This is a genomic window from Streptomyces sp. R818, from assembly GCF_056172735.1.
In genome coordinates, this window is the sequence record NZ_JAOCNE010000003.1 from 1,356,134 (window position 1) to 1,413,804 (window position 57,671).

At 72.1% G+C, this 57,671-nt stretch carries 44 protein-coding genes, 2 tRNA genes and 3 pseudogenes (2 of these 49 running past the window's edge); 11 read left to right on the forward strand and 38 right to left on the reverse strand.

All coding sequences use genetic code 11. The features are described 5' to 3' along the window. Both N5I75_RS11320 and N5I75_RS11325 read right to left on the reverse strand, forming a co-directional pair. Positions 1–595, reverse strand: the 5' portion of a protein-coding gene (locus tag N5I75_RS11320; protein ID WP_476676577.1) for a PhoH family protein. The gene continues 452 nt to the left of window position 1, outside the view; only the first 595 of its 1,047 coding nucleotides appear in the window; it begins with the start codon at positions 593–595; its stop codon lies off the left edge, out of view. 371 nt (positions 596–966) lie between these two features. Beyond that, positions 967–2,082: a carbohydrate kinase family protein gene (locus tag N5I75_RS11325; protein ID WP_476676578.1), complete on the reverse strand. Its 1,116-nt coding sequence runs from the start codon at positions 2,080–2,082 to the stop codon at positions 967–969. A gap of 359 nt (positions 2,083–2,441) precedes the next feature. Here N5I75_RS11325 and N5I75_RS11330 point away from each other — a divergent pair, with 359 nt between their 5' ends. Then, positions 2,442–3,830, forward strand: a complete 1,389-nt coding sequence (locus tag N5I75_RS11330; protein ID WP_476676579.1) for an MFS transporter — start codon at positions 2,442–2,444, stop codon at positions 3,828–3,830. Here N5I75_RS11330 and N5I75_RS11335 read toward each other — a convergent pair. The 9 genes and pseudogenes from N5I75_RS11335 to hrcA all read right to left on the reverse strand — a co-directional run bounded on the left by N5I75_RS11335 (position 3,782) and on the right by hrcA (position 14,804). After that, entirely contained in the window at positions 3,782–4,813 is a 1,032-nt protein-coding gene (locus N5I75_RS11335; protein WP_476676580.1) for an adenosine deaminase, read from the reverse strand. The genes N5I75_RS11330 and N5I75_RS11335 overlap by 49 nt on opposite strands. Before the next feature lie 36 nt (positions 4,814–4,849). Next, positions 4,850–5,758: a ribonuclease Z gene (locus N5I75_RS11340; RefSeq protein WP_476676581.1), complete on the reverse strand. Its 909-nt coding sequence runs from the start codon at positions 5,756–5,758 to the stop codon at positions 4,850–4,852. 21 nt (positions 5,759–5,779) lie between these two features. After that, positions 5,780–6,133 (reverse strand): histidine triad nucleotide-binding protein, encoded by a 354-nt coding sequence (locus N5I75_RS11345; RefSeq protein ID WP_476676582.1) that lies wholly within the window; start codon positions 6,131–6,133, stop codon positions 5,780–5,782. A 587-nt stretch (positions 6,134–6,720) separates the two neighbouring features. After that, positions 6,721–9,962 (reverse strand): annotated as a pseudogene (locus N5I75_RS11350) (S41 family peptidase). Between the two features lie 38 nt (positions 9,963–10,000). Continuing rightward, positions 10,001–10,570, reverse strand: a complete 570-nt coding sequence (locus tag N5I75_RS11355; RefSeq protein WP_476676583.1) for a hypothetical protein — start codon at positions 10,568–10,570, stop codon at positions 10,001–10,003. Positions 10,571–10,718: 148 nt separating this feature from the next. Further along, on the reverse strand, positions 10,719–11,465 hold the full coding sequence (locus N5I75_RS11360) for a 16S rRNA (uracil(1498)-N(3))-methyltransferase (protein WP_476676584.1): 747 nt from the start codon (positions 11,463–11,465) through the stop codon (positions 10,719–10,721). Then, positions 11,462–12,550 (reverse strand): nitronate monooxygenase, encoded by a 1,089-nt coding sequence (locus tag N5I75_RS11365; protein ID WP_476676585.1) that lies wholly within the window; start codon positions 12,548–12,550, stop codon positions 11,462–11,464. Before N5I75_RS11365 ends, N5I75_RS11360 begins: the two co-directional genes overlap by 4 nt. Positions 12,551–12,650: 100 nt before the next feature. After that, on the reverse strand, positions 12,651–13,787 hold the full coding sequence (dnaJ, locus tag N5I75_RS11370) for a molecular chaperone DnaJ (RefSeq protein ID WP_476676586.1): 1,137 nt from the start codon (positions 13,785–13,787) through the stop codon (positions 12,651–12,653). Beyond that, positions 13,788–14,804 (reverse strand): heat-inducible transcriptional repressor HrcA, encoded by a 1,017-nt coding sequence (gene hrcA, locus N5I75_RS11375; RefSeq protein WP_476676587.1) that lies wholly within the window; start codon positions 14,802–14,804, stop codon positions 13,788–13,790. 164 nt (positions 14,805–14,968) lie between these two features. Between hrcA and N5I75_RS11380 the strand changes: the two genes are divergently transcribed. Beyond that, complete coding sequence (locus tag N5I75_RS11380; RefSeq protein ID WP_476676588.1) at positions 14,969–15,739, forward strand: MBL fold metallo-hydrolase; 771 nt, start codon at positions 14,969–14,971, stop codon at positions 15,737–15,739. Between the two features lie 34 nt (positions 15,740–15,773). Next, complete coding sequence (locus N5I75_RS11385; protein WP_476676589.1) at positions 15,774–16,592, forward strand: DUF3097 domain-containing protein; 819 nt, start codon at positions 15,774–15,776, stop codon at positions 16,590–16,592. Between the two features lie 148 nt (positions 16,593–16,740). Here the strand turns inward: N5I75_RS11385 and hemW are convergent, their stop codons facing one another. Together hemW and N5I75_RS11395 are read right to left on the reverse strand one after the other, a co-directional pair. Further along, the gene (gene hemW / locus N5I75_RS11390; protein ID WP_476676590.1) at positions 16,741–17,973 is read right to left on the reverse strand and encodes a radical SAM family heme chaperone HemW; all 1,233 of its coding nucleotides are present in this window, start codon (positions 17,971–17,973) and stop codon (positions 16,741–16,743) included. A 42-nt stretch (positions 17,974–18,015) separates the two neighbouring features. Continuing rightward, positions 18,016–19,992: a SpoIIE family protein phosphatase gene (locus N5I75_RS11395; protein WP_476676591.1), complete on the reverse strand. Its 1,977-nt coding sequence runs from the start codon at positions 19,990–19,992 to the stop codon at positions 18,016–18,018. A gap of 119 nt (positions 19,993–20,111) precedes the next feature. On the opposite strand from N5I75_RS11395, the gene N5I75_RS11400 reads away from it, so the two are divergent. After that, entirely contained in the window at positions 20,112–24,290 is a 4,179-nt protein-coding gene (locus N5I75_RS11400; protein ID WP_476676592.1) for a HAMP domain-containing protein, read from the forward strand. A 12-nt stretch (positions 24,291–24,302) separates the two neighbouring features. Further along, positions 24,303–24,896 (forward strand): response regulator, encoded by a 594-nt coding sequence (locus tag N5I75_RS11405; RefSeq protein WP_476676593.1) that lies wholly within the window; start codon positions 24,303–24,305, stop codon positions 24,894–24,896. A gap of 32 nt (positions 24,897–24,928) precedes the next feature. Here N5I75_RS11405 and N5I75_RS11410 read toward each other — a convergent pair whose 3' ends face one another. After that, entirely contained in the window at positions 24,929–26,818 is a 1,890-nt protein-coding gene (locus N5I75_RS11410; protein ID WP_476676594.1) for an AMP-dependent synthetase/ligase, read from the reverse strand. Positions 26,819–27,056: 238 nt separating this feature from the next. After that, the gene (lepA, locus tag N5I75_RS11415) at positions 27,057–28,925 is read right to left on the reverse strand and encodes a translation elongation factor 4 (protein ID WP_476676595.1); all 1,869 of its coding nucleotides are present in this window, start codon (positions 28,923–28,925) and stop codon (positions 27,057–27,059) included. A gap of 292 nt (positions 28,926–29,217) precedes the next feature. Here lepA and rpsT point away from each other — a divergent pair, with 292 nt between their 5' ends. Next, on the forward strand, positions 29,218–29,484 hold the full coding sequence (rpsT, locus tag N5I75_RS11420; RefSeq protein ID WP_394434214.1) for a 30S ribosomal protein S20: 267 nt from the start codon (positions 29,218–29,220) through the stop codon (positions 29,482–29,484). Between the two features lie 318 nt (positions 29,485–29,802). On the opposite strand, the gene holA is transcribed toward rpsT, so the two are convergent. The 8 genes and pseudogenes from holA to leuS form a co-directional block, all read right to left on the reverse strand. Beyond that, complete coding sequence (holA, locus tag N5I75_RS11425) at positions 29,803–30,792, reverse strand: DNA polymerase III subunit delta (RefSeq protein WP_476676596.1); 990 nt, start codon at positions 30,790–30,792, stop codon at positions 29,803–29,805. Between the two features lie 125 nt (positions 30,793–30,917). After that, on the reverse strand, positions 30,918–31,163 hold the full coding sequence (locus N5I75_RS11430; RefSeq protein WP_476676597.1) for a hypothetical protein: 246 nt from the start codon (positions 31,161–31,163) through the stop codon (positions 30,918–30,920). Positions 31,164–31,251: 88 nt separating this feature from the next. Beyond that, positions 31,252–32,133 (reverse strand): YceI family protein, encoded by an 882-nt coding sequence (locus N5I75_RS11435; RefSeq protein ID WP_476676598.1) that lies wholly within the window; start codon positions 32,131–32,133, stop codon positions 31,252–31,254. 191 nt (positions 32,134–32,324) lie between these two features. Then, positions 32,325–34,838: a ComEC/Rec2 family competence protein gene (locus tag N5I75_RS11440; RefSeq protein WP_476676599.1), complete on the reverse strand. Its 2,514-nt coding sequence runs from the start codon at positions 34,836–34,838 to the stop codon at positions 32,325–32,327. Further along, positions 34,835–35,838 (reverse strand): annotated as a pseudogene (locus N5I75_RS11445) (ComEA family DNA-binding protein). The gene N5I75_RS11440 and the pseudogene N5I75_RS11445 overlap by 4 nt, the downstream one beginning before the upstream one ends. A 132-nt stretch (positions 35,839–35,970) precedes the next feature. Further along, positions 35,971–36,819 carry a DegV family protein gene (locus N5I75_RS11450; protein ID WP_476676600.1) on the reverse strand — a complete coding sequence of 283 codons (849 nt, stop codon included), beginning with the start codon at positions 36,817–36,819 and terminating at the stop codon, positions 35,971–35,973. A gap of 71 nt (positions 36,820–36,890) precedes the next feature. Continuing rightward, on the reverse strand, positions 36,891–37,625 hold the full coding sequence (locus N5I75_RS11455) for a hypothetical protein (protein ID WP_476676601.1): 735 nt from the start codon (positions 37,623–37,625) through the stop codon (positions 36,891–36,893). 144 nt (positions 37,626–37,769) lie between these two features. Further along, positions 37,770–40,682, reverse strand: coding sequence for a leucine--tRNA ligase (leuS, locus tag N5I75_RS11460; protein ID WP_476676602.1), 2,913 nt, complete (start codon positions 40,680–40,682; stop codon positions 37,770–37,772). Positions 40,683–41,159: 477 nt separating this feature from the next. On the opposite strand from leuS, the gene N5I75_RS11465 reads away from it, so the two are divergent. Further along, the gene (locus tag N5I75_RS11465) at positions 41,160–42,428 is read left to right on the forward strand and encodes a ferric reductase-like transmembrane domain-containing protein (protein WP_476676603.1); all 1,269 of its coding nucleotides are present in this window, start codon (positions 41,160–41,162) and stop codon (positions 42,426–42,428) included. After that, positions 42,425–43,996 carry an NADH-ubiquinone oxidoreductase-F iron-sulfur binding region domain-containing protein gene (locus N5I75_RS11470; RefSeq protein ID WP_476676604.1) on the forward strand — a complete coding sequence of 524 codons (1,572 nt, stop codon included), beginning with the start codon at positions 42,425–42,427 and terminating at the stop codon, positions 43,994–43,996. The genes N5I75_RS11465 and N5I75_RS11470 overlap by 4 nt, the downstream gene beginning before the upstream one ends. Positions 43,997–44,089: 93 nt before the next feature. Here N5I75_RS11470 and N5I75_RS11475 read toward each other — a convergent pair. Continuing rightward, a tRNA-Ala gene (locus tag N5I75_RS11475) sits at positions 44,090–44,162 on the reverse strand. A 146-nt stretch (positions 44,163–44,308) separates the two neighbouring features. Here N5I75_RS11475 and N5I75_RS11480 point away from each other — a divergent pair. Next, positions 44,309–45,526 (forward strand): glycosyltransferase 87 family protein, encoded by a 1,218-nt coding sequence (locus N5I75_RS11480; RefSeq protein WP_476676605.1) that lies wholly within the window; start codon positions 44,309–44,311, stop codon positions 45,524–45,526. On the opposite strand, the gene N5I75_RS11485 is transcribed toward N5I75_RS11480, so the two are convergent. The 3 genes from N5I75_RS11485 to N5I75_RS11495 all read right to left on the reverse strand — a co-directional run bounded on the left by N5I75_RS11485 (position 45,495) and on the right by N5I75_RS11495 (position 47,530). Beyond that, the gene (locus tag N5I75_RS11485) at positions 45,495–45,728 is read right to left on the reverse strand and encodes a hypothetical protein (protein ID WP_394434192.1); all 234 of its coding nucleotides are present in this window, start codon (positions 45,726–45,728) and stop codon (positions 45,495–45,497) included. The genes N5I75_RS11480 and N5I75_RS11485 overlap by 32 nt on opposite strands. A 10-nt stretch (positions 45,729–45,738) precedes the next feature. Further along, a complete protein-coding gene (locus tag N5I75_RS11490) occupies positions 45,739–45,969 on the reverse strand; it encodes a hypothetical protein (protein ID WP_476676606.1) in 231 nt (76 codons plus the stop codon). An 88-nt stretch (positions 45,970–46,057) separates the two neighbouring features. Then, complete coding sequence (locus tag N5I75_RS11495; RefSeq protein WP_476676607.1) at positions 46,058–47,530, reverse strand: MFS transporter; 1,473 nt, start codon at positions 47,528–47,530, stop codon at positions 46,058–46,060. A gap of 104 nt (positions 47,531–47,634) precedes the next feature. On the opposite strand from N5I75_RS11495, the gene N5I75_RS11500 reads away from it, so the two are divergent. After that, entirely contained in the window at positions 47,635–48,663 is a 1,029-nt protein-coding gene (locus tag N5I75_RS11500) for a helix-turn-helix transcriptional regulator (RefSeq protein ID WP_476676608.1), read from the forward strand. A gap of 37 nt (positions 48,664–48,700) precedes the next feature. Here N5I75_RS11500 and N5I75_RS11505 read toward each other — a convergent pair. From N5I75_RS11505 to N5I75_RS11535, 7 genes are all read right to left on the reverse strand, one after another. Next, positions 48,701–48,773, reverse strand: a tRNA-Ala gene (locus N5I75_RS11505). A 110-nt stretch (positions 48,774–48,883) separates the two neighbouring features. Beyond that, positions 48,884–49,534: a histidine phosphatase family protein gene (locus tag N5I75_RS11510; RefSeq protein WP_476676609.1), complete on the reverse strand. Its 651-nt coding sequence runs from the start codon at positions 49,532–49,534 to the stop codon at positions 48,884–48,886. After that, positions 49,531–49,989 (reverse strand): ribosome silencing factor, encoded by a 459-nt coding sequence (gene rsfS / locus N5I75_RS11515; protein ID WP_476676610.1) that lies wholly within the window; start codon positions 49,987–49,989, stop codon positions 49,531–49,533. Before rsfS ends, N5I75_RS11510 begins: the two co-directional genes overlap by 4 nt. A gap of 191 nt (positions 49,990–50,180) precedes the next feature. Further along, on the reverse strand, positions 50,181–51,872 hold the full coding sequence (locus N5I75_RS11520; protein WP_476676611.1) for an LCP family protein: 1,692 nt from the start codon (positions 51,870–51,872) through the stop codon (positions 50,181–50,183). A 25-nt stretch (positions 51,873–51,897) separates the two neighbouring features. Then, positions 51,898–52,560: a nicotinate-nucleotide adenylyltransferase gene (nadD, locus tag N5I75_RS11525; RefSeq protein ID WP_476676612.1), complete on the reverse strand. Its 663-nt coding sequence runs from the start codon at positions 52,558–52,560 to the stop codon at positions 51,898–51,900. Between the two features lie 59 nt (positions 52,561–52,619). Continuing rightward, positions 52,620–52,784, reverse strand: coding sequence for a hypothetical protein (locus tag N5I75_RS11530; protein ID WP_476676613.1), 165 nt, complete (start codon positions 52,782–52,784; stop codon positions 52,620–52,622). A 147-nt stretch (positions 52,785–52,931) separates the two neighbouring features. Continuing rightward, positions 52,932–53,090, reverse strand: a complete 159-nt coding sequence (locus N5I75_RS11535; protein WP_394434177.1) for a hypothetical protein — start codon at positions 53,088–53,090, stop codon at positions 52,932–52,934. A gap of 156 nt (positions 53,091–53,246) precedes the next feature. Here N5I75_RS11535 and N5I75_RS11540 point away from each other — a divergent pair, with 156 nt between their 5' ends. Next, positions 53,247–54,551 carry a M48 family metallopeptidase gene (locus tag N5I75_RS11540; protein WP_476676614.1) on the forward strand — a complete coding sequence of 435 codons (1,305 nt, stop codon included), beginning with the start codon at positions 53,247–53,249 and terminating at the stop codon, positions 54,549–54,551. Here the strand turns inward: N5I75_RS11540 and N5I75_RS11545 are convergent. The 4 genes and pseudogenes from N5I75_RS11545 to N5I75_RS11560 all read right to left on the reverse strand — a co-directional run. Continuing rightward, a pseudogene (locus N5I75_RS11545) lies at positions 54,449–55,465 on the reverse strand (SCO2583 family membrane protein); the annotation flags it as partial. The gene N5I75_RS11540 and the pseudogene N5I75_RS11545 sit on opposite strands and share 103 nt — an antisense overlap. 78 nt (positions 55,466–55,543) lie before the next feature. After that, entirely contained in the window at positions 55,544–56,134 is a 591-nt protein-coding gene (locus N5I75_RS11550; RefSeq protein WP_476676615.1) for an SCO2584 family spore wall biosynthesis protein, read from the reverse strand. Between the two features lie 68 nt (positions 56,135–56,202). Beyond that, a complete protein-coding gene (locus N5I75_RS11555; protein ID WP_476676616.1) occupies positions 56,203–57,492 on the reverse strand; it encodes a glutamate-5-semialdehyde dehydrogenase in 1,290 nt (429 codons plus the stop codon). Between the two features lie 175 nt (positions 57,493–57,667). Further along, a protein-coding gene (locus N5I75_RS11560) for a hypothetical protein (protein ID WP_476677019.1) crosses the window boundary here: on the reverse strand, positions 57,668–57,671 show its 3' end. Its footprint extends 515 nt past the window's final position; the window shows 4 of its 519 coding nt (coding positions 516–519); its start codon lies beyond the right edge, outside the window; the stop codon is at positions 57,668–57,670.

The following is a 57,671-nucleotide window of genomic DNA, read 5'->3' on the forward strand; positions in this document are numbered from 1 at the left end:
GATAGGGATCGATCTTCTCGTACAAGGTCCCCGGCAGAAACCCGAGCCGCTCCCCCGCCTCGACGGCGGGCCGGGTCAGAATGATCCGATTGACCTGCTTGGACTGCAAGGCCTGCACAGCCTTCGCCATGGCCAAATAGGTCTTACCGGTACCGGCGGGCCCGATCCCGAAGACGATGGTGTGCTTGTCGATGGCGTCGACGTACCGCTTCTGATTGAGCGTCTTCGGCCGGATGGTGCGCCCGCGCGAGGACAGAATATTCTGCGTGAGCACCTGAGCCGGGGTCTCACTCCCATCCCCCTGACCACTCTCCGTGGCCTTCAGCATGGCGATGGACCGCTCCACGGCGTCCTCTGTCATCGGTGCCCCTGTCCTCAGGACCAGCATCATCTCGTCGAACAGGCGCTGAACGAGAGCGACTTCCCTGGGCTCGCCCGTAGCGCTGATCTCATTGCCCCGGACATGGATATCGGCCTCCGGGAAGGCCTCCTCGATCACACGCAACAAAGCATCACCGGAGCCCAGGACCTCGACCATCGGGTGCTTGGCCGGGACGGTGAACTGCGCGCGTGCGCTGGATGGTGTCTGCGTCATGGGCGGGCTCTGAGGGCCGCATTCTCCTTGTGACAGCCGATGTCTGATGTGCTTCCCAGCGTACGACGCTCCGCTCGGTGACCCGAAGTGTTTTAGCGCCGCTGCTCATCGGAGCCCCGGGTTCTATTGGGCCGGTCTATCTCGCACCCCGCGCTGTGCCCCAGCCCCGGGGCTCCGCCCCGGACCCCGCTCCTCAATCGCCGGAGGGGCTTGATTGATGCGGGAGCGGCTTGAACGGACGGGAGGGGACGGGCGGGGTATGTCCGCCCGCAGCACCTCAGCACGCGGTGACGAGGCCCGAAGCAACGGGCGATGCCCTCAAGATGGCGAGGACGGACATACCCCGCCCGTCCCCGCACCACCATCCCCGCTCACGCGGACCGCCCGAACCCGATAGTCGGCACCGCACGACGAAGGGGCCACGGCCGCGCGGCCTCAGGCAGCAACGGCTCAAGAAAGGCGTACCGCTCCAGCGCCGCAGGATCCTGCTCCCCCCGCTCCTCGATCGCATGGATCTGCCGCCACCAGGCCGCCACCTCCGACCACCCGGGCGCCGACAACGACCCCCCGAACTCCTGCACGGACAACGCCGCGGTCAGCCCGGCGAACGCGAGCCGGTCCGCCAGCGGCCACCCGGCCAGCGTCCCGGTCACGAACCCGGCGACGAACACATCCCCCGCCCCGGTCGGATCGAGCGCGGCGACCTCGATGGCCGGCACGGACGCGGTCTCCCCGGTCCGCCCGTCCACGGCATAGGCCCCCTCGGCCCCGAGGGTGACGACGGCCAACGGCACATACTCCGTCAACGCATGCGCGGCATCCCGAGGACACGACGTACGGGTGTACCGCATCGCCTCCTCCGCGTTGGGCAGAAACGCCTCGCACTGCCGCAGATCCGCAAGCGCCCCGAGATCCCACCGCCCGCTCTCGTCCCACCCGACATCCGCGAAGATCCGCGTCCCGTTCCGCGCGGCCTCCCCCACCCAGGGCGCGGCGACCCCCGGCACGAGCGACGCCACGGCGGCCCGCGCACGAGGCGGACACCGGGGCGCGGGCTCCTCGGGCGGCGGCTCGTGCCCGTGGCTCACCATGGTGCGTTCGCCTTCGTAGGCCATGGAGACGGTGACGGGCGAGTGCCACCCGGGCACGGACCGCGAGTAGCTGAGATCGATCCCTTCACCCCGCTCGAGCGTGTCCCAGCAGTACTCCCCGTAGTGGTCGTCCCCGAACGCGGCGGCCAGCGACGTCCGCAGCCCGAGCCGCGCGAGCGCCGCCGCCATGTTGGCGACGCCCCCGGGGCTCGACCCCATGCCGCGCGCCCAGGACTCGGTGCCGCGCACGGGCGCGCTGTCGAGCCCGGTGAAGACGATGTCGAGGAAGACGGTGCCGGTGAGGTACACGTCGCAGGCGGGGTCGCCGGGCGCGCGAAGGGCCGCGAGAGGGTCCGTGTGCGCCGCTTCGGGCCGGGCCGGTTCGGGGTGGGTCACGTCCTTCTCCCTGCAGAGGTACGGGTCCGGACAGTGTGCATGAGGCACCCCGGCACCAGGGCGGTCGACATGACGCGGCCGGCAAAGCCGGGTGAACGCCGAAGGAACGGCTCCGAACCCCAAAACAACGGCCGCTACCCGGCACCCCCACCCCCAAACCAAATGTGCCGCAGGTCACACAGCCCCGACTTCTGTGAACCCCCCGCGCCTTGATACAAATTGGCCGCGCCCCAACGTCCCCGGTTCGGTCCCGTTCGCAAAGACGTCGCGCCCCCAACCCCCTTTTCCTTACCACCCCCTTGCCCCAAACCGGTCCAGTACAGCGCCCAAGGCAGGGGGGTCCGTTCACAGGACTGCCCGTGTCTTCGCGCGCTCCCCGGCCCGCACTGATCGCCCTCTTCACGGCCGGCTATCTCGCTGCATACCTCCTCCCCACCGTCGTCGGCCGGCTCGCCGACAGCCTGCGGCTTTCCCCGACGCAGGCGGGCCTGATCGGCAGCGCGCTGCTGCTGAGCTCGGCCGGTGCGGGCTTCACGCTCGCGGCCCGCGTCGAACGGGTCGGCGCCCGCCGCGCCGCCCGCGCGGGCCTCCTCATGGCGGCTGTCGGCTACGGCACGGCGGCGCTCTCCACGTCCGTCCCCCTGGTCGTCGCGGGTGCGATGATCGGCGGCTTCGGCTCGGGCACGGCGACGGCGGTCGCGGCCACCGGGATCGCCGCGCAGAAGGACCCGCACCGCGCGTCGACGCTCGGCCTGCTGAGCGTCTCGGCGCTGGCGGGCGCCCTGTATCTGTCGATCCCGCGGATCAGCCCGGCGGGCCACGCGCTGCCGTTCGCGGCGCTGGCCGTCACGGCGCTCGCGGTCTGGCCGGCGACGCACCGCCTGTCGGCGCCCGCGGGCCCGGACACGCCGACCGCCCACACCCACACCCACACCCACACCCACGCGGACCCGTCCCTCAAGAGCCCGCTCCCTCACGCCCGTTCGGGCGCGGCGCTCGCCGCCGTCATCGTCTGCTGGTCGATGGCGCAGAACTCGCTGTGGGGCGTGAGCAGCCGCATCGGCACCGTCCAGGCGGGCCTGAGCGAGGTCACCGTGGGCAGCGTGTTCGCGATCGCGCTCGGCACGGGCCTGCTCGGGGTGTTGGGCGCGGGCGCGCTCGGCACCCGGATGGGCCGCGCGCTGCCGATCGGCGCCGGCACGGCGGCGATCGCCTGCTGCATCGCGCTGAGTGCCCGCGCCGACGGCCTGGCCACCTTCGCGACGGGCGAGATCGCCTGGAACACGCTCTACCCGGTGGTGCTCTCGTACCTGCTCGGCCTGGCCGCGTCGCTCGACCCGCGGGGCCGCTGGGCGGTCCTGGTCGGCTCGGCGTCGTCGCTCGGCACGGCGTGCGGCCCGCTGGTGGGCAGCTCGCTGTCGCAGGCGGTCGGCTTCCCGGCGATGGGCGCGGCGCTGGCCGTCACCCTGCTGCTGCTCGCGGTGCCGCTGACGGCGGTGGCGCTGCACACGGGCGGCCGTCCGCTCTTCGCGGGCGCGGCGAGGCGCCGCAGCGGCGCCCCGGTCGGCGCGATGGTCCCTCCGTCGGGCCTGCTCGAACAGCCGGTGGTGGAGGTGGAGATCCACGCTCTGGAGACGCCCGCCGCCCCGGCGACCGCGTTCACACAGGACGAGTTCACGACGGCGGGCCCGGACGGGCTTCAGCCCGAGATGTCGTCCAGCGGATACGCCTCGACCTCGGCGAGGTAACGGGCGCGCCGCGCCTCGTCCTCCGCGCTGCCGTCGAGGAAGGACGCCACGAACGAGTTGCGGGCGAGCTCCCGCAGCCGTTCGTGGCTGAGTGCCAGAGCCTCATGAACGGCATGAAAGGTGTCACCGGCGTATCCACCGAAGTAGGCCGGATCATCGGAGTTGACGGTGCACAGCAGCCCGGCGTCCATCAGCTTGACGAGCGGATGCTCCTCCAGGACGTCTACGGCGCGCAGCCGCACGTTCGACAGCGGGCAGAGCGTCAGCGGAATCCGGTCCCGTACGAGACGGGCGACGAGCTCGGGGTCCTCCAGGGACCGCAGCCCGTGGTCGACGCGCTCGACACCCAGCACATCGAGGGCCTCCCACACGTACGACGGGTCGCCCTCCTCCCCCGCGTGCGCGACCTTCCGCAGCCCGAGCGCGCCCGCGGCCTCGTAGACGTCACGGAACTTGGAAGCGGGGTTGCCGACCTCGGCGGAGTCGAGGCCGACGCCGACGATCCGGTCGAGGTACGGCTTCGCGGCCTCCAGGGTCTCCATCGCCGACTCGGCGGACTGGTCGCGCAGGAAGCACATGATGAGCTTGGTGGAGACCCCGTGCCGCTCCTCGCTGCGGTCGAGCGCCCGCCCGAGCCCATCGATGACGGTGCCGATGGCGACGCCGCGCGCGGTGTGCGCCTGCGGGTCGAAGAAGATCTCGGCGTGCCGGACGCCCTGCTCGGCGGCGCGCGCCAGATAGGCGTCGGCGAGCGCCTCGAAGTCGTCCTCGGTGATGAGGACGGCCATCAGCTCGTAGTAGAGGTTCAGGAAGGACTGGAGGTCGTCGAAGAGGTAGGCCTTGCGCAGGGCCTCGGTGTCGGCGTACGGCAGGGTGATGCCGTTGCGGTCGGCGAGGGCGAAGGCCAGCTCGGGTTCGAGGGTGCCTTCGATGTGCAGGTGGAGCTCGGCCTTGGGGATGCGTGCGAGTGGTGCGAGGGACATCCGAGCATCGTACGCATCCCCTGCGGTCGTCCGAGGTCAGCGCCGCTTCGGGACCGGTACGCGGTCCAGGTCGCGGGCGACGGTCAGCTCGCCGTCGAACCCGGCGGCGCGCGCCTGCCGCGCGAACGCGTCGGGGTCGGTGTAGCGCTGGCTGAAGTGGGTCAGGACAAGATGGCGCACGCCGCCGTCGCGGGCGACGCGGGCGGCCTGCCCGGCGGTCAGATGCCCGTGATCGGTGGCGAGCCGCTCGTCCTCGTCGAGGAAGGTCGACTCGATGACGAACAGGTCACACCCCTCGGCCAGCTCGGTGACTCCGTCGCACAGCCGGGTGTCCATGACGAACGCGACGCGCTGCCCGCGCCGCACCTCGCTGACGTCGTCGAGCGTGACGTCGCCGATCCGGCCCTCGCGCTGGATCCGGCCCACGTCGGGCCCGGCGATGCCGTGCGCGGCGAGCCGCTCGGGCAGCATGCGGCGGCCGTCCGGCTCGATCAGGCGGTAGCCGTACGACTCGACGGGGTGCGAGAGGCGCCGCGCTTCCAGCCGGTAGGCAGGTGTGTCGGCGAGCACGGCGCCGTCCCCGCTGACCGGTTCCTCCGCGATGTCGACGGTCTCCCGGTACGCGGTGGAGTACCGCAGCCGGTCGAAGAACCGCTGCCCGGAGGCCGGGTAGTGGGCGGTCACGGGGTGCGGTACGCGATCGAGGTTGATGCGCTGGATGACACCCGCGAGACCGAGCGAATGGTCACCGTGGAAGTGGGTGACGCAGATCCGGTTCAGGTCGTGCGCGGCGACCCCGGCGCGCAGCATCTGGCGCTGCGTGCCCTCGCCGGGGTCGAAGAGGATGCCCTCGGCGTCCCAGCGCAGCAGGTAGCCGTTGTGGTTGCGGTGGCGTGTCGGCACCTGGCTTGCGGTGCCGAGCACGACGAATTCCCTCACGGACACGGTGGGTTGTCCCGGGATCCGTTATCCGGGGGGCCACTGGAGGCCGCGGCCGCCCAGGACGTGGGCGTGTGCGTGGAAGACGGTCTGGCCGGCGCCGCTGCCCGTGTTGAACACGAGGCGGTAGCTCTCCAGCTTCTCCTCCTTGGCGACCTCGCCGGCTTCGCGGAGCACGTCCGCGGCCACCTCCGGTTCGGCGGCGGCCAGGGAGGCGGCGTCCGGGTGGTGGACGCGCGGGATGACCAGGACGTGCGTCGGGGCCTGGGGGTTGATGTCCCGGAACGCGACGGTGGTCGGGGTCTCCCTGACCAGGGTGGCGGGTACGTCCCCCGCGACGATCTTGCAGAACAGGCAGTCCGCCTGGGGTTCGCCGGTCACGACGGGTCTCCTTTGCGGGTCATTGAGTACGGCGGCATCGTATCGATCAGCCCGGCTGGACGGGCGAGCCCATCTGCGATGCGCATCTACACGCCCGACTACCGCGCCATCGTGGCCGCTCGCGCAGTTCCCCGCGCCCCTGGGCACGTCGCCGACTACCGCACCACCGTGGTTGCTCGCGCAGTTCCCCGCGCCCCTAGGTACGTCGCCGACTACCGCGCCATCGTGGTTGCTCGCGCAGTTCCCCGCGCCCCTGAGATGCGCACTTCGTGCGCCATCTCAAAGGGGCGCGCGTGATGCGCCCCTCGCAAGGGTGCGTTTCGGAGGGGCGCACGTGCAACGCGTCCCATGGGGCTGCGGCGAAGCCGCATGCTCCAGGGGCGCGGGGAACTGCGCGACCAGCCACCGCGGCGGGACGTATGGCGGACGACCGCCCGGAGGGCATCGCGGCGCAGCCGCATGCCCAGGGGCGCGGAAAACGGCGCGAGCAACCACGAACCGGGAGCGGTGCCGCACGCAGTGCGCACCCCAGGGGCGCGGGGAACGGCGCGGTCGGCCGCGACGGCGCCGCACCCCGCGACGGGCCGCTAGCCCGCAGAGGGTTCCGGTAGCGGCGGAGCCGATTTCGCCGGGGTTCGTTCCAGCTCCGCCAGCGCGATACGTACCGCCTCCGCCAACTGCGGGTCACGCCCGGCGCCAGCGTCCTGCGGCGCGGTGACGACCTCCACATCCGGCTCGACGCCGTAGTTCTCGACGCCCCACCCGGCCCCCTCCATCCAGGTCGCGTACTTCGGCTGGGTCACCAGCGTCCCGTCCACCAGCCGGTACCGGCTGTCGATCCCGATGACGCCGCCCCAGGTACGGACCCCCACCACGGGCCCGATCCCGAGCGCCTTGATCGCCGCGGTGACGATGTCGCCGTCGGATCCGGAGAACTCGTCGGCGACGGCGACGACGGGCCCCCGGGGCGCGTCCCGCGGGTAGCTGAAGGCGCGGCTGCCGCGCGGGACGTCCCAGCCGACGACGCGCCGGGCCAGTTTCTCGACGACGAGCTGCGAGGTGTGGCCGCCGCGGTTCTCGCGGATGTCGACGACGAGCCCCTCGTGCGCGACCTCGGCGGCGAAGTCGCGGTGGATCTGCGCCCAGCCGGGCGCCTGCATGTCGGGCACGTGGAGGTAGCCGAGCCGCCCGCCCGAGCGCTCGCGGACCCAGGCCCGCCGGTCGGCGACCCAGGCGTGGTACCGCAGGGGCTCCTCGTCGGCGACGGGCACCACGACCACGTGGCGCGGATCGCCCCCGCCCGCGGGCGACACGGTCAGCTCGACCGGCTGCCCGGCGGTCCCGACGAGCAGCGGCGCAGGCCCCGCCACGGGGTCGACGGGCCGCCCGCCGACCGCCACGATCGCGTCCCCGGCGCGCACGGCGACCCCGGGCGCGGCGAGCGGCGAACGGGCGCGCGGATCGGACGTCTCCGAGGGCAGCACCCGGTCCACGACCCACCGGAACGCACCGTCGGGCCCGTCCGGATGCAGCGGGTGCCGGGAGATGTCGGCCCCGAGCAGCCCCTGCCGACGCGCGGCGGAGCCACCCCCGCCACCAGGGACGACGTACGCGTGGGACGTCCCCAGCTCGCCCTGCACCTCCCACAGCAGGTCCACGAGATCGTCGTGCGTGGCGATGTGGCCGAGCAGCGGCCGGTAGCGCGCGAGGACCCCGTCCCAGTCGACCCCGTCCATGTCGGGCCGCCAGAAGTTGTCCCGCATGAGCCGCCCGGCCTCGTCGTACATCTGGCGCCATTCGGCGGCGGGTTCGACGCGCTGGCTGATCCGGGCGAGGTCGACGGTGATGTTGGTGTCGCTGTCGTCGTCGTGGGAGGGCCGCCGGTCGCTCGGTACGACCTTCAGGGCGTCGCCGGTCCACAGGAGCACCCGCTTGCCGTCACCGGTGACCTCGAAGTAGTCGGCGTCGGAGCCGATCTCCTCGACGCGCTGCTGCACGAGGTCGTAGCGTTCGAGGCGGGTCTTGGGCTCGGGGTCGCCGCGTTCCGCGCGGGAGTCGCCGAGGACGCCGCGCACGGGCCGGCGCAGCCACAGCACCCCGTCCTTGGCGGTCCGCAGCGTCGAGTAGCTGGCGGCCTCGACGGGGAAGGGCACGATCCGGTCGACGAGCCCCTCCAGGTCGACGCGGGTGACGGGCGTCCCCTCGCTGTCGGGCGTCTCGGCGCCCGGCGCGTCCGCCGCCTCGAAGGGCCGGCCGTGCCGCTGCGGCCCGAACGGCGAGGGCGTCGTCGCGGCGAGCGCGAGCAGGTGCGGCCGTGAGCCGCCGACGAACGCGAGGTCGAAGGCGTGCTCGTCGTAGACGGGGTCGAAGGCGCGGGCCGACAGGAAGACCAGGTACTTGCCGTCGAGGGTGAACGCGGGCGCGGAGTCCTTGAAGCGCGGCGGCGTCGCCTCGGTGACGGCGAGGTCGGCGGTGTTGGCGAGTTTGAGCTGGCGCAGGCCGTGCGGTCCGGGGTGGGACCAGGCGAGCCAGGCCGAGTCGGGCGAGAAGGCGAGCCCGGTGGCATGCCCGTCCTCGCTGCGGTCGACCTCCCGTACGTCGCCGCTGTCCCGTTCGACGAGGAGGATCCGCCCGTCGTGCGAGGCGACGGCGGCCCGGCCGCCGTCCGGCGCGACGGTCAGCCCGAGGACCCGGCCGAGCCGCCCGGCCCCGAGCCGGCGCGGCGTGCCGCCGGGCGCGGCGCCGGTCGCGGGGGCGAACTCCAGGGCGTCGTCGCCCTCGGCGTCGGTCATCCAGACCACGTGTTCCTCACCGTCGACGCGGAACGTGTGCGGCAGCCGCGCCCGGACGCCCGGCTCCGCCGCGAGCGCGCGCGCCGGGCCGCCGCGGTGGGTCACCCAGTGCACGGCCCCGCGCACGGAGACGGCGCTGCCGCGCCCGGTGTGGTCGGGGGACGCGGCCCCGAACCAGTACGAGGCGTCGACGGGGCGCGGCTGGAGGTGCGCCCGCTGCCCGCCCAGCCGTACGTCGAGACTGCGCGGCTCGGCATCCTCAGGTCGTCGACGATCCAGAGCCGCCCGGCGCTCGCGTAGGCGACCCGGGCGCCGTCGGTGGCGGCATGACGGGCGTAGAACCCGTCGAGCGGGGTGTGCCGCCGCAGGTCGGAGCCGTCGGGGAGGGAGGAGTAGAGCGCGCCCGTGCCCTCGTGGTCGGAGAGGAAGGCCACCCGCCCGCCGACCCACATCGGGTGCTCGATGTTCCCGGCCAGGCCGTCATGGAGCCGGACGAACTCTCCGCCGCCGTCCCGGTCGATCCACAGCTTGCCCGCGGTGCCGCCCCGGTACCGCTTCCAGTACGCGGCCTCGCGGCCCATCGGCGCGGAGCCGAGGAGCACCGCGGAGTCGGGACCGTACGCGACAGCGCCGACAGGACCGTACGGCAGGGTCTCGGCGGGGCCGCCGTCGAGCGGCACGGCCCGCGCCCAGCTGCGGCGCCCCGTGGCCTGTCCGTGCGCGCTGACGGCGAGGACCCGTCCGTCGGGCGTCCAGCCGCGGACGCCGGTGGTCCAGCTGCCCCAGTACGTCAGGCGGTCGGCCGCTCCTCCGTCGAGCGGCGCGACATGCACCTCGGGCGCGCCGTCGCGCCGCGACGTCCAGGCGACGGTCGTGCCGTCCGGGGAGATCCGTGGATGGTTCACGGGTGCGTCGTCGGCGCTGACGCGCCAGGCGCGGCCGCCGTCGAGGGGCGCGGCCCATACGTCGTTCTCGGCGGTGAAGACGACCGTCTCACCGTGCGGATGCGGGAACCGGAGGTAGCCAGGGCTCGTCACCCGGCCCACTCTATTTGCCCGTCATCGCTCTTTGCCGGTCATTTCCCTTCAAAGCACGAGCAGTTGGGGTCGGGGACGCTGACCGTCCGCGTCACCGTCTCGGTCACGGTGCGCGGGGCGTCCGGCTGGGTGGAGTGCGGCGCGGGCTGCTGCGGCTGCGGCTTCTTCGACGGCTTCGTGTACGTGTACGTCGGCTGGGAGCTGCTCAACGCCGCGCAGTTGCCCAGGACTTGCAGCCGGAACCACACCTTGTTGTCGACGCGGGCGATCGTCGTGCCGCGCACGCACTTGCCGGGCACGACCCCGTAGATCCACCCCTCGATCCTGATGTCCTTGCCGTCCTTGGTCCGGCCCCGGCAGTCGACCTTCACCTCGTCCGGCGTCGAACTCCCCGACGGCGTACGGCCGTTCCACGCCGCCGTGCAGCTGATCCAGGCGACTTCGGCGTGCGTCCGGTTCAGCTCCTGGGTGGCCTGGGAGTCGGTGGTCGCGGCGACGGTGGCGGTGTTGAGTTCGCCGTCGACCGGCTGGCACGCGACCGCCCCGCCGGCCACCACGGCCGCGACGCCGCCCGCGGCGAGCACCCGCGGGGCCCGTGAACGCCGCACACGAGGCGCCCGTGACCGTCGCCGCGCGCCCGGGGTCCGTAACCGTCGCAAACCCCCGCTGATCCGCCTCAGTTCCCCCATGGACGGCAGAATGCCACCGGCTCCCCCGCACGGGTAGAGCCGTTGCAGCCACTGTCCGCGAGGGCCACTATCCCCAGCGCCCGGTGCGTCCGAGCAGCAGCGCCACGGCTGCCGTCCCCGCCGTCGAGGTCCGCAGCACACTGCGGCCGAGCCGGTACGGAGCTGCTCCCGCCTCCGCGAACACGGCCAGCTCCTCCGGCGACACTCCGCCCTCGGGCCCCACGACCAGCACGATCTCGCCGTCCGCCGGCAGCTCGGCGGAGGCGAGGGCGGTGCTCGGCGCGTCCCGGTCCTCGTGCAGGACGACGGCCAGATCCGCGTCCGCGAGGAGCGCCGCGACCTCCTTGGTGGACGCCGCCTCCGCCACCTCGGGGAAGCGGACCCGGCGCGACTGCTTACCGGCCTCGCGCGCGGTGGCCCGCCATTTACCGAGGGCCTTGACCCCGCGCTCGCCCCGCCACTGCGTGATGCAGCGCGACGCGGACCACGGCACGATCGCGTCGACGCCCGTCTCGGTCATCGTCTCCACGGCCAGCTCCCCGCGGTCGCCCTTGGGCAGCGCCTGCACCACGGTGATCCGGGGCCGTGCGACGGGCTCGGACCTGACCGGCCCCGCCTCCACGACGAGCCGGTCCTTGCCCTCGGCGGCGCTGACGACGCCCTCGCTCCACTCCCCGCGCCCGTCGGTGAGGACCAGCGCCTCCCCGGCCCGCAGCCGCTTCACGGAGACGGCGTGCCGCCCCTCCGCGCCGTCGAGTACGTACGTGCGGTCGCCCGGCACGGGGCCGTCGACCACGAACACCGGGGCGGTCACGCGCTACCGCCCAGCTGTCCGCCGCGCTGCCCGAGCGTGGCCTCGGCGGCGCCCAGTTCGGCGGCGAGGACCTCGACGAGCTGTCCGGCGGGCAGCTCCCGGGCGAGCCGGTGGCCCTGGCCCGCCCAGAGCGCCATGGCCTGCGGGTCACCCGCCTTGGCGGCGGCCTTGCGCAGCGGTGACGTCATGTGGTGGACCTCCGGGTACGCGGCGGGCGCGTACGGTCCGTGCTCGCGCATGAAGCGGTTGACGAGCCCGCGCGCGGGCCGCCCGGAGAACGCCCGGGTCAGCTCGGTGCGGGTGAACAGCGGATCGGTCATGGCCTGTTTGTGGAGCGCGGGCGCGCCCGACTCGGGGGTGACGAGGAACGCGGTGCCGAGCTGGGCGAGGTCGGCCCCGGCCGCGAGCACGGCGGCGATCTGGGCGCCGCGCATGATGCCGCCCGCCGCGACGATGGGGAGCTGGACCGCCTCCCGTACCTGCGCGATCAGCGCGAGGAGGCCGATGCCGCTGCCGTCGGCCTCGGGGTTGTCGCGGTGGGTGCCCTGGTGGCCGCCGGCCTCGATGCCCTGGACGCACACGGCGTCGGCCCCGGACCGCTGCGCGGCGAGCGCCTCGTCGACGGTCGTCACGGTGACGGCGGTACGGGTGCCGGCCTTGCGCAGCGCCTCCACGACCTCGCGGGTGGGACACCCGAACGTGAAGGAGACGAGCGGCACCGGCTCGTCGAGGAGGACGGCGAGCTTGGCGTCGTAGCCGTCGTCGCGTCCGCTGTCGGGGTCGCCGAGCGGGGTCTGGTACCAGCCGGCCTCACCGGCGAGCTGGTGGCGGTAGACGTCGACCGCCGCCGGGTCCGCGAGGTCGGGCTGCGGCATGAACAGGTTGACGCCGAACGGCCGCCCCGTGAGCCCCCGCACCTGTTTGATCTCCTGGTACATCCCGTCGGCCGTCTTGTACCCGGCGGCGAGGAACCCGAGGCCGCCCGCCTCGGACACGGCCGCGGCGAGCGCGGGCGACGACCCGCCGCCCGCCATGGGGGCCTGCACGATCGGACAGGGGCAGAGATCGGTCAGAGCGGAGGACATGACGGCATCGTGCCACGTACGGGACGGGTGACCGAATCGGCGCTTCTGCCTGGCATGTGCCGCCCCACCCGGGGCGGCACATCAGCCGGGCACTCAGGCGTCACCGCCCGTTGAAGGCGTCCTTCAGACGGGAGAACAGACCCTGCTGGCCCGGCTGGAACTGGCCCGTGGGGCGCTCCTCGCCGCGCAGCTTGGCCAGCTCCCGGAGCAGGCGCTCCTGCTCGGGCTCCAGCTTCTGCGGGGTCGTCACCTCGACGTGCACGATGAGGTCGCCGCGACCGCCGCCGCGCAGGTGCGTGATGCCCCGCCCGTGCAGCGGGACCGACTGGCCGGACTGGGTGCCGGGCCGGATGTCGACCTCCTCCATGCCGTCGAGCGTCTCCAGGGGCACCTTGGTGCCGAGGGCCGCCGCCGTCATCGGGATGGTCACCGTGCAGTGCAGGTCGTCGCCGCGCCGCTGGAAGACCGGGTGCGGCAGCTCGTGGATCTCGACGTACAGGTCACCGGCGGGGCCGCCGCCGGGGCCGACCTCGCCCTCGCCCGCGAGCTGGATCCGCGTCCCGTTGTCCACACCGGCCGGGATCTTCACCGTCAGCGTGCGGCGCGAACGGATCCGCCCGTCGCCGGCGCACTCCGGGCACGGCGTCGGCACGACGGTGCCGAAGCCCTGGCACTGCGGGCACGGCCGGGAGGTCATGACCTGGCCGAGGAAGGAGCGCGTGACCTGCGAGACCTCACCGCGGCCGCGACACATGTCACAGGTCTGCGCGGAGGTCCCGGGCGCGGCGCCCTCACCGCTGCAGGTCCCACAGACCACAGCGGTGTCGACCTGGATGTCCTTGGTGGTGCCGAAGGCGGCCTCGTCCAGCTCGATCTCGAGCCGGATCATGGCGTCCTGGCCACGGCGCGTGCGCGAGCGGGGCCCGCGCTGCGACGCCGTCCCGAAGAACGCGTCCATGATGTCCGAGAAGTTCCCGAACCCGCCGGCGCCGAAGCCACCGGCACCACCGCCGCCCGACTGGGACAGCGGGTCGCCGCCGAGGTCGTAGACCTGCTTCTTCTGCGGGTCCGACAACACCTCGTAGGCGGCGTTGATCTCCTTGAACCGCTCCTGTGTCTTCGGGTCCGGATTCACGTCCGGGTGAAGCTCACGGGCGAGCCTTCGGAAGGCCTTCTTGATCTCGTCCTGGGAAGCGTCGCGGCGCACGCCGAGTACGGCGTAGTAGTCCGTGGCCACTTACGACTCCGCCAGGATCTGTCCGACGTAACGTGCCACTGCGCGTACTGCTCCCATCGTTCCCGGGTAATCCATGCGGGTCGGTCCGACCACGCCGAGCTTGGCGACTGCCTCGCCGCCCGAACCGTAGCCGACCGACACGACGGACGTGGAGTTGAGTCCCTCGTGAGCGTTCTCGTGGCCGATGCGTACGGCCATGCCCGAATCGCCCACCTCACCAAGCAACTTGAGGAGCACGACCTGCTCCTCCAGGGCTTCCAGCACGGGCCGGATGGTGAGGGGAAAGTCATGTCCGAAGCGGGTGAGATTGGCGGTGCCGCCGATCATCAGCCGCTCCTCGGTCTCCTCGACGAGCGTCTCCAGGAGAGTGGAGAGCACCGTCGAGACCGTGCCGCGGTCCTCCGCCTCGAACGCCTCGGGCAGATCCTGCACCAACTGCGGCACATCGGCGAACTTGCGGCCCGCGACCCGGCTGTTCAGCCGCGCCCGCAGATCCGCCAGGGACGGCTCGCCGAACGGCGCCGGGCAGTCGATCATCCGCTGCTCCACGCGCCCGGTGTCCGTGATCAGCACAAGCATCAGACGGGCGGGCGCGAGCGCGAGCAGCTCGACATGGCGCACGGTGGACCGGGTCAGGGACGGGTACTGGACGACCGCGACCTGCCGCGTCAGCTGCGCGAGCAGCCGCACGGTCCGCCCGACGACGTCGTCGAGGTCGACGGCGCCCTCCAGGAAGTTCTGGATGGCGCGCCGCTCGGGCCCCGTCATCGGCTTCACCGCGGTGAGCTTGTCGACGAAGAGGCGGTACCCCTTGTCGGTGGGGATGCGCCCGGCGCTGGTGTGCGGCTGGGCGATGAACCCCTCGTCCTCCAGGGCGGCCATGTCGTTGCGCACCGTCGCCGGTGAGACGCCCAGGCTGTGCCGCTCGGTCAGCGCCTTGGAGCCGACGGGCTCCTCGGTGCCGACGTAGTCCTGGACGATGGCGCGCAGCACTTCGAGCCTGCGTTCACTGAGCATCGGCGCACACCTCCAGCAACCGTCTCCGAGACCGCCGCGACCTGCGTCGCGATGATCGATGCGATCTTTCCGTTTTGGCACTCACTGCGCGCGAGTGCCAATCGTCCCCGGCTCAGTGTACGGCCGGTGGGTACGGACCAGGCAAGGCCGCTAGCGTCGACCCCATGAAAAGCACGGCGGAGTCTCGAGGTATCGACTGGCGTGCGGTGGGCTGGGAAGAGCTCGCCCCGCGCGTGGGCCGCGTCCGGCTGCCCGGCTGGGACTGCACCACCGGCCTGGTCGTGGGCGACGACGCGGCCCTGCTGATCGACACCGGCTCCTCCCTGCGCGAAGGGGCCCGGCTGCGCGTGGACACCCGCCGCCTGCTCGGCGACAGACGCGCGCGGGTGGCCCACATCGCCCTCACGCACCCCCATTTCGACCACGTGCTCGGCACGGCCGCCTTCGCGGGCGTCGAGGTGTACGGGGCCGTGGGCATCGACACCGTCTTCGCGGCGGACGGCGCGGACGCCCTGCGCGCCGACGCCGTACGTCACGGGGTCGACCCCGACGCGGCGGCCGAGGCGGCGGACCTCCTCGTCACCCCGGCGCACCGCATCTGCGGCGAACGCACGCTCGACCTGGGCGGCGGCGTCCAGGTCCTGCTGGCGAACGTGGGCCCCGGCCACACGGCCCACGACCTCGCGGTCCTCGTCCCCGCCGGGACGGCCGACGGGAGCCCCGAGATCGTCTTCTGCGGCGATCTGGTCGAGGAGTCCGGCGAACCCCAGGCGGGCCCGGACGCGGCCCCGCGCCTGTGGCCGGAGGCCCTTGACCGGCTCCTCGCCCTCGGCGGCGACGACGCGCGCTACGTCCCCGGGCACGGATCGGTGGTGAATGCGGAGTTTGTCCGCGAGCAGCGCGCCACACTGGCGGCGAGATCCGGCGTGTCGTAGCCCGTACGGACCGGCTTTGCCTATCGTCGGCCGAATGCGCCAGTACAGCCCTGACTTCACGCCGCCGTGGAAGCGGAAGACCTCCGTGCCCGAGGTCCCGGCCGAACCGGATCTCGTCGTGGAGGAGGTCACCACGGGCTTCTGCGGCGCGGTCGTCCGCGTCGAGAAGACGGCGCAGGGCCCGACGGTGACCCTGGAGGACCGCTTCGGCAAGCACCGCGCGTTCCCGATGGAGCCGCGCGGCTTCCTCCTGGAGGGCAAGGTCGTCACCCTGGTCCGCCCCTCGGCCGGCGGCCCGGTCCGCCCGACCCGCACGGCGTCCGGCTCGGTCGCGCTCCCGGGCGCCCGCGCGCGGGTGGCCCGCGCGGGCCGTATCTACGTCGAGGGCAAGCACGACGCCGAGCTGATCGAACGGGTCTGGGGCGACGACCTGCGCATCGAGGGCGTGGCGGTGGAGTTCCTCGAAGGCGTCGACGACCTCCCGGCGATCGTGGCGGAGTTCGGTCCCGGCCCCGACGCTCGCCTCGGCGTCCTGGTCGACCACCTGGTCCCCGGCACGAAGGAACACCGCATCGCCCAGTCGGTCACCAGCCCCCACGCCCTGGTGGTCGGCCACCCCTACATCGACATCTGGGAAGCCGTGAAACCCTCCTCCGTCGGCATCGACGCCTGGCCCCGCGTCCCCCACGGCCAGGACTGGAAGACAGGCGTCTGCCAGGCACTGGGCTGGCGAGTGTCCAACACGGGCGAGGCGTGGCAGCACATCCTGTCGAGGGTCCACACCTACAGGGACCTGGAACCGGCGCTCCTGGGCCGAGTAGAAGAACTGATCGACTTCGTAACGGCCCCGTAAGGGGCGCGGGGAACTGCGCGAGCAACCACAACGAAACCAGCACCCGCAACGAAGCCGCACCCCATCAGGGGCGCGGGGAACTGCGCGACCAGCCACAACGAACCCGCACACGCAGCGAAACCGCACCCCTTACGGCGCGTAGGCGTGCTCAGTCGACCAGATCCCGCACAACCCCGTCGGCCAGCAACCGCCCCCGCAGGGTCAGCACGGCCCGCCCCGCATCAAAGGGCCCCGCCTCCAGCAACCCGTCCCGCACAGCCTTCCGCGCAGCACTCAGCCCGGCGGGCTTCAGCAGGGACACAGGACACCCGTCCCGGAGCCGCAGCTCAAGCAGAATCCGCTCGACCCGCCGGTCCTCCTCGGCCAGCACCTCCCGCCCGGCCCCCGGCGAACGCCCCTCCGCCAACGCAGCCGCGTACGCGCCAGGGTGCTTGACGTTCCACCACCGCACCCCGCCCACGTGCGAGTGCGCCCCGGGCCCGGCCCCCCACCAGTCGGCGCCGCGCCAGTACAGCTCGTTGTGCAGACACCGCGCGGCCGGGGACGTGGCCCAGTTGGACACCTCGTACCACTCGAACCCGGCGGAGCGCATCGCCTCGTCAGCGATGAGGTACCGGTCCGCGTGCACGTCGTCGTCGGTCATGGGCACCTCACCCCGACGAATGCGCCGGGCGAGCTGCGTCCCCTCCTCGACGATGAGCGCGTACGCGGAGATGTGGTCGGGCCCGGCGCCGAGGGCCGCGTCGAGGGAGGCCCGCCAGTCGTCGTCGCTCTCACCGGGGGTGCCGTAGATCAGATCCAGGTTGACGTGGTCGAACCCGGCCGCCCGCGCCTCCGCGACGCACGCCTCGGGCCGCCCGGGGGTGTGCGTACGGTCGAGGACCTTCAGAACGTGCTGCCGCGCGCTCTGCATCCCGAACGAGACCCGGTTGAACCCCCCGGCACGCAGCGCGGCGAGGTACGCGGGGTCGACGGACTCCGGATTCGCCTCCGTCGTCACCTCCGCGTCGTCCGCCAGCCCGAACTCGTCGCGGATGGCGCCCAGCATCGCCGCGAGGTCCGCGGCGGGCAGCAGCGTGGGCGTGCCGCCGCCGACGAAGACGGTCCGCACCGGGCGCGGGTCGTCGCCGAGCACCTTCCGGGCGAGCCGGACCTCCTCGATGAGGGTCTCGGCGTAGTTGTCGCGGGAGGCGAGCACGCCGCCGGTGGAGCGCAGCTCGGTCGCGGTGTACGTGTTGAAGTCGCAGTAGCCGCAGCGGGTGGCGCAGTACGGGACGTGCAGGTAGAAGCCGAGGGGCCGCTCGGCGGCGCCGGCGAGGGCGGAGGCGGGCAGCGCCCCGTCGTCGGGCACGGGCTCACCATCGGGAAGGGCGGAAGGCATACCCCCATTGTCCAGCAGCCCGCCGCGGTCCGGACGCCACGCTCACATGGCCTGGAGCACGAGCAGCGCCAGATCGTCGTCCGGCGGCGCGTCCGCGTACGCGTGCACGAGGCGCCGGATGCGTTCGGCGAGCAGTTGCGCGGTGAGTCCGGCGCAGCCGGAGAGGGCCTGGGCGAGGCCGTCGTCGTCGTCGAACTGGCGGGTTCCCGAGCGGCGCTCGGTGACGCCGTCGGTGACGCAGAGCAGGGTGTCGCCGGTGAGCAGGTCGAACGTCTCGCAGGTGTAGTCGGGGTCGTCGACGACGCCGAGGAGCACCTGCGGGGCGGCGGCGGTGAGGACCTCGCCGCCGGGCCGCATCAGCAGGGGCAGCGGGTGTCCGGCGGAGGCGAGGGTGCAGGTGACGGCGCGGCCGTCGGCGGACGGGGTGAGTTCGCCGTAGAGGAGGGAGAGGAAGCGGGAGCTGGAACCTTCCGGCGGAATCCCCTGGCCGCCCGCCGCGGCGAGGGCGCGGGCGGCGGCGTCGGCGGCCTCTGTGGCGTCGTCGAGGAGCAGCCGGTTGAGCCGGTCCAGGACCTGGGCGACAGGGTAGCCCTCCCGGGCGAGGAGCCGCAGCCAGGGCCGGACGAGGCCGATGACGACGGCGGCCTCGGGGCCCTTGCCCTGGATGTCGCCGAGCGCGAAGCACCAGCGGCCGTCACCGGCGGGGAAGACGTCGTAGAAGTCGCCGCCGGGGCCGCCCGCCTCCTTGGGTTCGTAGACGAGGGCGCTCTGGACGCCGGGGATCTCGGCGATGGCGGTCGGCAGCAGGCCGCGCTGGAGGATGCGGCTGATGGTGGCCTGCCGGGTGAAGCGGCGGGCGGCGCTGACGGCGAGGGCGACGCGGCGGGCGAAGTCCTCGACGAGCCCGGTGACCTCGTCGGGGAAGCGGAGCAGGTGGGCGCGGCCGATGACGAGCAGGCCGAGGCTGCGGCCGCCGACCATGAGCCGGTAGGCGAGGGCGGAGCCGGCGTCGTCGGGCCAGGTGTCGCCGCAGGACTCGAACGGCCAGGGCACGGGGACGGCGGCGGTGCGGGCGGCGGCGGGCAGCCGCGGGGGCTCCTTCTCCAGGCGGCCGCGCAGCTCCTCGGTGCGGTTCTCCTGGGCGTGCCAGACGCGGGCGAGCCGGGGCGCGGGCAGCGGGTCGCCGTCGCCGCGCGCGTCGGGGTCGGGGGCGCCGGGGGTGGCGCGGCCGTCGTCGTCGTAGAACCAGACCGCGCACCAGTCGGCGAGCCGGGGCACGAGGAGCTGGCCGACGAGCGAGGCGACCACGTCCTCGTCGAGCTGTCCGGCGAGCAGGTCGGAGGCCTCGGCGAGGAAGGAGAGCGCGCCGCGGTTGATCCAGTCCCGGTCCTGGGGCGCGCGCCGTGGCATGGGGGCGAGGAGGTCGGCGGCGCGCAGGCCGCGCTCCAGGGCGCGGACGGCGGACTGCACGGAGGGTTCGGCGGGGCCGTCGAGCCCGTCGAGGGGCTCGGCGCCCTCGGCGGGCAGCCGGGCCCAGACCGTCTTGGTGCCGGGCCGGTAGGTGATGCCCCAGGCCTCGGCGAGCGACGCGACGAGGTGGAGGCCGCGGCCGTACTCGGGGGTCTCGGCGGGGCGCGAGGGCTGGTGGCCGCGGACGGCGCGGGCCGGGTGGTGGTCGGTGACCTCGACGACGAGCCCGGCGGGGGTGCCGTCGGCGGCGGTCTCGTCGAGGCGGCACAGCAGCTCGACGCTGGTTCCGGCGTGCACCACGGCGTTGGTGACGAGTTCGCTGACGACGACCACGGCGTCGTCGGTCAGCCGGTCGCCGAGGTGGGCGGCGCCGGGCACGTCCCGCGCGGTCCAGTCGGTGAACGCCGCGCGGACGAAACGGCGGGCGGCCGCGGGCGCGAGTGGGTTCCCCGGCAGCGAGGTGCGGACCATGACCGGTCCGACGAGCGGTTGGTCCGCTACGTCCCCGCCGCCGAAGGCGGTTTCCCGCTGGATAGGAATGGACCCCACGTTCGGCTCCTGAGCAGTTCGGGCAAAGACGCCTCAGGCGACACGAACAGAGTGACAGACTGACCACGCCCATAAGCACCGAGTTACCGAAGTGGGCCGCCATGAGTGAGAACAGTGCTATGCGTGTGCATCAAAGCGGGGCCGGGAGCGTCGGGAGCGTCGGCACCGACGTCATTCGCCCGCCCGACCTCCGGCCGCTCCTCGCCGCTCTGTCGGCCGCCCGCGACGGGAACTTCACCCGCCTCCCCGACACGGGGGAGGGCATGGTCGGTGAGCTGGGCGCCGTCTTCAACCAGCTCATAGACCGCAGTGTGCATTACAACGCGGAGCTGACGCGGGTGCGCCGCGAGATCGTCCGGCACGGCCGGCTCGACGAGCGCCTGGAGGCGAGCCCGGGGCAGGGCGCGTGGGCGACGCGGATCGCCGACGTCAACACCATCATCGGCGCCCTGGTCGCGCCCACCGCCAATGCCACGCGCGTGCTCGACGCGGTGGCGGGCGGTGATCTGACGCAGCGTGTCGACCTGCACGACGGGAACCGTCAACTCCGCGGCGACTTACGGCGGTTGGGCCGTGCCGTGAACAAGATGGTGGACCAGCTCTCCCTCTTCACGGGCGAGGTGACCCGGGTGGCGCGGGAGGTCGGCACCGAGGGCCGGCTCGGCGGCCGGGCCAAGGCGCAGGGCCTCTCGGGCAGCTGGCGGGACGTGACCGAGGCGGTCAACACGATGGCGTCCCGGCTGACGGCGCAGGTCCGGGACATCGCCCTGGTGACGACGGCGGTGGCGCGGGGCGATCTGACCCGTACGGTGACGATCGAGGCGACGGGCGAGCTGCTCGAACTGAAGCTGACCGTCAACACGATGGTCGACCAGCTCTCCGCGTTCGCCGACGAGGTGACCCGCGTGGCCCGCGAGGTCGGCACCGAGGGCCAGCTCGGGGGGCGCGCGCAGGTGCGCGGCGTGTCGGGTGTCTGGAAGGACCTCACCGACAACGTCAACTTCATGGCATCGAATCTCACCTCTCAGGTGCGCAACATCGCGCAGGTGACCACAGCCGTGGCCAACGGTGACCTGAGCCAGAAGATCATGGTCGACGCGCAGGGCGAGATTCTCGAACTGAAGTCGACGATCAACACGATGGTCGACCAGCTCTCCGCCTTCGCCGACGAGGTCACCCGCGTGGCCCGCGAGGTCGGCACCGAAGGCCAGCTCGGGGGCCGCGCCCAGGTGCGCGGCGTGTCGGGCGTCTGGAAGGACCTCACCGACAACGTCAACTTCATGGCCGACAACCTGACCTCGCAGGTCAGGAATATCGCGCTCGTCTCGACGGCGGTGGCGCAGGGCGACCTCGGCAAGAAGATCACGGTCGAGGCGAAGGGTGAGATCCTCGAACTGAAGTCGACGATCAACACGATGGTCGACCAGCTCTCCGCCTTCGCCGACGAGGTCACCCGCGTGGCCCGCGAGGTCGGCACCGAGGGGAACCTCGGCGGTCAGGCGCAGGTCCGCGGGGTTTCCGGGGTCTGGAAGGACCTCACGGACAACGTCAACTTCATGGCGTCGAACCTCACCTCCCAGGTCCGCAACATCGCCCAGGTCACGACGGCGGTCGCGCAGGGCGACCTGTCGAAGAAGATCTCCGTCGACGCGCGCGGCGAGATCCTGGAGCTGAAGGACACCGTCAACACGATGGTGGAGCAGTTGCGCGGCTTCGCCGACGAGGTCACCCGCGTGGCCCGCGAGGTCGGCACGGACGGCCGGCTCGGCGGCCGCGCGACGGTGCACGGCGTCTCGGGCGTGTGGAAGGACCTGACGGACAACGTCAACTACATGGCGGACAACCTGACCTCTCAGGTCCGCAACATCGCCCAGGTCGCCACCGCCGTCGCCCAGGGCGACCTCTCCAAGAAGATCGACGTCGACGCGCGCGGCGAGATCCTGGAACTCAAGACGACCATCAACACGATGGTCGACACCCTGTCGTCGTTCTCCTCCGAGGTCACGCGCGTGGCCCGCGAGGTCGGCTCCGAGGGCCAGCTCGGCGGTCAGGCCCGGGTCGAGGGCGTCTACGGCACGTGGAAGCGCCTGACGACGAACGTGAACGAGCTGGCGTCGAACCTGACCACGCAGGTCCGCGCCATCGCCGAGGTCGCTTCCGCGGTGACCCAGGGCGACATGTCCCGTTCCATCGCGGTGGAGACGCGCGGCGAGGTCGCCGAGCTGAAGGACAACATCAACCTGATGGTGGCCAACCTGCGCGAGACGACCCGTGCGAAGGACTGGCTGGAGTCGAACCTGGCGCGCCTCGCGGCCCTGATGCAGGGCCACCGGGACCTGATGGAGGTCGCCGACCTGATCCTGCGCGAGCTGACCCCGCTGGTCAACGCGCAGTACGGGGCCTTCTTCCTGGCCGAGCCGGACGAGGGCGACACCCCGATCCGTACGTCGATCCCGACCAAGGGGCTCGCCTACATCGCGGCCTACGCCTCGGCCGCCGCCTCCGTCGTCGACACCGGGGGCATGCCCGTCCACGGTCTCGTACGGCAGGCGGCCCTGGAGAAGAAGCGCATCCTGGTGGAGGAGGCGCCGCCGGACTACATCAAGATCAACAGCGGGCTCGGGGAGGCCGCGCCCGCCTCCGTCGTCATCATCCCGATCCTCTTCGAGGACAAGCTGCTCGGCGTGATCGAGCTGGCGTCGTTCTCCCGCTTCTCCGATGTCCACCTGGCCTTCTTCGACCAGTTCGTGAACACGATCGGCGTCGCGATCAACACCATCATCGCCAACTCCCGCACCGAGTCCCTGCTCGGCGAGTCCCAGCGCCTCGCGACCCAGCTCCAGGAGCGCTCGGACGAACTCCAGCGCCAGCAGGGTGAGTTGCAGCGCTCCAACGCCGAGCTGGAGGAGAAGGCGGCGCTCCTCGCGACCAGCTCGCAGTACAAGTCGGAGTTCCTGGCCAACATGTCGCACGAGTTGCGCACGCCGCTGAACTCGCTGCTCATCCTGGCCCGGCTGCTCTCCGACAACCCCGACGGCCACCTGAACGAGCAGGAGGTGCAGTTCGCGACGACGATCCACCGCTCGGGCTCGGACCTGCTCCAGCTCATCAACGACATCCTCGACCTGTCGAAGATCGAGGCCGGGCGCATGGACGTACGCCCCAAGAAGCTCCCCCTCATCAAGCTCCTCGACTACGTGCACGCCACGTTCCGCCCGATCACCCTGGACCGGGGGCTCGCCTTCGACGTGTCGGTCGGCGAGGACGTGCCGCGCGAGGTCTTCTCCGACGAGCAGCGCATCCAGCAGATCCTGCGCAACCTCCTGTCGAACGCGATCAAGTTCACCGCGAACGGCAAGGTCGAACTGCGGGTCACCCGGGTCAAGGACCCCGAGCACCAGTTCGTGCGCGACAGCGACGACCTGATCGCGTTCGCCGTCTCCGACACCGGCATCGGCATCGCCCGCGACAAGCTCCCCGTCATCTTCGAGGCGTTCCAGCAGGCCGACGGCACCACCAACCGCAAGTACGGCGGCACCGGCCTCGGCCTCTCCATCAGCCGGGAGATCGCCGGGCTGCTCGGCGGGCGCATCGTCGCCGAGAGCGAGCCGGGCAAGGGCTCCACCTTCACCCTGTACGTGCCGGTGGCGCATCCGGGGCACGAGCCGCTGACCGAGGCGCCGCAGGCCAACCCGGCGCCCGTCGTCCCCGCGCAGCAGGACGCGCGGGAGGACGGCTCCCCGGAGTCGTACGCCTTCCACGAACAGCACGAACAGGAGGACAACTGGCCGACGCCGACGAAGCTGGAGCGGTGGAGGACCGGCCTCGCGGGCCAGGTCCTCCCGGGCCGCCGCGTCCTCATCGTCGACGACGACATTCGCAACGTCTTCGCGCTCACCCATGTGCTCGGCCGCGTCGGCATGCCCGTCCTGTACGCGGAGAACGGCCGCGAGGGCATCGAGACCCTGGAGCGCAACCCCGACATCGGGCTCGTCCTGATGGACATCATGATGCCGGAGATGGACGGCTACGAGACGATCTCCGTGATCCGCGGGACCCCGCGCTGGGCCGGGCTGCCCATCGTGGCGCTCACCGCGAAGGCCATGCCCGGCGACCGTGAGAAGTCGATCGCCAAGGGCGCCAACGACTACGTACCCAAGCCGGTGGACGTCGACCAGCTGCTGACCGTCGTCTGCGACCTCCTGGCCCCCGAGGCCGACGACGACACGGACGAACCCACCGCACCGGACGAGCCGGAGAGCGCGGACGAACCCGTCGCCCCGCCGGCGATCGACTGAGGGACCGGCATCATGACCACTGCAGAGCTGACAGAGCCGACGGCGTTCGACGAACGGGCGAGCATCCTGCTCGTCGACGACATGGAGGACAACCTCGTCGCGCTCGAAGCCGTCCTGGGATCGCTCAACGAACCGCTGGTACGGGCCCGGTCGGGCGAGGAGGCGATGAAGGCGATCCTCCGCCGCCGCTTCGCCGTCATCCTGCTCGACATCCGGATGCCGGGCATGGACGGCTTCGAGACGGCGACGAACATCAAGCGCCTGGACCAGACGAAGAACGTGCCGATCATCTTCCTCACCGGCACCGACTCCGACGACACCGGATACGCCTTCCGCGGCTACGCGACGGGCGCCGCCGACTACCTCACCAAGCCCTTCGACCCCTGGGTACTGCGCGCGAAGGTCACCGTCTTCCTCGACCTGCACCGCAAGAACCAGCAGCTGGAGCGGCTCCTCGCCCGTGAACAGCAGCAGTTCGACGCGCTGGCGGCCCGGATGACGTCGATCGAGCGCCAGCTGTCCCAGGCGGCCGACCCGGACGTACGGGAGCTGCGCCACCATCTGGAGCGGATGGAGGAGACGATGCGGACGATGAGGCGCCCCTGAGCCGTCGGCCCCGGGGCGCCCCGTGCGTGCCGTCAGCCCTCGCGGGACCCGGCGTACATCTCGTCGAGCAGCTCCTTGTACTCGCGCTCCACGACGGGACGCTTCAGCTTGAGGCTCGGCGTCAGCTCGCCGTGCTCGATGTCCAGGTCGCGCGGGAGCAGCTTGAACTTCTTGATGGTCTGCCAGCGCTGGAGGCCCTCGTTCAGCTCGCGGACGTAGCCCTCGATGAGCTTGACCGTCGCGGGGTCGGCGACGACCTCCGCGTAGGACTTGCCGCCGAGCCCGTTCTCCTTGGCCCACTCCAGGACGGCGACCTCGTCGAGGGCGATGAGCGCCGTGCAGAAGTTCCGGTTCGCGCCGTGCACCAGGATGTTCGACACGTACGGGCAGACCGCCTTGAACTGGCCCTCGACCTCGGCCGGGGCGATGTACTTGCCGCCCGACGTCTTGATCAGGTCCTTCTTGCGGTCGGTGATGCGCAGGTAGCCGTCGACGGACAGCTCGCCGATGTCGCCGGTGTGGAACCAGCCGTCGCTCTCCAGGACCTCGGCGGTCTTCTCGGGGAGCTGGTGGTAGCCCTCCATGATGCCGGGGCCGCGCAGCAGGACCTCGCCGTCGTCCGCGATCCGCACCTCGGTGCCGGGCAGCGGCTTGCCGACCGTGCCGGTGCGGTACGCCTCGCCCGGGTTGACGAAGGACGCGGCCGAGGACTCGGTGAGGCCGTAGCCCTCCAGGATGTGGACGCCCGCGCCCGCGAAGAAGTAGCCGATCTCGGGGGCGAGCGCCGCCGAGCCCGAGATACAGGCGCGAAGACGCCCGCCGAACGCCTCGCGCAGCTTGCTGTAGACCAGCGCGTCGGCGACCTTGTGCTTCGAGTTCAGGCCGAAGGGGACGGAGGCGACGCCGGTGCGCCGGAAGTTGTCCTGGCTGACCTTGGCGTACTCGCGGGCGACACCCGCCGCCCACTGGAAGATCTTGAACTTGGCGTTGCCGCCGGCCCGCGCCTTCGCCGCGACACCGTTGTAGACCTTCTCGAAGATGCGCGGCACGGCCGCCATGTAGGTCGGCTGCACGACCGGCAGATTCTCGATGATCTTGTCGACGCGGCCGTCGACCGCCGTCACGTGCCCGACCTCGATCTGGCCGCTGGTCAGCACCTTGCCGAAGACATGCGCGAGCGGCAGCCACAGATACTGCACGTCGTCCGCACTGACCAGGCCCGTCGCGGAGATCGCCTTCGCCATGTACGACCAGTTGTCGTGCGGCAGCCGGACGCCCTTGGGCCGCCCGGTCGTCCCGGACGTGTAGATGAGGGTGGCGAGCTGGTCCTTGCCGATCGCGGCGACGCGCTCCTTGACGACGTCCGGGTTCTTCTCCAGGTACGCCGTGCCGCGCGCCTCAAGGTCCTCCAGGGTGAGCAGCCAGCCGTCGGGGTCGGCGGCGTCGGGCTCGACGCCGGTCGCGTCGATCACGACGACGTGCTGCAGCTCCGGCAGGTCCGCGCGGCGCTCGCGGGCCTTGGCGAGCTGCGCCGCGTCCTCGGCGATCAGCACCTTCGACGCGGAGTCGGACAGGATGAACGCGGACTCCTCCGCGTTGGTCTGCGGGTAGACCGTGGTGGTCGCGGCGCCCGCGCACATGATCCCGAGGTCGGCGAGGATCCACTCGACCCGCGTCGAGGAGGCGAGCGCCACCCGCTCCTCGGCCTGCAGACCCAGCTCGACGAGGCCGGCGGCGATGGCGTAGACCCGCTGCGCGGCCTGCGCCCAGCTCAGCGACTTCCACTCGTCGGGGCCGCTGCCCGCGGCAGCCGGTACGGGATAGCGGTAGGCCTCGGCGTCCGGTGTCGCCGCGACGCGCTCCAGGAAGAGGGACGCCACGGAGGGCGGACGGTTCTCGATCAGGGTCTGTGTGTCGCTCACGACGTCCTCCGGGCCCGCGACTGTGGAGACGCGGCTGTTGAAACGCGGCTTGTTTAACTGGCGAGTAACCATTGAGCAGTGATCAGGGTAAAGGGCGCTCGCCCGGCGCGTAAGGGGCCCCGGCCTTCGACTTTGTCCTGGTTGCCCCCGTGACCCCGCCGCACACAGGGCCCACACAAAGGCGGTGGGCCCGGCACGTGTGTACGCGCCGGGCCCACCATTTGTCGTGCTCCCTGAGCTACTTCTTGCTCTTGCCGCCGCTGTCGTCGCTGGACAGGACCGCGATGAAGGCCTCCTGCGGGACCTCCACGGAGCCGACCATCTTCATCCGCTTCTTGCCCTCCTTCTGCTTCTCGAGCAGCTTCCGCTTACGGGAGATGTCACCGCCGTAGCACTTGGCGAGGACGTCCTTGCGGATGGCGCGGATCGTCTCGCGGGCGATCACCCGGGAGCCGATCGCGGCCTGGATGGGCACCTCGAACGCCTGGCGCGGGATCAGCTCGCGCAGCTTGGCGACGAGCCGGACACCGTACGCGTACGCGGCGTCCTTGTGCGTGATCGCCGAGAAGGCGTCCACCTTGTCACCGTGGAGCAGGATGTCGACCTTGACCAGGCTGGAGGTCTGCTCGCCCGTGGGCTCGTAGTCGAGGGAGGCGTACCCGCGCGTCTTGGACTTCAGCTGGTCGAAGAAGTCGAAGACGATCTCGGCGAGCGGCAGCGTGTAGCGGATCTCGACGCGGTCCTCGGAGAGGTAGTCCATGCCGAGCAGCACACCGCGCCGGGTCTGGCACAGCTCCATGATCGAGCCGATGAACTCGGACGGCGCGAGGATGGTGGCCCGCACGACCGGCTCGTAGACCTCGCCGATCTTGCCCTCGGGGAACTCGCTCGGGTTGGTGACGGTGTGCTCGCTGCCGTCCTCCATCACGACCCGGTAGACCACGTTCGGCGCGGTCGCGATCAGGTCGAGCCCGAACTCGCGCTCCAGGCGCTCGCGGATCACGTCCAGGTGCAGCAGGCCGAGGAAGCCGACGCGGAAGCCGAAGCCCAGCGCGGCCGAGGTCTCCGGCTCGTAGACCAGGGCGGCGTCGTTGAGCTGGAGCTTGTCCAGGGCGTCGCGCAGCTCGGGGTAGTCGGACCCGTCGAGCGGATACAGACCGGAGAAGACCATCGGCTTCGGGTCCTTGTACCCGCCGAGGGCGTCGGTCGCGCCCTTGTTCAGGCTGGTGATCGTGTCACCGACCTTGGACTGGCGGACGTCCTTCACGCCGGTGATCAGATAGCCCACCTCGCCGACGCCGAGGCCGTCGGCCGGGGTCATCTCGGGCGAGGAGACACCGATCTCGAGGAGCTCGTGCGTGGCGCCGGTGGACATCATCCGGATGCGCTCACGCTTGTTGAGCTGGCCGTCGACGACACGGATGTAGGTGACGACACCGCGGTACGAGTCGTAGACCGAGTCGAAGATCATCGCGCGGGCGGGGGCGTCGGCGACGCCGACCGGCGCGGGGATCTCGGCGACGACCCGGTCCAGCAGCGCCTCGACGCCCATACCGGTCTTCGCGGAGACCTTCAGCACGTCGTCCGGGTCGCAGCCGATGAGGTTCGCCAGCTCCTCGGAGAACTTCTCGGGCTGCGCGGCCGGCAGGTCGATCTTGTTGAGAACCGGGATGATCTTGAGGTCGTTCTCCATCGCCAGGTAGAGGTTGGCGAGGGTCTGGGCCTCGATGCCCTGGGCGGCGTCGACGAGCAGGATCGTGCCCTCGCACGCGGCGAGCGAGCGCGAGACCTCGTACGTGAAGTCCACGTGCCCCGGGGTGTCGATCATGTTGAGGATGTGGGTACTGCCCTGGTTCGGGCCCTCGGTGGGGGCCCAGGGCAGCCGCACCGCCTGGGACTTGATCGTGATGCCGCGCTCGCGCTCGATGTCCATCCGGTCGAGGTACTGAGCACGCATCTGCCGCTGTTCGACCACTCCGGTCAGCTGGAGCATCCGGTCGGCGAGCGTGGACTTGCCGTGGTCGATGTGCGCGATGATGCAGAAGTTGCGGAGCAGCGCCGGGTCGGTACGGCTCGGCTCGGGCACATTGTTAGGGATCGCGGGCACGCAGGGTCCTGTCTCTTGAGGCGCCTTATGCCTCGGGTCGGATCGATACGTAGCTTCCATGGTCCCACGGACGGGGTACCGGTACCGGTCTGGGCCGGGGGGAGGGTGTGCGCCGGGGCCGGTTCGGGCCGGTGAACGGTGTGCGCCGGGACCGGTTTGGGCCGGTGGGACCGGGGCTGATACCGTGGGCAGCTGTGTCTCTTGCCCTCTAAGCCCGAGGCACACACTCAGTGAAAATCATCGGTACGGGACCCTCACCGGCCCCGTGCCAGAACCTGCAAAGGCTCATTTCGTGGCGAACATCAAGTCCCAGATCAAGCGGATCAAGACCAACGAGAAGGCGCGCCTGCGCAACAAGGCCGTCAAGTCTTCCCTGAAGACCGCGATCCGCAAGGCCCGCGAGGCCGCTGCCGCGGGTGACGTCGAGAAGGCCACCGAGTACCAGCGTGCTGCCGCGCGCCAGCTCGACAAGGCCGTCTCGAAGGGTGTCATCCACAAGAACCAGGCCGCCAACAAGAAGTCGGCGCTTGCTTCGAAGGTCGCCGGCCTCAAGGGCTGAACCTCTGTCTTGACCTGACGCCGGAAGGACCCGGGCGGGCCCTCTCTCATCCGCCCCCGACCGGCACCCCGAACCCACACGCGACTGCGTTCGCCACGCGGGTGTGGGTTCATCTTTCTGCTTGACCGGGACCCCGTCTTGATGCGGCTGTTGCTGCGCAGGGCGGGGTCTTGTCTTGTTTACCAGCCCGTCCGGCACTTGAGGACGAGGCCGAAGGCCGAAAGGGGGGTCTGGGGGCGCAGCCCCCAGGGACGGGACGGGAAGGGGCGGAGGGGGCGACCTCACTCCCGGGCCGCGACGGACCGCCCCGGGGCCCGATCAGCCCCGCCCACGAGACCGCGCGGCCCGCGCGATCGTGACGACCGCCTTCTCGAGCGCGTACTCGGGATCGTCACCCCCGCCCTTGACCCCGGCATCCGCCTCGGCCACGGCCCGCAGAGCGACAGAAACCCCGTCCGGCGTCCACCCGCGCATCTGCTGCCGAACCCGGTCGATCTTCCACGGCGGCATCCCCAGCTCCCGCGCCAGATCCGCCGGCCGCCCCCCACGCGCGGAGGACAGCTTCCCGATGGCCCGCACCCCCTGCGCGAGCGCGCTGGTGATCAGCACGGGTGCGACCCCGGTCGACAACGACCACCGCAACGCCTCCAGCGCCTCCGCGGCCCGCCCCTCCACGGCCCGGTCGGCCACGGTGAAGCTGGACGCCTCGGCCCGCCCCGTGTAGTACCGCCCGACGACGGCCTCGTCGATCGTCCCCTCAATATCGGCGGCGAGCTGGGTCACGGCCGACGCCAGTTCCCGCAGATCACTGCCGATGGCGTCGACGAGCGCCTGGCACGCCTCGGGCGTCGCGGACCGCCCGAGCGTCCGGAACTCCCCGCGCACGAAGGCGAGCCGGTCCGCCGGCTTCGTCATCTTCGGGCAGGCGACCTCCCGCGCCCCGGCCTTGCGCGCGGCGTCCAGCAGCCCCTTGCCCTTGGCGCCCCCGGCGTGCAGCAGCACGAGGGTGATCTCCTCGACGGGCGAGCCGAGGTACGCCTTGACGTCCTTGACGGTGTCCGCCGACAGATCCTGCGCATTGCGTACGACGACGACCTTGCGCTCGGCGAACAACGACGGGCTCGTCAGCTCGGCCAGCGTGCCGGGCTGCAACTGGTCCGGGCTGAGATCCCGCACATCGGTGTCCGCGTCAGCGGCCCGCGCCGCCACCACGACCTCCCGCACAGCGCGGTCGAGCAGAAGGTCCTCCTGGCCCACCGCTACGGTGACGGGGGCGAGAGGATCATCGTTTGCAGTCTTCCTGGCCATCGCGCACAAGCATCCCACGGGGCACTGACATCACGCCGGGGGTCGGTGCGGGGGCCAGCCGGCGCGGGGGCCCGGTCGGCGCGGGGGGGTTCCGGTCGGCGCGGGTGCCCGGCCGACGCGGGGGCCTACTGCTCCTCGCGCCAGCCGTCCCAACCCGCCGCGAACTCGTCCAGCTCCCCCGGATCGAGCCGCCCCTGCGGGTCCTCGACAACCACCAGCCACTGCGCGTCCTCGGCATCGTCCTCACCGGCCAACGCGTCCCGTACGAGCTGGGGCTCCTCGGCCACGCCGAACCGCTCCCCCAGTTCCTCGGCGACCTCCTCCGCCGCGTCGCGGTCGGGCAGCACCAGTACGTGTCTCACATCGCTCACGCCACCATTTTCCGGCACGCGCCGAGCGCCGCCGTACTTGGCCCGCTCCGCCTCAGCCCTTGGGTCCGCCGCAGCGCTTGGGCCCGCCTCAGCCCTTGGGCACGATCTGCACGTCGAGGTCGATCCTGACGCTGGAGCCGACGACCGCGATACCCCGCGCGAGCATGGTCTGCCAGCTGACGGTGAAGTCGTCGCGGTGCAGCTCCGCCGTGGCGCGGCAGGCGGCGCGGGTCTCGCCCTCCATGCCGTTGCCGAGCCCCAGGTACTCCGCGTCGAGCGTGACCGTGCGCGTGACGCCGTGCAGCGACAGCGCCCCGGTGACGGCCCAGCGGCTGCCGCCCTTGTGCGTGAAGCGGTCGCCGTAGAACTCAAGGGTCGGGAACCGGTCCACGTCGAGGAAGTCCGCCGACCTCAGGTGGTCGTCGCGCATCTTCACGTTCGTGTCGATGGACGAGGCGTCGATCACCACGTGCATCGCCGACTCCTCGATCCGGTCGGCCACCCGCAACGCCCCCGCGAAGCTGTTGAACCTGCCGTGGATCCGCGCGAGCCCGATGTGCCGCGCCGTGAACGCGATCGAGGAATGCGTCGGCTCGATCTCCCAGTCCCCCGGCTCGGGCAGCTGCGGCGGCGGGGTGACCTGCAACGTGACGTCCCCAAGCGAGGCGTGCCCGCTCGCGGCGACCGTGACACTGCCGCGGTACGGGGCGTACCCCTCCGCCGAGACGGCCAGCCGGTACTCCCCCGCGGGCACGGTTGTCATGAACGAGCCGAACGGATCGGTCCCCCCGCTCACCACCTTGCGCCCCATCGCATCGCTCACCGCGAACTCGGCCTCCCGCACCGGCTCGCTGACCGGGTCGAGGACACGGCCGCTCAGCACCCCCGCGCTGGGCGGCACCGCCACCGCCGCCAGAGGACTCGTCCGTTGAGCCCGGTTCGTACGGTTTCCCAGCAAGCGGCCGAACATGACCTACCCCACCCCAGTGCGCCTCGCCAACGATCATCATCCCGATCGTTGCTGTTTGAACGAAAGGATATTCGATCACCGATGCGCCTTTTCAGGCAACATGGGCCTTTCTTCTGGGTCGGCGCTTCATGCGGCCGGCGCTTCATGCGGCCGGCGCTTCATGCGGTCAGCACCTCATGCAGGTCAGCACTTCATACTGGTCTGCGCTTCATATGGGCCACCCCCAGCCCGGGCCCGCCCGAACCACCGGCTGCCCGGGCGCCGCCCACCACCGCAACCGCCCCGTCCCGGTCCGTGCGGAGCACCTCCGCACCGCCCTGCCGCAGCGCCTCCATCGTGCGCGGTGCCGGATGCCCGTACGGGTTGTCGGCCCCGACCGAGACGAGCGCGAGCCGGGGAGCGGCCCTGCGCAACAACTCCGGATCTTGGAACGCCGAGCCATGATGGGCGACCTTGAGCACGTCGACCGGCGGCAGCCTCGCCCCCTCGGCGGTTCTGAGCAGGGCGCGCTGCGCGGGCGGTTCGAGGTCGCCGAGCAGCAACAGGGTCAGCCCCGCGGTGCGCACGAGCAGCGTGACGCTCGCGTCGTTCGGCCCGTCCGGCGCGGGGACCGGCCGCGACGGCGGCCACAGCACCTCCCAGCCCAGCGGCCCGGCCCGCCGCCGCTCCCCCGCCGCCGCCCGCACCACCGGCACCCCGCGCCGCGCGGCGAGCCGCCGCACGAACGCCACCTGGTCCACCGGCTCCTGGAACCCCGTCGTCTCGATCACCCCGACGGACCGTCCCCGCAACACCCCGGACAGGCCCGCCACATGGTCCGCGTGGAAGTGCGTGAACAACAGCAGCGGCACCTTGGTGACGCCGAGCGACCGCAGGCACCGGTCCACCGCTACCGGATCGGGCCCCGCGTCCACCACCACGCCCGCCCCGGCGCCCGCCGCGAGCACCAGCGCGTCACCCTGCCCCACATCACACATGACCATGCGCCAGTCGGGCGGGGGCCACCCCGTGATGACCCGGGTCAGCGGGGGCGGCTGCACCACGACCAGGAGCAGCATCAGCACGCAACCCGCCACCAACCAGGGCGACTTCAACACCCTGCGCCCCACAAGGACGGCCACGAGCGTGACAACTGCGAGCAGCAGCCCACCGCGCCATCCGCCAGGCCAGTCCACCCCGTTGCCCGGCAGCGAGGCCCCCGTCCGCGCGATGCCCGCGATCCACCCCGCGGGCCAGCCGGCGCACCAGGCGAGGAGCTCGGCGACCGGCATCGCCACCGGCGCCGTCGCCAGGGCGGCGAAGCCGAGCACCGTCGCCGGTGCCACGGCGAACTCCGCCAGCAGGTTGCACGGCACCGCCACCAGACTCACCCGCGCCGCCAGGACGGCGACGACCGGCGCGCACACCGCCTGCGCCGCCGCGGCCGCGCCCAGCGCCTCGGCGAGCCGCGCCGGAACCCCGCGACGCCGCAGCCCCGCGCCCCACCTCGGCGCCAGTGTCAGGAGCGCCCCGGTGGCGAGCACCGACAGCAGGAACCCGTAACTCCGCGCCAGCCACGGGTCGTAGAGGACCAGCAGCAGCACCGCCGTGGCCAGCGCGGGGATCAGCGATCTACGGCGCCCCGTCGCGATGGCGAGCAACGCGATCGCCCCGCACGCCGCCGCCCGCAGCACGCTCGGCTCCGGCCGGCACACCACCACGAACCCGAGCGTGAGCGCCCCGCCCAGCAGTGCCGTCACCCGCAGCGACAGACCGACCCGCGGCGCGAGGCCCCGCCGCTCCACGAGGTGAGCAGTGCCAGGCGGCCCGATCAGCAAGGCGAGCAAGATCGTGAAGTTGGCTCCACTGACAGCAAGCAGGTGCAGCATGTCCGTCGCCTCGAACGCGGCGTGCAACTCCGGCGTGACGCGCGCCGTGTCGCCGACTACAAGGCCGGGCAGCAACGCCCGCGCGTCCTCGGGCAGCCCGGCCGTCGCCTCGCGCAACCCTGCGCGCAAGGTCGCGGCCAGCCGCTGCGGACCGCTCGCCCCTGCCACGATCCGCGGCGCCCCCGGCCCCGCCCGCTGCCGGACCCGCAGCACCGCCGCGATGCGGTCCCCGCCCTTGAACGGCGGCGCGAGCGCGCCCTCGACCCGGAACCGCGTACTGGGCAACAGGGACAGCCACGCGCTGCCGCGCCCCTCGACGACGACCAGAACAGGCGCCCGGGTCCGCACCACGGTCTCGCCGGTCATCGCCTCACCGGCCACGTCCGCACCGGCCGCAGCCACCCGTACGAGATCCGCCTCGATCAGCACCGCGGTCGGTGCCGCATGGTCCCCCGTGACCCGGGGCCGGCTCACCCGCGGGTCGGCGGTCACCTCCAGCTCGGCGTCCACCCGCGCATAGCGGTCGGCCAGCTCCGGCACGGGCCCGCGTCGCAGTTCGGCCCCATGCAGCCCCGCGGAGACCGCGGCCGCGCCGACGCAGAGCAGCAGCACCGCCGCGGACGGCCTCCGCCAAGAGCGGGACCCCGCATGACCTGCCCCACGGCGCAGCAGCACCAGCAGCGCCATCCCCGCGGCCCCGCACGTCACCGCCAGCGCCGCGACCCAGTCGCCCGGAACGGTCAGTGTCACCGCCGCTGTCAGCCACACCGTCAGCGCGGGCGGCACCAACCGCAGGTCCAGGGGTTCGGCCTGCTGCGGGTCCGGTGCCGGGGTCACGGCCGGACCAGGTCGTGCAGATCCTCGAAGCGGCGGTCGCCGATCCCGTTCACCTCGCGCAGTTCCTCGACGGAGCGGAAACCCCCGTGCTCCGTGCGGTAGTCGAGGATGTGCTGGGCCAGAACGGGGCCGACGCCCGGCAGCGTGTCCAGCTGCTCCAGCGTGGCGGTGTTGAGCCCGATCGGTCCCGCGGGCGCCGCCCCCGCCACGCCTCCCGCAGCCGCTGCACCCGCACCTGCACCCGCACCCGCCGGCCCGCTCGGCACACCCGCGACCGGGGCCGCCGGTGCGCCCACGAGGACCTGCTCCCCGTCCGTCAGGAGCCGCGCCCTGTTCAGCCCCGAAGTGTCCGCGCCCGGGCGGACCCCGCCCGCCGCCCGCAGCGCGTCCGCCACCCGGGCCCGGCCGGCAACCGCCGTACCCCCGGCCTGCGCACCTTGCCGCCGACGTCCACGACGATCGCGGCGGCCCCGCTCGACGCCGCCGGGCCAGGCCCCGCCGGAACATCAGCGGGCTCCTCACCGACCGGGGACGGCACCGCCGCGCGGACCGTCTCCGGTGCCCGTACCGACTGCGTACGCCCCGCCCAGAAGTGCTGCACCGCGAAGAGCGCCACCACGCCGAGGACGACGGCCAGGGCCAGCGCGCCCCGCCGCTCGATCCCGCACCGCGTCTGCACCCACAGCGGCAGCCGGTCCCGCACAGCTGGGGCCATCCGCTCCCGCCAGGACCGAGCCCGCTCGCCATCGGCCCCGACCTCCGAGGCGGACGGCGGCGGAAGCGCGGGCGGAGGTTCCGGCTCGGGCGCGGGCCGCGGCTCATACAGCCGGGGCGGCGCGAACAACGCCTCCGCCCGCGACCGCGTCCGCTCCGCCGCGAGCCGCCTGCGACGAGTGCGCCGCCGCACGCCGTGCTGGTGCCGGGTCCGGCCGTCGGACGCGGGGCCGCGGCCCGGCCCGCTGGATACGTGTGCTGTCCGTGACAGTGCTCGAAGTGCCATGCCACGAGACGGTAGGCATCCCGCGCCAGATCAGTGGATCTTGGTCAATTTCCGGGGACAACCCCGCAATTGTGGAAAACCCCATCACCCTCACCCACCACTCACCCACACCCCTCACATCCGGGGCCCGCCCTACCCCCGGGGCGACACCACAGCCCCCACCAACCCGGGCCCGGTATGCGCCCCGATCACCGCCCCCACCTCGCTGACATGCAGCTCACCGAGGCCGGGCACATGCTCGCGCAGCCAGCCGGACAGCGCCTCCGCCCGCTCCGGCGCCGCGAGGTGATGCACGGCGATGTCGACCTGCCCGCTGCCCGCCCGCTCGGCGACGACCTCCCGCAGCCGCGCGATCGCCTTCGACGCGGTGCGGACCTTCTCCATGAGTTCGATGCGGCCACCGTCGAGCTGGAGCAGCGGCTTGACGGCGAACGCGGAGCCGAGCAGCGCCTGCGCCGCCCCGATCCGCCCGCCGCGGCGCAGATAGTCCAGCGTGTCGACGTAGAAGTAGGCGGCGGTGCCCGCGGCCCGCTTCTCCGCCGCGGTCACCGCCTCGTCGACGGTGCCGCCCGCGTCGGCCGTCTCCGCCGCCGCGAGCGCGCAGAAGCCGAGGGCCATGGCCACCATCCCGGTGTCCACGACGCGCACGGGGACCGGCGCCTCCTTCGCGGCCAGGACCGCCGCGTCGTACGTCCCGGAGAACTCGGCGGACAGATGCAGCGAGACGATGCCGGTGGCGCCGGACTCGGCGGCCTTGCGGTACGCCTCTGCGAACTGCTCGGGGCTGGGCCTCGACGTCGTCACCGAGCGGCGCTTGCGCAGCGCCTCCGCGACTGAGCGGGCGGAGATCTCCGTGCCCTCCTCGAGCGCCCGATCGCCCAGGACCACGGTCAGCGGCACCGCGGTGATGCCGTGGTCCTCCATCGTCCGCTGCGGCAGGTAGGCCGTTGAATCGGTGACGATCGTGACATGGCGGGACATGCACCGGAGGTTACCCGCCGGGGCCGCCCCGCGGCAGTCCGGCCCCCGCCGCCCGCCTCAGACCGGCGAGGTCAAGTCGTGCTCTCGGGACGGGGATTCTTCTGCCACGGATAAGTGGGTCGCACACCTGGCGGCGTGATCGAGGGCCGCACGGGCTCCTGAACCGGTGGAGCGGGCTCGGAAGCAGACGACGATGGAGCCGACGCCGGTGAAGCCGGTGGAGCCGACGCCGGTGAAGCAGACGACGACGGGGTGTCCTCCGCCGAGGTCCAGTGCCGCAACGCCCCCGCCTCCACGTCGATCTGCGCGCGCAGTGCGCCCAGGTCGTCCTCGGCGAAACGGCCGGCCCGCTCCCGTGCCGCGTGCCGCAGTGCGTCGGCGGACGCCGTGATCTGCTCCGTCCGCGCCTTCAGCTCGGGCAGCAGGCGCCGGACGTGCGCCTTGTCGGGCTCGCGCTCAAGGCGCTTGAGCTCGTCGTCCAGCTCGTGTCCGTGCGCGCTCAGGCGGGCGAAGAGGCCGAGGGACTCCTTGAGCGAGGCGTCCTCCCGCACGCGCGCGTGGAGCGAGTCCTGGGTGGCCCGCATGGACGTGCGCAGCTTCAGCCGCAGCTGGGCCAGGTCCGCCGCCGCGCCGGGCGGTGCGAACGTCCGGGCCCGCAGGGTGGTGTCCTCCACCACCCGCCGTGCCTGTTCGACCTTGCGGTCCACGCCGCGTTTGGCGGCGCCGACCGCCTTGACGGTCGCGTACGCGCCCAGGACCAGGGCGGCGATGAAGATCAGCGCCACGATCACCAGCACAGCTTCCACGGCGCTCCTCCGAAATAGCCCGAGTGATTCCAACCGGCTCCGACCGACTCTTCTCCACCGTAAACGGAGCGGGCAGGCCGAGGGTTCCAGCGGAACCCCCAACCTGCCCGTAGGGAACAACCCTGAGCGGAACAGCCCCGCGGCTTACGCGGGCACGATGTTCACCAGCTTCGGCGCCCGCACGATCACCTTGCGGATACCCGCGCCGTCCAGCGCGGCGACGACCTTCTCGTCGGCCAGGGCGACCTTCTCCAGCTCCTCGTCGGAGATCGACGGGGAGACCTCCAGGCGCGCCTTGACCTTGCCCTTGATCTGCACGACGCAGGTCACGGACTCGTCGACGACGTACGCCGGGTCGGCGACCGGGAAGTCCTGGTGGACGACCGAGTCGGTGCGGCCCAGCCTGCGCCACAGCTCCTCGGCGACGTGCGGGGCCAGCGGCGCGACCAGCAGCACCAGGCGCTCGGCGACCGAGCGCGGCAGGGCACTGCCCGCGTAGGTCTTCACCAGGTGGTTGTTCAGCTCGGTGACCTTGGCGATGGCGGTGTTGAAGCGCATGCCCTCCAGGTCGCCCCGGACGCCGTCGATCGCCTTGTGCAGGGCGCGCAGCGTGGCCACGTCGATGTCGGCCTCGGCGACGTCCGCGACGGTGACCTCGCCGGTCGCCTCGTCGACGACATTGCGCCACAGCCGCTGCAGCAGGCGGAACTGGCCCACCACCGCGCGCGTGTCCCACGGCCGCGACACGTCCAGGGGGCCCATCGCCATCTCGTACAGGCGCAGCGTGTCCGCGCCGTACTCGGCGCAGATCTCGTCGGGCGTGACGGCGTTCTTCAGGGACTTGCCCATCTTGCCCAGCAGGCGCGTGACCTTCTGGCCGTCGTAGTAGTAGGCGCCGTCGCGCTCCTCCACCTCGGCGGCCGGTACGGCGATCCCGCGCGCGTCCCGGTAGACGTAGGCCTGGATCATGCCCTGGTTGAACAGCTTGTGGAACGGTTCGGCCGACGAGATGTGGCCCAGGTCGAACAGCACCTTCGACCAGAAACGCGCGTACAGCAGGTGCAGCACGGCGTGCTCGGCACCGCCCACGTACAGGTCGACGCCGCCGGTGGGCATCCCCTCGCGCGGGCCCATCCAGTACTGCTCGACCTCGGGGTCGACCAGCTTCTCGCTGTTGTGCGGGTCCAGGTAGCGCAGCTCGTACCAGCAGGATCCTGCCCAGTTGGGCATGGTGTTGGTCTCGCGGCGGAACTTGCGCGGGCCCTTGCCGTCGCCCAGGTCCAGGGTGACGTGCACCCACTCCTCGTTGCGCGACAGCGGCGTCTCGGGCTGCGTGTCGGCGTCGTCCGGGTCGAACGTACGAGGGCTGTAGTCCTCGACCTCGGGCAGCTCCAGGGGCAGCATCGACTCGGGCAGCGGGTGGGCGACGCCGTCCTCGTCGTAGACGATCGGGAAGGGCTCGCCCCAGTAGCGCTGACGGCTGAACAGCCAGTCGCGCAGCCGGAAGTTGACGGTGCCGTGGCCGATGCCCTCGCGCTCCAGCCACTCGGTCATCCGCGCCTTGGCGTCGGCGACGCCCAGGCCGTCCAGGCTGATGTCGTCGCCCGTCGAGTTGACCAGCTTCGCCTCGTGGGCGACGAACGCGTCGTCCCACGTCGACGGGTCGGTGCCGCGGTCGTCCGACGGCTCGACGACACAGCGCATAGGCAGCTCGAAAGCGCGCGCGAACGCGAAGTCGCGCGCGTCGTGCGCCGGTACGGCCATGATCGCGCCGGTGCCGTAGCCCATCAGGACGTAGTCGGCGATGAAGACCGGGACGTGCTCGCCGCTGACCGGGTTGATCGCGTACGCGCCGGTGAAGACGCCGGTCTTATCCTTGGCCTCGGCCTGGCGCTCGACGTCCGACTTCGAGGCGGCCTGCTTGCGGTAGGCGGCGACGGCCTCGGCCGGGCTCGCGTGCCCGCCCGTCCACACCTCGTGCGTGCCCTCGGGCCAGGCGGCCGGGACGATCCGCTCGACCAGGTCGTGCTCGGGCGCCAGGACCATGTAGGTGGCGCCGAACAGGGTGTCCTGGCGGGTCGAGAAGACGGTGATCGCCTCGGTGCCGTCACCGGCGCCCGTCGGGACCGCGAAGTCGATGCGGGCGCCCTCGGAGCGGCCGATCCAGTTGCGCTGCTGCAGCTTGATCGCCTCGGGCCAGTCCAGGCCGTCCAGGTCGTCGATCAGGCGGTCGGCGTAGGCGGTGATGCGCATGTTCCACTGGCGCAGCTTGGCCTTGAAGACGGGGAAGTTGCCGCGCTCGGAGCGGCCGTCGGCGGTGACCTCCTCGTTGGCCAGGACGGTGCCCAGGCCCGGCGCCCAGTTGACGGGCGCGTCGGAGGCATACGCCAGGCGGTAGCCGCTCAGGACGTCGGCGCGCTCGGCCTCGCTCAGCTCGGCCCAGGCGCGGCCGCCGTCGACGGCGCGCTCACCGGACTCGAACTGCGCGACCAGCTCGGCGATGGGACGGGCCTTCTTCAGCTCGTCGTCGTACCAGGAGTTGAAGATCTGCAGGAAGATCCACTGCGTCCACTTGTAGTACTCCGGGTCGATCGTGGCGAACGACCGGCGCTTGTCGTGGCCCAGACCCAGGCGGCGCAGCTGGGCCTTCATGTTCTCCATGTTGGCCTCGGTCGACGTGCGCGGGTGGGTGCCCGTCTGCACGGCGTACTGCTCGGCGGGCAGGCCGAACGCGTCGAAGCCCAGGGTGTGCAGCACGTTGTGCCCGGTCATGCGCTGGAAGCGGGCGTAGACGTCCGTGGCGATGTAGCCCAGCGGGTGTCCGACGTGCAGGCCCGCGCCCGAGGGGTACGGGAACATGTCCATGATGAACTTCTTGGGGCGGGTGGCCAGCTCGGAGCCGTCGGCCAGGTCCCCGGTCGGGTTGGGCGCCTCGTACGTGCCGTGCGCGTCCCAGAAGTCCTGCCAGCGTGCCTCGATGTCGGCAGCCATGGCCGCCGTGTAGCGGTGCGGCGCGACCGCCGCCTCGGAAGCGGCGGCGGTGTTCGTCTCGCTCATGATCCTCAAAGCTCCATCGATCGTCTCTGCCTGCGGCCCGTGCTCGGAAATGAAAAAGCCCCTCGCACAGGAGGGGACGCCGCGCCGATGCCGACCTCACGCCCAGGGGGCGGGTCGGGACTGATCAGCGCGGCTCACTAAGCAGAAGGCGTACGGCACGCATGGCGTCAGGGTACAGCAGCCCCCGCGCGAGCCGCGACGGGCTTCCATGCGCCCCAGCCATGGCCAATGGTTACTCCGCGTACCGCCCGCTATCGGGGCAACACCCATGCCGGGCCGCCTCAAGATAACGGCGAGATAACTCAAACCTCGTACTGGCCGGTATGCGCCGACCTAGAGTGCGGGCTGTGGGTCCACTGTGCCGATCGTTTCGGAGTCGCCCCCATGTCTCCTCGAACCCCTCACAAGTTGAACTCCCCCCGCCTCGTCGGGAGTTCGCGTCGCTCCGCTCACGACCGCCGCGCGAGAACGGGGGTGGTGAGCGCGGCGGTCCTCCTGCTCATACCCGTGCTCGTGGTCACGGGGAGCGACGCCTTCCGCGCGGCGCTCGACTTCACCACGGGCGTGCTCTCCCTGGTCTCCCTCACGGCGTCCGTCGTCTGGGGCCTGGTCGCCTCCGACCGCCTGTTCCTGACGACCAGGCAACGGCTGCTCGCCCAGGGCGTCCACCGCGCCACCGCGGTCGCCTCCCTCGGCTTCCTGCTGCTGCACGTCAGCGTGAAGCTGGCACTGGCCCACGTCACGCTCGTCGAGGCGCTGATCCCCTTCGGGGCGGGCGTCACCGGCAGCAGCGGGCTCATCGGCCTCGGCGTGCTCGCCGGCCTCCTCATGGTGACCACCGGCGTCACCGGCGCGCTGCGCAGCTCCATGGCCTCCCCCGCCGCCCTCGCCGCCCGCTGGCGCGCGACCCACATGCTCGCCTACCCGGCGTGGTGCCTGGCCCTGCTGCACGGCCTCTTCGCGGGTCGCCCGCCCAAGACGTACGTGGTCGTCCTGTACGGGCTCTGCCTGCTCGGGGTCGCCGGGGCGGTGGCCCTGCGGGCGGCACCCCGGACGGTCAAACGCAAGGTCGCGGCCCGCATCCTCGCCTTCCTGGACCCGGGCTCGCGGGCGCCCGGTGCGACCAGCGGGGTGTTACGTAACACGCCACTCGACCCGCGCGTGCCTGACGAGGTCGTACGTAACACGTACTCCGACCCACGGAGGCCTGACGAGGTCATACGTAACACGTACCCCGACCCGCGCCGGCCCGATGAGGTCATACGTAACACGTACCCCGAGCCTCCGCCCCGCTCCGTACCCCCGCCTCCCCCGCCTTCCTCGGCAGCACCCGCGTCCGCCGGCGTCGGCTTCTCGGCCGCCTACCGTGCCGTCTCCGCGAGCCCCCGCGTCGAGACGCCCACCGCGCCGCCACCCGCAGCCGCGCCCGCGCCCGCTCCAGCACCTGTACCCGCGCCCTCTCCCGCACACCGCTGGCCCGCGCCTTCGCCGCCACCGCCGGCTCCCGCCCCGCAGTCCTCGTACGACCCCCTGTACGAGACGCCGTACGACGGCGTCCCCGCCTACGAGGGCGACGTCACGCACAGCGGCACTTACAGCGGCACGTACAGCGGCGACACCTACGGCGGCGGCGGCTCCTACGCGACCGGCGACGCCTACGAACCCCCCACCGAACCGCTCCCCGGCCCCTTTCAGGCCCCCGCGTCGGGTGAGCCCTGGACCACGCCCTACGGAGGCCCGCAGTGAACACGGCGCTGCCCGATGTGCCCGAGGTCCGCGTCGTCGGACTTCCGCAGCTCACGTCGGGGTTCGATCTCGTGGACCGGCTCGACCTGGACATGCACCTCAAGGTGCACGGCCCGCTGAAGCCCATGGCGGGCGAAGCGCTCGCGCAGCTGGCGCAGGCGGTGTCGCTGCGCGGCAGAGGCGGTGCGGGCTTCCCGTTCCACAAGAAGCTGCGCGCGGTCGCCGAGTCCGCGATCCGGCGCGGCGTGCGTCCGGTCGTCGTCGTCAACGGCAGCGAGGACGAGCCCGCCTGCCGCAAGGACACGGTGCTGCTCAACCGGGCCCCGCACCTGATCCTGGACGGCGCGCTCCTGGTCGCCGAGGCGCTCGGCGCGCGGACGCTCGTCGTGGGCGTGACCCGCGACTCCACGGAGGCCTCCATGCAGGCGGCCCTCGCTGAGCGCGGGCTGACGAACCGGCGGAACGCGCCGCTACGCGCGCGCGTGCAGCGCAACCCCGTCCGCATGGTGACGGGTGAGTCCTCCGCGCTGATCCGCTCCGCGGACGGCGGGCCGCCGATGCCGCCGGGCCGCAAGGTGCGCGCCTCCGACACCGGGGTGGGCGGCGCCCCCACGCTGCTTTCGAACGCGGAGACGTTCGCCCAGCTCGCCGTCGCCGCCCGGACGGGCCCGGAGCGCTACTGCCGCACCGGCCTGCACGACGAGCCCGGCACGGTCCTGCTGACGCTCTCCGGCGCCGTCGCGCGGCCGATGGTCCTGGAGGTGCCCTCCGGCGTCCCCCTGCGCTACGTCCTCCAGCTCGCCGGTGCTCCGCCGCTCCCCCAGGGCGTCCTCACGGGCGGCTACCACGGCAAGTGGCTGGACGGGGTCGGCGCGCAGGACGCCATCGTCTCCCGCGCCTCCCTGGAGGCGAGCGGCGGCGCCCTGGGCGCGGGCGCGATCCTCCCGATCGGCCCGGACACCTGCCCGCTGGGCGAGGCGCTGAAGGTGGCGCAGTGGCTGGCCTCCGAGAGCGCGGGCCAGTGCGGTCCGTGCTACCTGGGGCTGCCGGCCGCCGCGCGCGGCCTGGAGGACGTCCTGAACGGCGGCGGCCCCACCGCCCTGGAGGCGCTGCGCGAGGTCACGCGCGCGGTGAAGCGCCGCGGGGCCTGCAAGCACCCCGACGGGTCGGCGGCGTTCATCGAGTCGACCATCTCCGCGTTCACCGACGACCTCGCGGCGCACGTGCTCGGCACCGGGTGCGGCCGTCCGGTGCGCGGGGTGCTGCCTCTGCACACGGAGGCCCCGGCCGGGGCGGCGCCCAGCGGCAGGCGGCTCGCCGTCGACTGGACGCTGTGCAAGGGGCACGGGCTGTGCGCGGACATCGTCCCTGAGCTGATCCCGCTCGGCCCCGACGGTTTTCCGGCGGTGGCGGACGTGGCGGTCCCGCGCTACTCGGAGGCGAACGCGGTGCGCGCCGTGCGCCGGTGTCCCGCGCTCGCCCTGCGCCTGGAGGAGGACGCGTCGGCGCCGCCCCGGCCCGCGCTCCCGCACGCGCTGCCGCCGGGCCGCAGCCGGGCCCGCAGGTGACCGCACACGGGTGACCTGGGCATACGAAAGCGGGCCATCCGATCGGATGGCCCGCTTTCGCACTGCTTCGCGCTCTTGCGCTTCGAACTCTTGTGGAGCTAAGGAGAATTGAACTCCTGACCTCCTGCATGCCATGCAGGCGCTCTACCAACTGAGCTATAGCCCCTTGCGGTGTTCCGCCCGGTTCCCCTGTCGGTTTCCCCGGCGGCGACGCCAACATTACACGGTCACCCAGGTGCATCACCAAATCGTTTCCTTTCTGACCCGCTCTGGGCGGAAAGCAGCCGGTTGCTGCCACTAGGGTCGCCTGACGTGACCGCGCTCGTCCTGTCCCGCGCCCCTCGCCGTGTGCCCGTGGCCCTGGCCGTCTGCCTGCTCTCCTTCGGGGGCTTCTGGCTGGCCCAGCGCGCCGCCCACGTCTCGATGATCGACCTGATGGTCTACCGGGCGGAGGGCGCGACCGTACGGACCGGTGGCGACCTGTACGCGCTGCGCACGACGCACGCCCGGCTGCCCACCACCTACCCGCCGTTCGCCGCTCTGCTCTTCGCGCCGCTGACGCTCCTCGACGTCGCCGCCATGCGCGCCGCCGCGACCGTCGCGAACCTCGCGCTCCTTGTCACGTTCGCACGGCTGTCGCTGCGGCTCGTGGGGCGCTCCGCGCGCGTGGAGCACGGCCTGTGGGTGGCGGCGGGCGCCGTGTGGTGCGAACCGGTGTGGACGACACTGCGCTACGGGCAGGTCAATCTCATGCTGGCCGTGCTGATCCTGTGGGACCTGACGCGGCGCCCGGGGAACCGCTGGGCCGGGGTGGGCATCGGGGTGGCCGCCGCGATCAAGCTGACGCCGGCCCTGTTCGTCGTCTTCCTGCTGGCCACGGGTGTCGCCCTGGCCGTCACCGGGCGGGGTGCCTGGCGGTCGTGGCTGCGGCACGCGTGCGTGGCGTCGTGCGCGTTCCTCGGCGCCACGGCGCTCGCCGCCGTCGCGCTGCCGTCGGACTCCTGGCGCTTCTGGACCCGGATGGTCTTCGACGCGGGCCGGGTCGGGCACGCCGAGGACACCGCGAACCAGTCGCTGCGCGGCGTCCTGGCCCGCCTCCTGCACACCGGCGACCCCGGCCCGTGGTGGGCGCTCGCCGCCGCCGTGACGGCCCTGCTGGGCCTGGCGGTCGCCGTCGCGGCGGCGCTGCGCGGACGGCGGGCCGAGGCGGTCGTGGCGTGCGCGACGACGGCGCTCCTGGTCAGCCCGGTCTCCTGGTCGCATCACTGGGTGTGGTGCGTGCCGCTGGCCGTCCTGGTGTGGGAGTCGGGCCACCGGCGCGCCACCGCGCTGCTCGCCGCGCTGTTCTGCTCGTACGCCCTGTGGTGGGTGCCGCACGGCAGCGGGCGCCTCGAACTGCGGCAGAACGGCGCGCAGTTATTACTGTCGGCGCTTTACGTGGGGGCGGGCTGCGCGTTCTTGGCGTACGCGGCGTACGCGGCCTGCACGGCGTACGGGGTCAGGCGCGGGCGAACGAGTAGAACCGCTTGAGCGTGCAGTGCTCGTCGAGGAGGCGGCCGTAGATCGGTTCGCCCTCCAGCTCCCGGTACGTCTCGATCGGGTCGCCTTTTATGATCAGCGCCCGCGCGCACTCCTCGCACCAGTACTGGTAGTTCGGGTTCGTCGGCTCCATGTCGCGCACGATGGGCGTGCCGCTGCCGCACCAATCGCACTTCCGCCTGTGTGCACCCATGTCTATCCGCTCAGCTCCAGCTGTGGCCGCAGGCCGTGCACACGTACGAGATCCCGCCGTTGTCGCCCAGCATCTGGGCGACATGGAGGGAGCCGCAGGACGGACAGTCGAGGGGAACATCCATGACAGGGGGCACATCACCGGAGGATCGGGGCGGGAACCGCAGGGTCGACGAGGACTTCGCAGGTGACACGGGGACACCGAGGAGACGGTCGGTCTCCTCGATGATGCTCAAGGGCATCGTGCGGTTCCTCCCCTCGGGCCGTTCCCACCGGTCGGACTCAGCCCCCTTCCGGCCGTCCGATTCTGCCACGGCCGGAGCAATACGGTCAGCGACGCCTGCGTACCAGTCCGGATACGGCGCCCAGGGCGGCCGCTCCCGCCAGCGCATAGGTGCACATCAGGAGCGCGTCCGCAGAGGTATACGCCCCTGAGGCTCCGGCCGTTTCCACGCGATGGAGGAAAAGTGCGCCAAAAGCGGCCACCCCCAGAAGTTGGCCGAGTTGCGTCACTGTGGCGAGCAGTCCGCTGGCGTCGGCCGCGTCCTCGGGCCGCACTGTGGCGAGCGCCCGGGTGAGCGTCGGGCTGAACCCGAGGGAGAGCCCGGCGCCGAGCGTCATGAAGGACGCGTAGAGCCAGAGTCCGCCGTCTCCGCCGCCGCGCAGAGCGAACCCGGTGCCGAGCGCCCCTGCCGCCGCGAGGACGAACCCGGCCGGGGTCAGCGCTTGTTGCCACCGCGCCGGCCAGCGCCGCCAGGTCAGCCCGACCGCTCCGAACACGACGGCGGCGGGCGCGAACGTCAGGCCGCCGCGCAGCGCGCTGTACCCGAGGCCGCTCTGGAGGTGCAGCGTCAGCGCGAACAGGAAACCGGCGTTCACGGCCATCGCCATGAGGATCCGGAGGACGGCCAGGCCGATCCCGGGCAGGCGCAGCACCCGCGGCGCGATCAGCGGTGCGCCGCCGCGCCGGGCGAGCGCTGCCTCGTAGGCGCAGAACAGCGCGAAGACGACGACGGAGCCGGCCAGGCACAGCCAGGACCACAGCGGCCAGTGCGCCTCCTGGCCGAGCACGAGCGGCACGGTGAGCAGGCAGACGGCGCCGCCGAGGAGGACGAGCCCCGGCAGGTCGAGCGGGCGCGCCCGTTCCGCCCTGCGCACACCGTCGCGGGGCAGCTCGCGGTGGCCGAGGACGAGCAGCGCCAGGCCGACGGGAACGTTCACCAGGAACACCGCGCGCCAGCCCGTGCCGAGGAGATCGGCGCTGACCAGGACGCCGCCGAGCACCTGCCCGGCCGCCGCGCCGACGGCGAGGACCGCCGCGTAGGCGCCGAGCGCGCGGGTGCGGGCCTCGCCGGTCGAGTGGCGCTGGACGAGGCTGAGCACCTGCGGGATCATCAGCGCCGAACCCGCACCCTGCGCCATCCGGAACGCGATCAACTGGCCGCTGCTCTGCGCCAGTCCGCAGGCGAGCGAGGCGGCGGTGAACAGCGCGAGTCCGCCGAGCACGGCCCGGCGGTGCCCGAACAGGTCGCCGAGGCGCGCGCCGGTGATCAGGAGCACCGCGTACGTGATGGTGTAACCGGCGATGACCAGCTGCAACGCGGCCCCCGACGCGTGCAGTTCGGTGCGGAGGGTGGGAGCGGCGACGTTCACGATGAACACGTCGAGCACGGCCATGAACTGGGCGGTGAGCACCACCGCGAGCAGCCTGCCGGGGCGGCCCGTCGTGCCGTTGTCAGTGGCGGCGGCTTTACTGGATCGGTGGGTTGGGGAGCGCGGGCTCTCCGGAGTGGTGGTCGTCATGGTGCGAGCCTGGCGGCGGCCGGGCCCGGGTCGTGAGAGCCCGCTGATGCTGGTACCGGCAGCACCCGGTACGCGCCTTCCGGGGCGCGTGGCCGGCGCGCACGATGGGGGATGTGAGGACGATGACCGCGACGGACCGCACTGCGCAGACGAGGGCGGAGCACTCGGCGAGGGACACGACGGAGGCGAGGGCGGAGCACCCCGCGAGGGACACCGCGGGGCGCACGGCCGACCGCCGCAGGCCCGAGCTGGCCGCTTTCCTGCGCAGCCGCCGCGCCAGAGTGACCCCGCAGGACGTCGGCATGGCGCCGGGCCCGCGCAGGCGCACCCCCGGGCTGCGCCGCGAGGAGGTCGCGCAGCTCTCCGGTGTCGGCGTCACCTGGTACACGTGGCTGGAGCAGGGCCGCCCCATCAACGCCTCGCCGCAGGTCCTGGACGCGGTGGCGCGCACGCTGCGCCTCGGGCGGCCGGAGCGGGAGCACCTGTACCAGCTGGCGGGGGTGGCGTACGACGCGGCGCCGGAGGCCGTCGCGCAGGCGGTCGCGGCGGATGTGCAGGGCGTTCTCGACGCCATGGACCCGCTCCCGGCGGTGGTCTACAACGCGCGGTACGACCTGCTGGCCACGAACCTCGCGTACCGCCTGCTCTTCCGGGTCCGCACGGATCTGCGGGACGCCGGGACGGGGCGGGTGGCCAATGCCATGTGGACGCTGTTCGTGACGCCGGACGAGCTGTGCCCGCTGCTCTTCCGGGAGGACGAGCTGCCCGTCATGGTGGGCATCCTGCGCTCGGCGTACGGGCGGCATGTGGGCGAGCCGGCCTGGGAGGAGTTCATCCGCGCCCTGTCCGGGGCCAGCGACTGCTTCGACAAGCTGTGGCGGGGCGGGGACGTCGCGCCGCCGGGCAAGTACGTCAAGACGTTCCAGCACCAGGCGCTCGACGGGGAGCTGCGCATGACCTCGACGTCCCTGTCGATCGACAACCTGCCGGAGTGCCGGATCGTGGTGTACACGCCGGTGGACGAGGAGACGCGCGAGCTGCTCGGCGCACTGCGCGCGGACGACGAAAGGTCCGGCGGCAACGAAGGGTCCGGCGGCAACGAAAGGCCCAACAACGAAAGATCCCGCCCCTGACGGGACGGGATCTTCGGCATCTCTCGGACACTTCCTGTGGAGCTAAGGAGAATTGAACTCCTGACCTCCTGCATGCCATGCAGGCGCTCTACCAACTGAGCTATAGCCCCTTGCTGCGTTCTCTCCCCCGGTTGTTTTCCCGGCGGCCCGAACAAGAAGAACTTTAGCCTGCGACCTGCCGGAAAGTGAAATCCGGCCCCCGCTCCCCGCGGGGACCGGCTCAGTCGTCGTCGCCGAGGACGGGCTCGGGCAGCGTGCCCGCGTTGTGCTCGAGCAGCCGCCAGCCGCGGGCGCCCTCGCCGAGGACGGACCAGCAGCAGTTCGACAGACCCCCGAGCCCCTCCCAGTGGTGGGACTCCAGACCCAGGAGGCGGCCGATGGTGGTGCGGATGGTGCCGCCGTGGCTGACCACGACGAGCAGGCCGTCCTCGGAGAGCTTGTCCGCGTGCCGCAGCACGACGGGCGCGGCCCGGTCGGCGACCTCGGTCTCCAGTTCGCCGCCGCCGCGGCGCACCGGCTCGCCGCGCTTCCACGCCGCGTACTGCTCGCCGTACCGGGCGATGATCTCGTCGTGCGTGAGGCCCTGCCACTCACCCGCGTACGTCTCGCGCAGGTTCTCGTCGTACGCGACGTCGAGGCCGGTCAGGGCGGCCAGCTCGGCGGCGGTGGACGCGGCCCGCTTCAGGTCGGAGGCGACGATGGCGTCCGGCTTCAGCGAGGCGAGCAGCCGGGCCGCGCGGCGGGCCTGGGCGACGCCGGTCTCGGTCAGCTCGATGTCCGTGGAGCCCTGGAAGCGGCGCTCCAGGTTCCAGGACGTCTGGCCGTGCCGCCACAGGATGACGCGGCGGCCCCGGGTGGAGCCGCTGGTCAAAGCACCTCACCGCCGAGGTCGCGGATCTCCTCCGCCTCTGCCGCGGCCTGCTCGCGCTGGGAGTGCTCGGCGGCCTTGCCGCGGGTGGCCTTGGCGTCGGCGGGCAGCTCCAGCTCGGGGCAGTCCTTCCACAGCCGCTCCAGGGCGTAGAAGACGCGCTCCTCGCTGTGCTGGACGTGGACGACGATGTCGACGTAGTCGAGCAGGATCCAGCGGGCGTCGCGGTCGCCCTCGCGGCGGACCGGCTTGGTGCCGAGCTGCTTGTTCAGCTGCTCCTCGATCTCGTCGACGATCGACTTGACCTGGCGGTCGTTGGGCGCGGAGGCGAGCAGGAAGGCGTCCGTGATGGACAGCACATCGCTGACGTCGTAGGCGATGATGTCGTGCGCGAGCTTGTCGGCGGCCGCCTGCGCGGCGACGGTGATGAGCTCGAGGGAACGGTCAGTGGCGGTCACTACAAGGCTTTCGGTCGGCGGTCAGAGCCCCGGAGATGTCACGGCCGGGGGTACCTCAAGGGTCTCACGGACCGCCGGATGGCCTTACGGCTTTCCCGGCGGCCCCGGTCCGCAGCGATGTCCACGGATTCCAGGGCCGCCGGAAGGCATCACAGGCCGGACGTCACGGGCCGGACGTCACGAGCCGCACGTCACGAGCCGCTGTAGTCCTGGCCGAGGACGACGGACACGTCCGCGTTGGACGCGGCCTTGTCCTTCTTCACGGCCGACGTCGGCAGGCCGAGCGTCTTGGCGACCTCGACGGCGTCCTGCTTGCGGGCGTCGTCGCCGTAGGTGACCTGGGACGTGGCGACCGAGCCGCCGTTGCCGCCCGCGACGAAGGTGTAGCCGCCGTTGACCAGGGCGACGCGGGCCTTCTCGGTGCGGGAGGCGGCTCCGGTCGCGTTCTTGACGGCGACGCGCAGCGAGTCACCGGCGGCGGGTGCCTTGACGGTGCCGCCGAGGACGTCCTTCACGACGGAGTCCGCGGTCGCCTCGGAGAGGGTGCCGTTCGCCTGCACCGGCAGCAGGGCGGTCTTGTAGTCGCCCTCCTTGGCGTGGTCGGCGAGCTTGGCGAGGAAGGCGCCGAGGTCCTTCTCGGTCAGCGACGGGTCGAGGATCTGGGCGAGGGTCTGCACGGTGGTGGTCGCGGCCTGCGGGTCGGACGACAGCTTGCGCAGCACGGCCTGCATGACCTGCCCGAACCGCATGAGCTGCGCCGTGTCGGCCTCGCCCTTGCCCCGGTAGGTGGCGTACGCGACGGCCATCGGGCCGCTGAGGGTCTGCGCCTCGCCCTTGTGGACGAGGGTGGTGCCCTTCTTGGCGGGGTCGGGGACGTCGGTGTCCGTGTCGACCTCGATGTTGCCGACGAGTTCGACGAGGTTGTTGAGGTACGGGGTGTCGAGCCGCCAGGTGCCCTCGATCTCCGTGCCGAGGAGGGTGTCGACGGCGCCGCTGGTGCCGGAGGAGCCGTCCTCGTCGACGGACTTGCCGAGGGTGGTGGCGGAGCCGTCGTCGCCGCTCAGGGCGAGGGAGTTGGGGAGCAGGACGGTGCTGCCCTGCTTCGTCGTGGTGTTGTTCACGAGCAGCGCCGAGGAGGTGCCGCCGCCCTTGGTGTTGTGCAGGTGGACGACGATGACGTCACGGTTCTGCGGACCGGTCGCGGCGGCGGCGCCCGCCTTCTTGTCGTCCTTGGAGAAGAAGGGCAGCTTGCCCGCGTAGGCGAGGTACCCGACGCCGCCGACCAGGCACAGGGCGAGGACGACGATGAGCGCGACGACCCGGCCGCGGGCGCGGCGCCGCGCCTCCTCGCGCCGCTCGCTGCGCGACTCGGTGAACTTCAGCCAGTCGATGACGTCTTCGGAGTTCTCGTCCGGCTCCTCGACGAAGGAGAACTGCTCGGTGCGGTAGTCCCGGTCCGGTTCGCCCTGCTGGTCCCGCTCGCCCCGCCGGCCCTGCGGCTCCTGCTGCTCCTGCGGCGGCGCCGCCTGCTGCGGGATGTAGGCGGTGGCCTGCTCGGTCTGCTGGTGCACCTGGTGCACCTGCTGGGCCTGCTGCCCGTGGTGCTGCCCTTGCTGCGGCTGCCCGTACGGGTCGTAGGCGCCGGTGGCGTACTGCCCCTGGGCGGCGTACGGGTCCCCGGTGGCGTACGGGTCATAGGTCTGGGCCGGCTGCTGCTGCCCCGGCTGCTGCTGTCCCGTCGCCCCCGTCGCATACGGGTCGTAGCCGTACTCGTACGACGGCGCCTGCTGGGCCTGCCGGTAGACCGGCCGGCCGAACTCGTCGTAGCCGACCAGCTCGTACCTCTCGTCACGCTGGTCGTAACCGTCGTAGCGGTCGTTCACCGATGCCCCTCTCGGCGGTGCAGGGTCATTCGCCTCGGTACAGCCGGCGTTTGTCGATGTAGCGCACCACACCGTCCGGCACCATGTACCAGATGGGGTCCCCCTTGGCGACCCTGTCCCGGCAGTCCGTGGACGAGATCGCGAGCGCGGGCACCTCGACGAGCGAGACACCGCCCTCGGGGAGCCCCGGGTCGGTGAGCGGGTGGCCGGGCCGGGTGACGCCGATGAAGTGTGCCAGGGAGAAGAGCTCTTCGGTGTAACGCCAGGTGAGGATCTGGCCCAGGGCGTCGGCGCCCGTGATGAAGAAGAGGTCCGTGTCCGGATTGAGCGCGCGCAGGTCGCGCAGGGTGTCCGTGGTGTACGTCGGACCGCCGCGGTCGATGTCGATGCGGCTCACCGAGAACTGCGGGTTCTCGGCGGTCGCGATGACCGTCATCAGATAGCGGTCCTCGGGCGGGGACACGTTCTTGTCGCTCTTCTGCCACGGCTGCCCGGTCGGTACGAAGACCACCTCGTCGAGGTGGAACTGCGCGGCGACCTCACTGGCCGCCACCAGGTGTCCGTGGTGGATCGGGTCGAACGTTCCGCCCATGACGCCGAGACGTCGCTTGGCGGGCGTTTCCCGCTCGTGGTCCGGGCCGCCGGCCGGGCTGTTGACCGGGCCGGTAGGCATGTCCTGCGCTCCCATGCGTGCAGAGCCTACTGGCCCGGTCCGAGTGGTTCGCGCCGCGGGGCCGAGCGGTCCGCTCAGCGGTCGCGGTTGAAGCGGGTGGTGATCCACAGCAGGAGGATCAGGATGACGAACGCGGCACCACCCGTCAGCAGGGGGCTGATGCTCTCGTGGTTGCCGCCGTGCTCGCCGCCCTCGGCGGCGAGAGTGGCCAGTTGGGCAGCGGTGCTGGGGAGGCTCATCGTCAGCAGGACCTATCCGGTGTGGGATCGGGTGTGATCGGGATAAAGACTTCCCGCCCATCGTAAGCGGGCGGTCTCCCGCCGCTCACGCCGACTCTGCCGTACGGGTCCGAAAGCCGGGTCCGCCACCCGGGTCCGGAACCGGGCTCAGTCGTCGCGCTTGTAGCCCCGCAGCAGGAACCAGGCCATGAAGACGGCGCCGAGTATGGCCACGACCAGGACGATGCGCAGCAGGCTGCCGGGGCCCTGATCGGACGCGGCGGCGACGGCGTGGCCGAGGCCCGCGCCGACTGAGTGGTGATCCATCACGGTTCGCTCCTTCTGTGTGCTGCCCCGCCACGGTAACTCCGCCTAATGTGGATCCCGCCTCGGGGGCACAACCGAACACAGCGACACGCGCGTCCACATAGGTGCGGAGCCGTACCGACCCGCGCATCGACAGGCCATCGACATGGGGGGCCCATGCCCGACGTACCGAACGAGCGACACGACAACGTACCCAGCAGGCAGCGCAGGCGCTTCCCCGGAATCTCCTCGCGGGCGTACGAGCACCCGGCGGACCGCTCGGCGCTGGTGGCGCTGCGGAAGCTGACCGGCTTCGACACCGTCTTCAAGGCGCTGAGCGGCCTGCTGCCGGAGCGCAGTCTGCGTCTGCTGTTCCTGTCGGACTCCGTGCGCGTCTCGGACGACCAGTTCGCGCACCTGAACTCGATGCTGCGGGACGCCTGTTACATCCTGGACCTGGAGAAGGTCCCGCCGATGTACGTGAACCAGGACCCGCAGCCGAACGCGATGTGCATCGGCCTGGACGAGCCCATCATCGTCGTCACGACGGGTCTGATGGAGCTGCTCGACGAGGAGGAGATGCGGGCGGTCGTCGGCCACGAGGTGGGCCACGCGCTCTCCGGCCACTCGGTCTACCGGACGATATTGCTCTTCCTGACCAGCCTCGCGCTGCGCGTGGCGTGGATTCCGCTCGGCAACCTCGCGATCATGGCGATCGTGACGGCGCTGCGCGAGTGGTTCCGCAAGTCCGAACTCTCGGCGGACCGCGCCGGTCTCCTCGTCGGCCAGGACCTCAAGGCCTCCATGCGCGGCCTGATGAAGATCGCGGGCGGCAACCACCTGCACGAGATGAACGTGGACGCGTTCCTCAAGCAGGCCGAGGAGTACGAGGCCGGGGGCGATCTGCGCGACTCGGTCCTGAAGATCCTGAACGTGATGCCGCGCTCCCACCCGTTCACGACGGTGCGCGCCGCCGAGCTGAAGAAGTGGGCGGAGACCCGCGACTACCAGCGTCTGATGGACGGGCACTACCCGCGCCGCACCGAGGACAAGGACACCTCGGTGACCGACTCCTTCCGTGAGTCGGCCGCGCACTACACCGACCACGTGAAGAACTCGAAGGACCCGCTGATGAAGCTGGTCAGCGACATCGCGGGCGGCGCGGGCGACCTCGGCGGCCGGGTCCGGCGCGGCTTCGGCGGCTTCGGCACCGGGGGCGGGTCGGGCAGCGGGGCCGGCGGGGCGAAGGGCGGCGGCAACGACGGCAACCACGGCTCGGCGGACGACGCGAGGCTGGCCCGGGGCGGGGGTCAGACGGACGGCTGGGCGCTCGGTGCGAGCGCGCCGCACAGCCGGTCGACCGCCCGTCGCGACGGGTCGGTGCCCGCCGGGCCGTCCTGCGTCGCCGTCTCGCCCGCGAGCAGCGGGTGCAGGTGCTCGGACTGGTCGGCGGAGCAGGAGAGCGGCCCGGCCTGGACGTAGGAGACGAGCAGCTCGGTCTGGTGGTTGCGCAGGTCGTCGCGGTCGAAGCGGAAGTGCAGCTCGCGGCGGACGGTGAACAGGGAGGCGCGGGCCCCGGCGTCGACGGCGGCGCCGACCGGGCGCAGCGCGTAGACGAAGGTGTGGTCCGCGGTCACTTCCAGGGTGTCGGTCGTGGTCTCGACGGCGTTCAGGGTGCCACGTACGCGGATGTGCGGGTCGGCGAGTTCGGCCTCGGCGGGGTCGAAGCGGACGAGCCAGCCGGTCGCGGCGTGCCGCCCGTCCATGGCGGGCCGGTCGAAGCTCTGGTCGAACTGGTCGAGCTGCCCGGGGTCGACGAGCATACGGACGGGCCGCACCGCTCCCCCGGTGAGCACGTCCGGGTCGAGCGAGGAGTCGACGAGGTAGTCCTTGACGGTGGTCAGGGCGGTGACGACCTGGCTGTCGGAGAAGTGCGCGGTGCGCCGGCCCTCGGGCGGCAGCGTGATGCCGTCGGCGGCGGTGGAGAACCGCGCGGCCGGGCTGTGCCGGTACAGCTCGCGGACGGAGGCGGCGCCGGGCACCTTGGCGTCCGGGGCGAGCGGGATCACGGTCATCCGCAGCGGTTCGGGGTCGCGGGCGGACGGGGTCGCGCGGTACGGACTGCGGACGCCCATGTAGATCGCGGTGCCGAAGGCGATGACGATCAGGACGACGAGGATGACGGCCTGGCGGGTGAGGCCGCGGCGCAGCGCGGGGGTGCGGCGCACGGCGGGCGCGTGGTCGGAGATGCGTTCCTGGGCGGAGAACTCCTGGAGGCGGGCGGCGCGGACGAAGGACTCGTCGAACACGACGGAGCCGTATTCGTCCTCGCTTCCGCCGCCACCGGCGGGGCCACCTTCCGGTGTCCCCTCCGGGGGGTCTCCTGGGCCGCCCATACCTTCAGGTTAGGTCCCCGGGTCGTTGAGTAAACGCCCTCGTGCGCGACAACTTCCGCCGTCCGTGCACAGCGCCGCTCAAGGGGTTCGCGGGACCGCCGAAACCGCAGGCCGCGAGTGGTCGACGGAGGCGGAGGGCGGGCCTGGGAGACCCTTCTCCAGTTCGGTCGTGGCGGGCGGCGGCACCTGCTCCTGGCGGCCCGAGGAGGCGCCCCGGTAGACGGCGGTGAAGGCGAGGGCGACCATGCCGACGCCCATGAGCAGGGCGAGCGCCCAGGCGACGGGCCTGCGCCAGCGGACCATGCCCGGGTGCGGGCCGCCCCGGCCGTCCTGCTCCAGGCCCTCCTCGTACAGGGCGTCGGCGTCGTCGTGCAGGCGGCCGGATCCGGCCGCGCCGCCGGGGCCGTATCCGTCTCCGTCGTCGTAGAAGTCGTCGTCGGGGCCGCGGCGGGTGCGGGCTCTGCGGGCCTCGGCCTCCTGGGCCTCGGCGCGGGCCTGGGCCGCGGCGAGCAGGCGTTCGACCGCGGTGGGCTCATGGACCTCGGCGGCCTTCACGAAGTCCTCGTCGAAGACCACGGAGGCGAACTCTTCGTCCCAGCCCCCGCGGTCGTGGTCGTCGTCGGGCTCCGGGCCGTCCGGGAACGGCGCGCCACCCACGTCCTCCGGCACCCGTCCAGAGTAGACCGGAGGGGTCAATTTGGGCAGACGGTGCGGAAATCTACGTCACCCCGAACGGCTCAGCGGGTGTGGCCGTCGCCGGTGACGATGTACTTGGTGCTGGTCAGCTCGGGCAGGCCCATCGGGCCGCGGGCGTGCAGCTTCTGGGTGGAGATGCCGATCTCGGCGCCGAAGCCGAACTGGCCGCCGTCGGTGAACCGGGTGGAGGCGTTGACCGCGACGGTCGTGGAGTCGACCAACTGGGTGAAGCGGCGGGCCGCGCGCTGGTCGGTGGTGACGATGGCCTCGGTGTGCCCGGAGGACCAGAGCCGGATGTGTTCGACGGCCTTGTCGAGGTCGTCGACGACGGCGGCGGCGATGTCGTACGAGAGGTACTCGGTCTCCCAGTCCTCGTGGGTCGCCTCGACGACGGTGGCCTTGGAGCGGTCGGCGAAGGCGAGGACCCGCGGGTCGGCGTGGACGGTGACGCCCGCGTCGGCGAGGGCGTCCAGGGCGCGCGGCACGAAGGTCTCGGCGATGTCCTGATGGACGAGGAGCGTCTCGGCGGCGTTGCAGACGGAGGGGCGCTGCGCCTTGGAGTTGATCAGGATGTCGACGGCCATGTCGATGTCGGCGTGGGCGTCGACGTAGACGTGGCAGTTGCCGGTGCCGGTCTCGATGACGGGGACGATCGAGTTCTCGACGACGTTCTTGATGAGGGAGGCGCCGCCGCGCGGGATGAGGACGTCGACGAGGCCGCGGGCGCGCATCAGCTCGGTGACCGAGTCGCGGCTCTCGCCGGGCACGAGCTGCACGGCGTCGGCGGGCAGGCCGCTGCCGCCGACGGCGTCGCGCAGCACGCGCACGAGCGCGGTGTTCGAGGCGTACGCGGAGGAGCTGCCGCGCAGCAGCACGGCGTTGCCGGACTTGAGGCAGAGGGCGGCGGCGTCGACCGTGACGTTCGGCCGGGCCTCGTAGATGATGCCGACGACGCCGAGGGGGACGCGGACCTGGCGCAGGTCGATCCCGTTGGGGAGGGTGTTGCCGCGGACGACGGTGCCGACCGGGTCGGGCAGGGCGATGACGTCGCGCACGTCGGAGGCGATGGCGCGGACCCGCTCGGGGGTGAGGGTGAGCCGGTCGATGATCGACTCGCTGGTGCCGGCCTCGCGGGCGCGGGCGATGTCCTCCGCGTTGGCCTCGACGATCTCCGCCGTACGGACTTCGAGGGCGTCGGCGATGGCCGCGAGCGCGTCGTCCTTCTCGGCGCGCGGCAGCGGGGCGAGGTCGTTGGCGGCGCCGCGGGCGCGGTAGGCGGCCCGGGTGACGGGGGTCATCGAGTCGTACGGGTTGAGCGAAGGCGACGTCATGCACCGCAGGGTAACGGGGGACGAGCGGGCGTCCAGATCCTGTTCCGGGAGGTGAGACATGGCCGAAAAGGGGCAGGCCGGCGCCGGGGAGTCGTTTGAAACGGGTGCCTGCCCGAAATGTGGCGCCCGTCAAGAATGTGCACGTTCAACAGTCGCACCGGGCGGGGTCGAGCTCTCAG

Excerpts from the sequence above, each read along its gene's own strand:
- nadD (WP_476676612.1), bottom strand. The coding sequence starts at position 52,560 with ATGGGAGCGCAGGACATGCCTACCGGCCCGGTCAACAGCCCGGCCGGC.
- hrcA (WP_476676587.1), bottom strand. The coding sequence starts at position 14,804 with ATGCTCAGTGAACGCAGGCTCGAAGTGCTGCGCGCCATCGTCCAGGAC.
- N5I75_RS11490 (WP_476676606.1), bottom strand. The coding sequence starts at position 45,969 with ATGCCCTTGAGCATCATCGAGGAGACCGACCGTCTCCTCGGTGTCCCC.
- N5I75_RS11380 (WP_476676588.1), top strand. The coding sequence starts at position 14,969 with ATGAAAAGCACGGCGGAGTCTCGAGGTATCGACTGGCGTGCGGTGGGC.
- hemW (WP_476676590.1), bottom strand. The coding sequence starts at position 17,973 with ATGCCTTCCGCCCTTCCCGATGGTGAGCCCGTGCCCGACGACGGGGCG.
- N5I75_RS11435 (WP_476676598.1), bottom strand. The coding sequence starts at position 32,133 with ATGTTCGGCCGCTTGCTGGGAAACCGTACGAACCGGGCTCAACGGACG.
- N5I75_RS11365 (WP_476676585.1), bottom strand. The coding sequence starts at position 12,550 with ATGTCCTCCGCTCTGACCGATCTCTGCCCCTGTCCGATCGTGCAGGCC.
- N5I75_RS11535 (WP_394434177.1), bottom strand. The coding sequence starts at position 53,090 with ATGGATCACCACTCAGTCGGCGCGGGCCTCGGCCACGCCGTCGCCGCC.
- N5I75_RS11335 (WP_476676580.1), bottom strand. The coding sequence starts at position 4,813 with ATGTCCCTCGCACCACTCGCACGCATCCCCAAGGCCGAGCTCCACCTG.
- N5I75_RS11385 (WP_476676589.1), top strand. The coding sequence starts at position 15,774 with ATGCGCCAGTACAGCCCTGACTTCACGCCGCCGTGGAAGCGGAAGACC.
- leuS (WP_476676602.1), bottom strand. The coding sequence starts at position 40,682 with ATGAGCGAGACGAACACCGCCGCCGCTTCCGAGGCGGCGGTCGCGCCG.
- N5I75_RS11405 (WP_476676593.1), top strand. The coding sequence starts at position 24,303 with ATGACCACTGCAGAGCTGACAGAGCCGACGGCGTTCGACGAACGGGCG.
- holA (WP_476676596.1), bottom strand. The coding sequence starts at position 30,792 with ATGGCCAGGAAGACTGCAAACGATGATCCTCTCGCCCCCGTCACCGTA.
- N5I75_RS11555 (WP_476676616.1), bottom strand. The coding sequence starts at position 57,492 with ATGACGTCGCCTTCGCTCAACCCGTACGACTCGATGACCCCCGTCACC.
- N5I75_RS11450 (WP_476676600.1), bottom strand. The coding sequence starts at position 36,819 with ATGTCCCGCCATGTCACGATCGTCACCGATTCAACGGCCTACCTGCCG.
- N5I75_RS11540 (WP_476676614.1), top strand. The coding sequence starts at position 53,247 with ATGCCCGACGTACCGAACGAGCGACACGACAACGTACCCAGCAGGCAG.
- N5I75_RS11495 (WP_476676607.1), bottom strand. The coding sequence starts at position 47,530 with ATGACGACCACCACTCCGGAGAGCCCGCGCTCCCCAACCCACCGATCC.
- N5I75_RS11400 (WP_476676592.1), top strand. The coding sequence starts at position 20,112 with ATGCGTGTGCATCAAAGCGGGGCCGGGAGCGTCGGGAGCGTCGGCACC.
- N5I75_RS11500 (WP_476676608.1), top strand. The coding sequence starts at position 47,635 with ATGGGGGATGTGAGGACGATGACCGCGACGGACCGCACTGCGCAGACG.
- N5I75_RS11485 (WP_394434192.1), bottom strand. The coding sequence starts at position 45,728 with ATGGGTGCACACAGGCGGAAGTGCGATTGGTGCGGCAGCGGCACGCCC.
- N5I75_RS11530 (WP_476676613.1), bottom strand. The coding sequence starts at position 52,784 with ATGAGCCTCCCCAGCACCGCTGCCCAACTGGCCACTCTCGCCGCCGAG.